The organism is Azotosporobacter soli, assembly GCF_030542965.1.
Lineage (GTDB): Bacteria > Bacillota > Negativicutes > SG130 > SG130 > Azotosporobacter > Azotosporobacter soli.
Map to the genome: position 1 here is coordinate 115,343 of NZ_JAUAOA010000007.1, position 56,752 is coordinate 172,094.

Consider the following 56,752-nt stretch of genomic DNA (forward strand, 5'->3'; position numbering starts at 1 on the left):
GATGCGCCGTTTTGCAATCTGCTTTGCCGTCTGCAGAATATTTTCCAAACCATCCGGCGTATGCGCATAATCGACAATCACGCTAAAATCCTGACCGCCGTCAACCAATTCGAATCGGCCTGAGACGCTGACAAACTCTTCCAACGCTTCTTTGATGACAGGGAAGGGAATCTCTTCCGCGCTCGCAGCTGCAATAGCCCCCAAGACATTGTAGACATTGAAAAAGCCAGTAATCTTCAATTGCAGCGTCTCACGCCCTAGCGGCGATTGAAGCACAAAGCGGGTTCCGCTTGCTTGTACATCGGTCTCTAGCGCCATAAAATCGGCGTTTTGCTTCAAGCCGTAGCTAAGCGTGGTAACTGCTGAAGCGGCTTTCATCGCCGCACCAGCCGGATCATCGATATTAACAATCGCGGTCTTGCGTCGCTTATTGCCCTCGGCTTCGCTCAAGCCTGAAAAGAGGCGTTGCTTGGCCGCCAAATAGTTTTCGAAGGTATGATGAAAATCCAAATGATCTTGCGTCATATTGGTAAAGACAGCCGCATCGAATTCACAACCGGCAACACGGTCTAGTTCCAGTGCATGCGAGGAAACTTCCATAACCACATAATCCACGGCGCACTCGGACATTTCCGCTAACAGGCGCTGTAGATCAATGACATCCGGCGTTGAATTGTTGGTTGGAATCTTTCTCTCGCCGATAATGTTTTGAATCGTACCGATCACGCCAACCTTATATCCCGCCCGGTTCAAGATGCTCTTTAGCAAGTAAGTCGTCGTCGTTTTGCCGTTTGTACCGGTAATGCCGACCATTCGCATTTTTTTCGCCGGATAATCAAAAAAGAACGGCGCAATTTTTTTCGCCGCTGCCCTCGTATCTGCTACGCGCACCAAAGTCAAGCCCTCCGGCGGTGCTTCAATCTCCCTTTCCACTAAGGCCGCCAACGCCCCGCGTTCCTTTGCCTGTTGCAAAAAAGCATGCCCATCGACAGTAGCGCCGCTAATGCAGACAAACAGACCACCTGGCAGCAACGCTCGGGAATCATGATGAATGTCCTGTATCGTTATATCACTGTCGCCGCTGACCACCGCACCCGGCAGCAACTCGATGATCTCTCGTAACGTCTTTGTCATATCGCACTCTCCCTATATTTCATATTTGATCCAGCCAGCAAACTTTCCGCTTAGCTAAAATAGCAAACTCTTCTCATTATACTACATAAAAACAGCAGCCACAAAGGCTGCTGTCGAATGTTTTTCCGCATTTATAGCGCCTTAACGGCAGGAAACCGCTAATTCTTATGACTAGCTTCCGCCTTGGCCGCTTTCAGCAAATTTACTACGCCATTCACCAGACCGACTTCTTTCTCCTGCGCAACCAGCGGTTGGCTGTCTTTCGCCTGCGCATTAGCGGCGCAATACACATTGGTCGGTACGACCATGCCCAATTGCGACGTCGCGATCGCTTGGATGCGCTGCGGTGATTTGAGACGCGCCACTTCCAAACGCAATACTTCATTTTCTTTTTCCATTTTGATTGCCTGAGACTTCATTTCCACCAGAGAATAGCCTTCTGAAATGATCATCGCACTGCGCGCAGTGACAAAAACGCCTAAAGCAATCAGAAACAGAACCATCGCCAAACAGCGAAAGCGCAACGCACGGCTTGGTCTCGCGTCCGTTTTCATTTGTTTGCGCGGCTGAGCCTGCACCGGGATATCAAGTTGCGGCATTTCTAATCTCTGTGCCAGCATAAAATGATCCTCCTACTTTCTACGCTACTGCGCCTTTTTTTCCGCTACCCTTAGTTTCGCACTACGTGATCGGGGGTTTTCTTCCAACTCACGTTCGCCAGGCGCAATCGCTTTGCCAATTAACTTGACTTGCGCTTTTTTGCCGCAAACGCAGATTGGAATGCGCGGCGGACAATCGCAACCTTTTGCCAACGCCTGCAATGTCTGTTTCGCAATCCGGTCTTCCAGCGAATGGAATGTTATGATGCAAATCCGGCCGCCGCTATTAAGTCTCTCAACGGCCGTCAGAAAGGTTTCTTTTAAGATGCTAAGTTCACTGTTTACTTCGATACGAATCGCCTGAAACGTCCGCTTCGCAGGATGCGGTCCGTCACGTCGCGCTGCAGAAGGAATCGCTTTTTTAATGATATCCACTAAGGCTCCTGTCGTTTCAATCGGCGCTTGCATCCGACTCTGATGAATAAACGCCGCGATTCGTTTTGCCCATCGCTCTTCGCCATAAGAAAAAATCAACTCGGTCAATTTAGCCTCATCATATCCGTTTACGACCTCGTAGGCCGATAATTTCGCCGTAGGATCCATCCGCATATCAAGCGGTGCATCCTGCATATAGGAAAAGCCACGTTCTGCCGTATCAAGCTGATAAGAAGAAACTCCTAAATCAAATAATATTCCGTCAACCCGCTTAATGTCAAGCTCTTCGAGAATTTCCGCCAAATAACGGAAATTTCGTTGCACCAATGAGACTTTGCATTTCATAGCTCCAAGGCGCTCCGCGCCCACTTTTATCGCGGTCGGATCCTGATCAATGCCAATCAGCATCCCTTCCGGATCAAGCCGGCTTGCAATTCGTGCAGCATGACCGCTACCGCCTAACGTACAATCCACATATATGCCTTTTTTATTCGTTACCAACGCCGCCAATGTCTCTTCCGGCAATACGCTGACATGTTCAAAACTTACATCCACACTGCATCGCTCCATATTAAATTCCTGCTAAATTCCCAAATCCACCAGGTTCTCTGCAATTTGCGCCACTTCCGGACCAATTGCAGCGTTGTAATCATCCCAAGCATCTTTCGCCCAGATTTCAATTCGTGTAGACACCCCGATCACTACAACATCCTTATCCAGTTTACCATAGTCGCGCAAGTTGTTGGGAATAAGCACTCTGCCCTGCTTATCGCTCTCCACTTCCGCAGCTCCCGCAAAGAAAAAGCGGGCAAATGCTCGAGCTTCCGGCTTAGCCAGTGACAGCTTCCGCAGTTTTTCTTCTAAAATCCGCCATTCTTCCGCTCCGTAAACAAAGAGACAATTATCGAGACCCTTGGTGATTATGAACCGCTCGCCCAATTCCTCACGGAACTTGGCAGGGAATATCATACGCCCTTTATTATCGATGCTATGATTATATTCCCCCATGAACACGGTTACTTCACCACCACTCTCACAATCTTCACCACTTTTCACCACTATAAACCACTTTTATAGACTTATTCTTCTTTTAGAAAAAAAATCCTGCCTTCTTTTCTCTTAAAACCCCTTATATTTGCTAAATCCCGGCTAAATAGAAGAAAATAAGTCTTTTGTCCTAGTAGATGATTTATCAAGCCACCCCTGACAAGAAAGAATGGATATGTTATAATAGCAGCAGTTAACAACAAGGAGGCTTTCACACATGCAAATCAATGAAAAAATGAGCATTTTAGAAGTAGTACAACAATATCCGCAAACGGTTGATGTGTTTCGCAACTACGGCATGGGTTGCTTAGGCTGCTCCGCCGCTCGGTTTGAAAACATCGAACAAGGCGCTAATGCACACGGCATCGACGTAGCAGCGCTGATTCGCGATCTGAACAAGACGCTTGCCTCTTGTGAATCGTCTTGCGGTTGCAACTGCGGCTGCAAGTAAAACAAAAAAGCAAAAAGCCCCCTGCGTTTCACTTTCGTAACGCAGGGGGGCTTTTTGCTTTACAGCCTTATAAGTGCGGCTGTACTTTAGCAGACAACTCCGCTTTCGGCAAAAATCCGGTAAACTTTTCGACTTGCTCACCGTTCTTAAAAATCATCAGCGTAGGCAGGCTCATGACGCCATATTGCTGCGCCAGTTCACGATTTTCATCTACATTGACCTTCACTACTCTGACCTTGCCTGTCAAATCACCGGCCAGTTCATCAAGTAGCGGCAAGAGCTTCGTACAATATCCGCACCACGGTGCCCAGAAATCGACCAGAACCGGAAGTTCTTTGTACTCGATGACTTCCGCCGCAAATTGATTGGCGCCTACGACCATCACTTCACTCATTATTTAGCCTCCTTTTTTCGCAATTCCATCATGATGCAAGCATCATGAACCACTGCCAATTCCAATTCCTCCGCCACTTTCAACAAGGCGGCGCTGTCCGCCCCCGGTTGCAGCCAAACATTCTTAATCTTTAGTTCACTGCACTGACGCACAATGGACTCACCAATCTTTGGAGCAACGACAAGATCAACCGCATCCGGCTTTATCGGCAAATCTGTCAGCGTCGCATAACAACGTTCGCCATCAATGGCCTCAACGCCCGGATTTACCGGATACACTTCGAAACCGGCCGCTTTCATCACCTTAAAAATACGATAACCATATTTATCCGGATTTGCGGTAGCGCCAACTACCGCCCATTTTTTACATTGTAACATTTCTTCAATATTCCCACGCATAAGCATACCTCCTCTTCCCATATCATTCCATCTTGATTATATCACGAATCGGCTGACAAGATAGAGTCCAATTCTTCCATCAGCGCGTCTACCAATTGCTCTTCCGCTACTTTGCGCACAATTTCTCCTTTACGAAACACCAACCCCATCCCCTTGCCGCCCGCAATGCCGACATCGGCTTCTTTTGCCTCGCCGGGCCCGTTGACGACGCACCCCATAACCGCCACGCGGAGCGGTTTTTTCACATTTTGCAGTCTCATCTCCACTTTAGCAGCAATCGCCGCCAGATCAATATCACAGCGTCCACAAGTAGGGCAGGACACGAGTGTAGGACCATACTGTCTGAGACCAAGGCTCTTTAAAATTTCATTACCTATCTTTACTTCGACGACCGGATCACCCGTCAGCGAAATACGAAGCGTATCGCCAATTCCCTGCGCCAGCAAAGCACCGATCCCCACCGAAGACTTGACAATACCGGAATTCACTGTCCCGGCTTCCGTGATGCCAAGGTGCAGCGGATATTCTACCTGTTCCGACATTTGCCGATAGGCTTCGATTGTCATCGGCACATCATTGGCTTTCAATGAAATTTTAATGTCCTGAAAATCCAGTTCTTCCAAGATGCGAATATGCCCCAGCGCGCTCTCCACCATCGCCTCCGGCGTCGGATGCCCGCCATGGCGCAGCAGCAATTTTTTGTCAAGCGACCCGGCGTTAACGCCGATTCGGATCGGCACACTGCGTTCCCTAGCGGCCTTAACCACTTCAACAACCTGCTCGCGTTTGGCAATATTGCCCGGATTCAGGCGCAAAGCGTCTACGCCGCCAGCCAACGCCGCCAGAGCAAGGCGATAATCAAAATGGATATCCGCTACAAGCGGCAAAGGCGAAAGCGTCTTAATCTGGTCAATCGCCTGCGCCGCTTTTTCATCCGGCACCGCCAAACGCACGATATCGCAGCCAGCATCCGCCAACGCCTTAATCTGAGCGACAGTCGCAGCCACGTCATCCGTTTTCGTATTCGTCATCGACTGCACCGTAATCGGCGCACCTGCGCCGATCGGTACGCCGCCAATATGAATCCTTCTTGTTTTGCGCCGTTCCATGCGAATGCCCCCTCTAGAATAGCTTTAATCGCGAAACATCTTTAAATGTCGCGATTAAGAACAATAGGATCAATAAGATAAAGCCTATCGTTTGTATGAACTGCTGGCGCTGACGCTCTAACGGCCGCCCGCGCACGCCTTCAACCAACAGCGTCAGAACATGTCCGCCATCGAGCATCGGCACTGGCAGTAAGTTAATGATCCCTAAGTTGATACTGAGAAACGCAGCGAACTGCAGCAACGGTAAAAAGCCCAGCTGCGCAACCTCGCCCGCCATTTGCGCAACGCCAATCGGACCCGCCACTTCGGCCGACACTTGGCGCGTCACCATTTTCCATAACCCGACGCTCATTTCTGCCGTTACCAGATACGTTTGTTTTCCTGCCAAACCGACGGATTCAATAACGCCTGGCTGATAACGATCCATTTGCGGCATTACTCCGACAATGCCCTTATCTGCCTTTTCATCATATTCCGGTATCACTTGGAGTTGAAACGCTTGGCCTTCACGCACGCCTTCGACTAACAAGATTTTGCCGGAGCTGACCTTGATGACATTAACAAACTGATTCCAACTCGCAATGGCCTGACCATCGATGCGCTCAATTTTATCGCCTGTCTGCATCCCCGCTACAGCGGCCGGACGTCCCGGTAAAACGGTGCCGACAATCGGCATATCCGTTGGCGTACTGATGCCCGAACTGATAAAGACCGCAGAAAACAATAGCACCGGTAGCAATAGATTCATTAACGACCCCGCTAAAATAACCAACATGCGCGCCGCCAAGGATTTTTGTTGAAAGGATCTTTCATCCTGTGGTTCGTCGGGATCCATTCCGGCAATTTTATTGAATCCGCCCAACGGGATCGCACGCCAAGAATAAAGAGTCTCCCCTTTGCGGAACTGAATGACTTTCGGGCCAAATCCGATGGCGAATTCATCGACCCGCATGCCAACGGCTTTAGCGGTGACAAAATGGCCTAATTCATGAACCAAGACAACCAAACCGAATACAAATACACTTGCTAGTATCGTCATCATAACGTTGTCAACACCCCACTTTTACTCCTGCCTCTTAGGCATACCGCCGGTCGATGCATGCTTTAGCAGCAGCACGCGCCCATGCATCTGCTTGCAGCACCGCTTCCAGATCGCTGCACTGGGTAACCTGATGTTCCGCCATAACGCTTTCAATCACTTCCGCGATAGCGAGAAACGGAATGCTCTGTTCGAGAAATGCGTAGACGGCCACTTCATTGGCCGCATTATATACGCACGGCATCGTACCGCCGCTTCGTCCTGCCGCATACGCAAGCGCAAGCGCGGCAAACGTTTTCGTATCCGGCGCCGCAAACGTCAGATCTTTCATCTTTTGAAAATCTAGGCGCGGATACGGTGCAGGCAAACGTTCCGGAAAAGTCAACGCATATTGAATCGGTACGCGCATATCCGGTTGTCCCAATTGAGCCATCACTGCTCCATCGGCAAATTCGACCATTGAATGGATGATGCTCTGCGGATGAACAACGACTTCAATCTTATCATATGGCATCCCAAACAGCCAGTGTGCTTCGATGACCTCAAGGCCCTTATTAGCCAGGCTTGCAGAATCAACTGTTATTTTTTTTCCCATTGACCAGTTCGGATGTTGCAAACACGCTTCGACGCTGACAGAAACCAGTTCGTCGCGCTGTTTCCCGCGAAAAGGTCCGCCGGAAGCGGTCAGAATAATCCGTTCCACACGATCGGCTGCTTCGCCTTGCAAGCACTGCAAGATCGCGCTATGCTCACTATCCACCGTCAATATGGAAACCCCTTTAGCGGCCGCTTTTTTTGTAACCAATTCACCTGCGGCAACCAAAGTCTCTTTGTTAGCCAGTGCAATCGTCGCTCCCGCTTCGATCGCGTGGAGCGTCGGTTTCAAACCGGCGAAACCGACAAGTGCATTGAGCGCAATATCGACTGCAGGATGTGCTGCAGCCGCCAGCAAGCCTGTTTCACCCGATAAGATGGTGGTTCGGCCCCGATATCGTTTGCGCAGCTCCTGTGTCGCATTTTCGTCGACCAACACGGCAACTTCCGGTTCATAACGCTCTATCTGCTCCTGCAATAAGGCTGCATTCTGCTTTGCCATTAAAACCTTGACAGTAAAACGCTCTGGATGTTGCGTTACAACATCCAGCGTCTGCGTGCCAATTGAGCCTGTACTGCCCCATATCGCAAGACCTTTGCTCTTCATGCCCAATCCTCCTATCCGGCAACTGCCTGAATATAATAATACACTACCGGCACAGCAAACAAAACACTATCAAAGCGGTCCAAAACGCCGCCGTGCCCTGGAAACAGCGTGCCGGAATCTTTCACCCCGGCAAATCGCTTTAACGCCGATTCAGCTAAATCGCCAAGCGGAGCCGTTAAGCCGATCAATACGCCTAACCCAGCCGCTGAAAAAGCACTCAAACCCAGCCATACCTGTCCAAGATAAATCGTTAGCGCAACACAGCACAGCAAACCGCCGATAAAGCCCTCGACCGTTTTACCCGGACTGATTGACGGAGATAATTTATGCCGCCCCCATTGCCGGCCAACAAAAAAAGCCATCGTATCGCTTGACCAAATTCCCAAAAATGCAATCCCGAGATAGACGGCTCCAGCCGCGACAAAAGAACCAAACAATTCAACATTCACCGCTCCGCTCAAGAAGCGCAGCAAAACCAAGTGTGAAAATCCTGCGCCAATATAGAGGGCCCCCAAACAAGTAAACGCCGCGGTCTGCAGGGAATACCGAGCGCGTCCTAATACGGCCAAGCTCATCACCGCCAACGCGGCAAACGATGTTATCGCGTAGAGTTCTCGGCCGTTTCCCTGCCAGGCGCAGCCAAGCAAAAGCAGCAGGAACGCCCCCCCTGCCATCTGCGGAATTTCAATCGCAGCAGCACTGCAAATGCCTCGCCACTCATGCCAAGCGCAGAGCGTTAACGCTGTAACGGCTGCAACAAAAAGCCAGCCTCCCTGCACGACGACAAGAACGCTTAATGGGATTCCAACCAAAGCAGTCAGGATTCTTTTCACTAACATATATTCACCTCTTTAATCCCCCAAACCGCCGCTCTCTCTTTTGATAGGCGATCATCGCTGCAGCAAATTCTTCTACGCTAAAATCCGGCCACAGCGTTTCCGTAAACCAAAATTCAGTATAGGCCAACTGCCACAGCAAAAAATTACTGATGCGAAAATCACCGCTAGGACGGATCAACAAGTCCGGATCCGGTTGTCCCGCAGTATATAATTGATCAGAAATAGACGCTTCAGAAATGGCATCATAAGATATTTCCCCTTCTTTCACCTGCATTGCAAGGGCGCGGACGGCTTGAACAATTTCAGCCCGACCGCCGTAATTCACCGCTACATTGAAGATAAGGCCCGGATTGTTTGCGGTCAGACATTCCGCGTCAGCAAAGGTCTGCTGCAACACCATCGGCAGACCCGCGATATCTCCGATAAAACGGATTCGCACTCGATTACGATGCAATTCATCTATTTCCTGTTCCAAAAACTCTTTGAACAGCGTCATTAAAAAATCCACTTCCGAACTGGGACGTCGCCAATTTTCTGTGGAAAAGGCATAAACGGTTAAGACCTGCAGCCCAGCATCCGAGGCAAATTGAACAATGCGTTTCAAAGTCTCAACACCTTGACGATGGCCAAAGGTCCGCGGCATCGCACGTTTTTTTGCCCAGCGTCCGTTGCCGTCCATGATAATCGCAACATGACGCGGCATCTTTTCCCTATCCAATTCAAATTCAGCAATATTTTTATCCGCTTTGCCGAACCATTTTTTCCACATCTTCCTGACCTCCAGCCACAAATCTTTTACGGCTTTTTACATAAACGAAGCCCCCTCGTATGAGGGGGCAAAACAGCCTTGTCCAGGCCTCCGCCAGTCAGTTCGGAGAAACAGCCGTATTCTGACCGTGTTTTGCCATTTTTGCTGCCACGACAAGCTGGTATACACCCTTGCTGTCAACGGTCTGACGGATTACATATAATGCAGCCTCATCCAACTGCAGTTGTCTGGATCCAGATCCACTAGGAGCCGTTTTCACGACCTCATATGCCCTGTCGGCCGCTTCCAGTCTTGCACAAGCAACCGGCAACGCCAAGGCGACTACGTCAATTTCAAGCATGGTTACACTTCCATGATTTCTTTTTCTTTTGCCGCCATGACAGCATCGACCTCTTTGATATACTTATCGGTCAATTTTTGAATGTCTTCTTGGCCTTTTTTGGCCTCATCCTCTGAAATCAGTTTGTCTTTTTCCAGTTTCTTCACTGCATCGTTGGCATCGCGGCGCAGATTGCGCACCGTCACACGCGACTCCTCCGATTTCTTGTGCACTTGTTTGACGAGTTCCTGACGACGCTCCTGCGTCAATTGAGGAATATTCAAACGGATAATCGCTCCGTCGCTATTCGGATTCATTCCCAGATCCGATTTCATGATCGCCTTTTCAATTGCCGGCACCATTGTTTTTTCCCAGGGTTGGATAACAATGGTTCGGGGTTCTGGTACCGATACATTGGCGACCTGATTGACCGCCGTCGGCGTTCCGTAATAATCAACCATGACTTTTTCTAAGAGCGCCGGGGTAGCACGGCCAGCCCGCAAAGTAGATAATTCTTTGCGCAATGCTTCCATTGCCTTTTTCATTTTATCTTCATATTGATTAAAAATATCCTTGATCATATTAGCCCCTCCCTACAACAGTACCAATCTCATGTCCCAAGGCCGCCTTTAAAATGTTTCCCGGTACATCCATATTAAATACAATGATTGGAATCTTATTATCCATGCACAGACTTGTGGCAGTCGAATCCATTACGCCTAAGCCGCGTTGCAATACTTCAATATATGCCAGTTCATCAAATTTCTTTGCATTTGGATTTTGTCTCGGATCCGAATCATAAACACCGTCAACATTTTTCTTGGCCATAAGAATTACATCCGCTTCGATTTCCGCGGCACGAAGCGCTGCCGTTGTATCGGTGGAAAAATACGGATTTCCGGTTCCTGCAGCAAAAACAACGACGCGACCTTTTTCCATATGACGAATCGCCTTGCGCCGAATATAAGGTTCTGCAACCTGACGCATTTCGATGGCAGTTTGAACCCGGCTGTCCACATCACAGTGCTCCAATGCATCCTGCATGGCAAGCGCATTCATCACTGTAGCCAACATGCCCATGTAATCCGCAGTCGCCCGGTCCATTCCCTTTGCACTACCTGACAAACCACGCCAGATATTGCCGCCGCCAACTACCACCGCTACTTCAATGCCAGTTGCACGCAATTCTTTGATTTCGCGAGCAATTGCATCCACGACCACTGGATCAATCCCGTATCCTTGACTGCCCGCCAACGCTTCCCCGCTCAATTTTAGAACCACTCGCTTATATTTCGACGTACTCAAGCTATAGGCCTCCATTTCTCCGTTTAAATTTATTCCACATCGACAGGTAAAAGTCCTTTCACTGCCGTCCTTACCTAGAAAAAAGAGAACACGAAGTGTTCTCTTTTATTGTTTCACTGCTGCAGCTACTTCAGCAGCAAAATCATTGGCTTTTTTCTCAATGCCTTCACCCAGTTGATAGCGGGTGAAACGACGGATCGAAATATTTTCGCCGATCTTCGAAATCGCTTCGTTGATCATTTGTGCAATCGTCTTATCCGGATCCTTAATGAATCCCTGTTCCATCAAACAGATTTCTTTATAAAATTTATCAACCCGGCCAACTACCATTTTTTCAACAATATTGGCAGGCTTGCCTTCATTCAGCGCTTGCGCCTTGAGAACTTCCATTTCATGTTCCACGACTTCAGCCGGAACTTCTTCACGACGGACATAGGCCGGATTCGCAGCAGCGATTTGCATCGCAATATCTTTAGCCATGGCCTTAAAGTTATCGGTTTTTGCGACAAAATCAGTCTCGCAGTTTACCTCGACCAATACGCCGATGCGGCCGTTGGCATGGATGTAAGATTCTACAACACCCTCAGCAGCAACACGCCCTGCTTTTTTAGCAGCAGCCGACAAACCTTTTTCACGCAGAAAATCCACGGCTTTATCAATATCGCCATTTGTTTCGGTCAGAGCTTTCTTGCAATCCATCATGCCTGCGCCGGTAAGTTCACGCAGTTGTTTTACCATTTCAGCAGTTACCATATTCGCTCCTCCTAGCTATTAATGAAGGTAAGGAGGCGTCTACAACGCTCCCCCTTACCTTCTCTATTTACAGATTACTCAGCTGCAGCAGCTTCTTCTTCCATTTGCTCACCTTGGCGAGCTTCGAGGACAGCGTCAGCCATTTTGCCAGCCAACAGCTTAACGGCACGGATCGCATCATCATTCGCAGGAATGACATGGTCGATTTCGTCCGGGTCGCAGTTGGTGTCAACAATACCAACGATAGGAATCCCCAGTTTTTTAGCTTCTGCTACCGCAATGCGCTCTTTGCGCGGGTCAATGATGAACAGCGCGTCCGGCAGTTTTTTCATGGTCTTGATGCCGCCCAAGAATTTTTGCAGTCGTTCCATTTCATGGCGCAACTTGATCACTTCTTTTTTCGGCAGAACTTCGAACATGCCTTGCGCTTCCATTTCTTCCAGTTTAACCAAACGGCTAATCCGACGTTGAATGGTTTGGAAGTTGGTGAGCATGCCGCCCAACCATCTTTCATTTACATAGTACATGTTGCAGCGTTGTGCTTCGTCACGCACTGCTTCTTGCGCTTGTTTCTTTGTACCGACAAACAGAATGGTACCTGTCTGCGCCAATTCACGCACAAAATTATAAGCCTCTTCAACCTTCTTGACAGTCTTTTGCAGGTCAATGATATAAATACCATTGCGCTCCGTAAAGATGTAGGGAGCCATTTTAGGATTCCAGCGTCTGGTCTGATGACCGAAATGCACCCCGGCCTCCAACAGTTGTTTCATAGAAATTACCGACATGAAAGTCACCTCCTGTTTTTTTTACCGCCGCAATTGTCATCTCCTAAATGGAAACCAACGTTTTGTTGGCACAGTCCATCGGATTCAATGCGTGTGGATTTACAACGAATAATAATATACCATAAATTTCACAAATTTACAAGCGGCTCAAAAAATTATTTGCGATGCAGCTGTAAAAGCAGCATGATTTCACCCTTGCCGGCGCCGGTAGCTTTCGCAATTTCCGTTACGCTATAGCCCTGCTCCGCCATCGTCAGAATCAACTTACGCCGATCCCCGCTGTCCTGCACTTCTGGAAAAACACCTTTTTCAGTTTCAACTTCACCAGACTGTGCTAAAACGCTCTCTTGCGCTGCGTACCAATCTTCAGTAACCGGCTGCGCTTTAAACGGCGCGGGAGAAGGATGGGCAACCGCTTTGCTGTCATATTCTTTCAGCAGTCTTTCGGCAGTTGTTAACTTTTCTTCCAGTTCCCGACTGCGGTTCTCCGCTTCAGTCAATAAAAATTCCAGGTGATTCATCTTATCTTCCAGTTCTCTAATCACAACGGCTCCGGCAGCTTCCAATTGTGTTTGAAATTCCAGCGTCGCCGTATGCATGTTAAGAGAAAACACTTCCATCAGCATTTTCCGTTTATAGACGATGAAAAAACCGCCAAACAGAATAATGAGTATGCTAATAATTCCACCTGCAGTCATGGTTCCACCTCATGTCTTGATATCGATTCGCCGGCCGCGCATCGGATCCTTCGCGGCCCGTTCCTCTGCGGCTGCATCCACTTCGCTTGCGGCTTGTTTCCGCTCTTTGCCGCCTTCGTCACCCTTACCCTGTTTGTGGGCGTCCCCTTTGTCTTCGCGTTTTATTTTGCCGCCTTCACTTTTTTTCGTATCTTGTACTTGTTTTTGTTGGCGTTCCGCACGCTGTTGGAGCTGTTCGGCAAATTGTTGCTGCTGCGTCATGGGTTGCTGATTTGCATGCTGCTGCGTCTTTCCCACATCGGTCGCATGCGGGATCAAGACTTGCATATCCATCGGACGTATATTCATAGCTGCCACCTCTCTTTTCAGAGTTCTTTCAGGTAGCCTGTAGCAAATAAAAAGGTAGGCTTACCATCGGTAAGCCGCCGTTTCTATTTAAAGCTACCTATTCTAATTTCGCCATCTTCCGCATACAACGAAGAGAATTTCAGCGCTTCTCTGATTGGCTTAACCAATGTTCCGATAACCACTTTTACTCCGGGATACATGATCTCGGCAACTTTAATCCTGCCGTATTTCATTTCTTCAAAAGCCAGTTCAATATCCGTCATCCTGTTGCGCATCGTTTCCACCTGACCGACTAAATGAAATTGGGCTTTTGTCAATTTCAACAACATTTCACGCTTATCCTGCGGCATCGTTGTCTGATCCATTCCCCGCAAAATACTGAGCGCTTTTTGCGTTTGTTCCAGGCTCACTTCCACTTTTTTAATCTCGCGCCGAATGTTCTGGTACTCTTCCCTTAGTTGCGGATTAACGCCAACTTCCAGCTCTGTACTCGTCGACATTTGCGTTCCCAGCATTTTGGCACGAATTTCTTCGCCAGCCAAGATATTGCCCCCGGCAATCAGGCCACGCTTTCCTTCGACAATGACTTTTTTTCCTGCACTAATGCGTGAATGAAGTATGACTTCGTTCACGATTACATCGTTGCCCGCCTGTACAGTAGCATTTTCAATGAACTTGGCCACTACGTTTTCCACTGCCTTGACGTAACCGCGGTGCATGCCCTGAATACCCATTTTTATAACAACATTCTTACCTTCTACAATGCCGCCGCTTACTGTGCCGTACACTTCAATATTGCCTTCCGCCTTGACGGTAAAGCCAGGTTGAACCGACCCTTTTACTACGACATTGCCGACAAATTCGATATTGCCGGTAGATAAGTCAACATCTTCTTTAATCTCAATGACAGGTACAACGCTGATCTTATTATTGGCAACGACTACCTGTCCGGCAATTCCCGCAGTAATTGTATTTTCTACCGCCTGCACATTCTTGCCAAGCGGCAGCGGAACTTCTTTACCCGCTTTAGCTACGATAGCAATCCCCAGCACATCGGATCCCGGCACACCCGGAACGGATGGGATTTTTTCTGCAAGCAGATCTCCCTGCATCACAATCGTAAAAAGATTTAAATCTTTATAATCGACTTTGCCGTCATCCAATTCGACAGGTTTTCCTTTGTTCTCCAAGTCGACATGGTATTTAATCTGCGAATCGATTCCATTGACCGCAGGTTGCCCCTTTGCGATCACAACCCGATTCCCGGGACGCTCCAGTGCCTTTCGCGCCTCCGCTTCATCGAAACCAAAGACAATTCCACTCGCGTTTATTTTTTCCAAAACCTCTTCCCAGGCAATCAAAGGCGCATTTTTAGACATATCAATCTGAAGGGTCGCTTCCATACGATCCTTAGAAATTTCCACATGAATTTCTGATTGTCCTATCGTCGCAATTTTAACTGCCTGAGCACTTGGTTTATTAATCTCATGCGTTATCGTTTTTTGGTCGTACTCCACAACGCCGCGTTTGTCGAGTTCTGCAACAATTTCGGCTTCCGAAACCGCTTTTCCCTCACCTTCGGAAGGAAACACGGTTAAAAACAAGTCTTCCCCTTCTTGGTTGATAGAAAATGCACCCTGTTTGTTTTTCACTTCTACTTGTTCTTCCCCACTCATCACAAAAAGCCTCCCCAACGAATATCAGACCAAACACGATTTAATTCTGGAAAGGGCCCCCCGAAGCCGAAAAATTGCTTTTGTATGCAGCTGTGAAATTCTTGCTTCGGACAACTTTAAAATCAAACTGATTTCCTTTAATGTCAATCCATCGTAGTAGTACAAACTAATAACCAATCGCTCTTTTTCCGGCAACTTGTCAATCGTCTGCGCCAATAATTCTTTCGTCTCTTCCACTTCCACTTGATGCGAAGGATTAATGCATTGGCCTGTAGGCGTCTCCGTTTTTATGAATTCATCTAGCGGTATTAATGTACTTGCATTCAAACGTGACAGCAACTGGTACAGTTCTTCCACTTCAACGCCGAGCGCCCCTGCAATTTCTTCGTCGGTTGCCGACCGCCCCAAGTTGTGTTCCAACTGCGCTATCACTTGCTCATATTGCTTGGCTTTTTGTCGTAAACTGGTCGGCACCCAATCTTGCGCACGAATCGCATCTAAGATCGCACCACGAATCCGGGCAACGCCATACGTTTCAAATTTAATGCCACGCGTAGGGTCAAATTTTTCTATCGCATCCAACAGACCAAAAAAACCATTGCTAATCAAGTCGTCTCGATCAACATGCTGCGGCAAACTCATGGCAATGCGACCAGCAACCAACTTCACCAATGAAAGATAATGTTCCACCAGCAATTCACGGGTCTCGGCTTTTCGATGCTGCTGATATTCGCCCCAAAGCGCCATAACCGCTTCAGGTGTTGCCTTAGTACCATTCATGTTTTATACCCCCAACCTCAACGCCCAGTCATTCTTTGGGGTGCGCAATATTTTCAAAATGCTCCGGCGTCAGCGGATCAAATTCCGCTTCTTCCTCTTCTGTAGTCAATTCGCTCTCTGTACCCTCAATGCCTTCTTCCGTCTGTTCTTCTTCCTTTTTATCCGTCTGATTCAAGCGCGTCAACCAGCTCTGTAAAAAGCGTTCCCAGAGCAAGCCTAAACCAAAACCGACGATTGCGAAGATAAACATGGAAACCGCTGTACGGTACAAAACCGTTGACGGTCTAGCCGCATTGCCAAAACCACTGAAAATAGTACATATCCCCACTAAGACTGCCAAGCTAACAGCAAAACGTAGTTTGAGCACCATATACCTCCAACTACAACTCTTTTTCCCCTTTGTCAATCGTCTTGACTTTGTAAATTCCGCTATCGAGTTTCAATTCGACCGTCCGACCATAATTTCCGCCCGTATCGTCCGCGATAATGCGTAGATCTAATTTCTTCAAGACGACTTTCACCGCTTCTACATTTCGTTCGCCCACACGCATTACGTCTGTGGCATTTGCAAAAGTGAACATTTGCGCGCCGCCAGCAATTTTGGCCGTCAATCTTGATTTGACAGCACCCAATTTCAAAATTTCGTCCAGCATGATCGGCAAACAGGTATCTGCAAACTTTGCCGGATTTTCCGTAGAGCGCGCCTGGGTGCTGTCCGGTAACATAATGTGGGCCAAACCGCCCACCTTAGCGACCGAATCATACACCGCAATCCCAACACACGAACCCAATCCATAACTGATCAGGCTGTTGGGGTTTTTTCCCACTTTATAATCCGCCATCCCCACTTTGATCAGTTCTGACATTATTCCCTCACCCCTATTGCCGCCAAAATGGTGTTCAAGGAGCCCGGGTCAGGAATCAGGAAGAAGTGTCCTTTGACACCATCCATCTCCGTTGTAAATTCCGTCTCAATAACAAGCGCATGATCCCCCATCTGGCCCAACTGAATAAGAATAACGCTTAATATGGCCCCGGCCATATCCAACGCAAGAGCCGGAATCGACGGCAATAACGTCAGATTCGTAAAATGCGACAGCGCATTCAAGTATGCGCCTGCCAGGATATTGCCAATTTCCATCAACGCCGATTCATCCATGGAGTTAAGTGAGGTTGTATATCCTTGCTCGCGCCCCATTAACATGTCAACTAAATAAAAAGCACTTTCCCTTGGCAGCAAAAACAGTATGCTGCCCGGAGCCGGACCGAAGACTCGCAAATACACGCCAGCCACCATGGCATCCGGGCCACCTACAACATCAGGTACATCGCCAAGCGGCATAATAGCGACCTGCGGTACCGTCATATCAATCTTGCGATTAATAATTTGTGACAACGCCGTGGCCGAATTGCCTGCCCCCACATTGCCGATCTCGCGCAACGCATCTAATTGTATCGCCGATAAATTCAGGATATCTTCAGACAAGCCAGTCACTCCTCTTTCGCCACAGTTTAACTGGCTTTGGGTTCTTGCCCAATGCCGGTAATCGACTCTAAGTTAATCAAAATAATCAAACGGTTCTCCAGTTTTCCGACCCCATTCAGATATTCAGCGTCAACGCCGCTGACAACAATATCCGGTGCGTCAATGTTTTCCTGTTCAATGGCCATTACCTCGGACACCGCATCAACAATCATCCCTACTGCCACTTCATCAATCTTTACAATAACAATTCGCGTATCTTCCGTATACTCCTGGTGCGGCAGGTTCAAGCGTTTTTTCAGGTCAATCACCGGCAATACGCTGCCGCGTAAATTCATGACGCCCTTGATATAGTCCGGCGCATGAGGCACCCGTGCGATATCTGTCATCCGCTTAATCTCTTGCACCTGCAAAATACTGACACCATATTCTTCTCGTCCAAGCTTAAATATCACCAATTGTACTTCGTTTCCAGAATAGCTGCTTTCCGACATAATTTCCAGCCTCCTTACTGAATCAATGATCCAATGTCCAAAATCAGAGCAACTTGACCATTTCCTAAAATGGTAGCACCCGCAATCACTTTGATTCCAGCCAACAGTTTACCCAACGATTTTATAACAATTTCCTGCTGTCCGATCAGATTATCCACCACAATGCCTGCACGCTGTTCGCCAAGGTGAACAATGACAATAAACAGTTCTTCCGGCGTTTCTTCTACCGTCGGCGGGATATTCAGCACATTGCCGAGCCGTACGATTGGAATGATCTGACCACGCAACAAAATGACTTCCTTGTTCTGTACCGTCTTGATATCTGCCGGCTTAATATTAATGGTGCTGTCGATCGAGCCAAGCGGAATCGCATAAATTTCTTTTGCCACATTGACCAGCAAGGCTTGGATGATAGCCAACGTCAGCGGCAAGCGAATCTTGAACTTGCTGCCCATGCCGACCTTTGTTTCAATATCAACCATACCACCAAGCGATTCGATCTTGTTTTTGACCGCATCCATCCCAACGCCGCGTCCGGATACGTCCGTGACGACTGCCGCTGTCGAGAACCCAGGTAAGAACAACAAGCGCACAGCTTCTGTCGGATCCATCTTATCCGCTTCCGCCTGCGTAATCAAACCTTTTTCCACAGCCTTTTGCTTGATGATATCCGGATTGACTCCTTTGCCGTCATCTTCAACCATGATGATAACATTATTTCCTTCATGACGCGCAATCAAATGAATTTCGCCCACTGGATTTTTACCGTTTGCCTGGCGTTCCGCAGGTTTTTCAATGCCATGGTCAATTGCATTGCGCAGCAAATGAACCAGCGGATCACCGATTTCGTCAATGACCGTCCGATCCAGTTCCGTTTCTTCCCCTTGAATGATCAAATTAACTTCTTTATTCAATTCGCGCGACAGATCGCGTACCATGCGTGGGAAACGATTGAAAACCTGGCCTACCGGAACCATTCTGACTTTCATAACAACCGCTTGTAAATCGGTCGTAACCCGATCCATCTGTTCCATCGTTTCTACCAAATCAGTCAGACGATGCGTCAGGCCAATCTGCTCCAAGCGCGTCTTGTTGATGACCAATTCACCAACCAAATTTAACAATGTATCCAGTTTATCAATATCAACGCGTACGGACTGCCCGCTCTTCAGTTTTTTGTCCGCACCGGCTGCAGGCGCTTGATGAACCTCCGCCGGTTTGGCGGCTCTGGCCGGTGCAGATTCCGGTTGCGCCGTCTGTTCAACAGCGACCGGTGCGGCTTGAACTGCCGTTTCTTGTTTTGTCGCCGGCGCACATAACGTCACTTCCACTTTATCCACTTCTGAAATTGACAAAAGGATATGTTGAATCCGCTCCGGTTCCGCATCCGTTACAACAAGGACACTGAAGGAGAAATCAAAATTTTCTTTTTCCAACTCCTCAACGGGTGGAATGCTTTTTATAACTTCACCCAATTCCTCTAACGCACTCATGACCATGTACGCACGCGCCGAACGCAAGAGACAATTTTCTCTCAACAACACTTGAATTTCATATGCTCTGAGTCCTTGACTCGCCGCTTTGCTAATTATAGCCGTTTCCGAATCGTTTAGTTTTAAGGTTGAACCCGTGTCTTCACTGCCACTTTCTTCCGTAACCGTAGCCGCGCCGGCCGACTCGCCTTTTGCCAACGCTTTTAGTTTTTGAATCAACCCTTTACTGTCAATGCCGCTGTCCGCACCGCTGGCAACAGCCTCTACCAATTGCTCCAATGTATCCACGCATTGGAATATGGTGTCGATAATTTCTTTATTAGGTTGCAGTTCGCTTTTGCGCAACAAATCCAGGATGTTTTCCATTTCATGCGTCAATTCGGCAATGTTCGTAAACCCCATCGTAGCCGACATCCCTTTAATCGTATGGGCACTACGAAAAATCTCGTCCAAAACGGAAAGATTACTCGGATCATTTTCTAAATCTAAAAGACAGCTATTTAAGGTCTGCAAATGTTCGCGCGACTCTTCCAAAAACATCCCTAGATATTGATTAATATCCATATATTCCACCCCCACACTTTTACTTGTTAACTGAACGTACAATCTCCCCGGCAATAGCCGACAATGGAGCAACCTTATCCACCACGCCTAATTCGATAGCTGACTTTGGCATACCAAACACCACCGCCGTCGACTGGTCCTCTGCAATCGTATACCCGTTTCTCCCTTTGATTGCCTGAATGCCTTTGGCTCCATCATGCCCCATGCCTGTCAGAATAACCCCCACCGCTCGGCTGCCATATAAATTGGCGACTGATTCCATCATGGGATCTACCGCCGGGCGGTGACCACCAATCGGCGGTTGCTGGCTGAGACGGACGACTTTACGATTCGCTTCTCTTTCTACTGTCATATGATAATCGCCCGGCGCAATCAAGACCAGCCCCGGTCGAATCACATCATTGTGTTCCGCTTCTTTCACCGTCAAGGAAGAAAGTGAATTCAGACGCTCTGACAGCGATTTAGTAAAACCCGGCGGCATATGCTGCACAATAACCACGCCACACGGAAGATTGCCAGGCAAACGGGTAATGACTTCCTGTAGAGCCCGCGGTCCTCCGGTAGAAGTTCCAATTGCAATGATCTGCTCATCACTTCCTAGATAGGACGATGCGACCTGCACCGGAGGAGGTTTAACGAAAGTAGTCGCGCTTGGTTGGCGTTTTGCCAGTTGTGCGACATTCGCTTTGACAGCCCCGCGGCATTTTTCCAATATTTCAGCACTGATACCGGCAATCCCCGCTATCGGTCCGGCAGCCTTTGCCACAAAGTCAACGGCGCCTAGTTCTAAAGCCCGCAATGTTGCATCCGCGCCGGCTCTAGTCAAACTGCTGACCATGACAACAGGCGTTGGCTCTTCCTTCATTATCAATTCCAATGCTTTAATTCCATCCATAATCGGCATTTCAACATCCATTGTAATCAAATGCGGCTTCAATCGCTTTGTCTTATCTACTGCCTCACGACCATTGCGTGCGGTGTCAATCACTTCAAAATCCGGTTCAGCAGCAAACAAGTCCGATAAAAGCTTGCGCATAAAAGCAGAGTCATCCACAATCAATACTTTAATCATGTCATCATACCACCATCCTGGCCAAATTTCACATGCCTTTTTGTCGTTGTTCTAACTGCTTGCGAAAAATAAAGCGAATTACCTTATCTCGATAATTTTCATTGATTTCAACAAATTTAACCGCAGACCAAAACAATTTTCGATCCTCCTGCGGCTTGAAACATCGCACGACTTCCCCCTGCGCCTGTATCATCTCACCTTCGGGTAGTTCTATGCCGACCTGGAAACGCATTCCTACTGTCAAAGGCTGTGTCGTAATGAGCTGCAAACCGCCTCCCCCCACGTCCTTTGTCGCTGCCTCCAGGGTAATTGTCTGCTCCGGATCATTATCATCAGGATATTCTAAGGTAACCGGCAATGAAATATCGAGTCGCACAAATGCACGTTGCTGAATCTTTTTCATATCGGTTGGTATGGATACAATCCAAACCGGTAACGGACTGATGCGCTTGTTTAACAAAGCACTATGAAAACTATAAATACCAGAATCGTCAAATACTTTTGCATAAAACTCGCGGCCATTTTCCAACATTACCGGAAATCCTTTACTCATCGGCATAGCGATTGCAAGTTTTCCGTCGCTGACTTCTTCAATTCGACTAGGATACTGTTCGACATGATTCCCTTTAGGAAGCACGACACCAAGCCGTTGGTTGACTTTGAAAAAATGTTGCGGATTAATGACAGTTGCCTCCCTTGCGAAAAATACAATTAGCGTATCATGGTCAGAAATTTATCGAAGAATCCTCGTAAACCGCTTGTTGTCTTTACTTCATCGCCTGTGACCATGCGTTCGGCAATCTCCATGATGCATTTGGCTGAAATCGTTCCCGGATAAGTCGTCAAGAGCGGTTTCTGGCTTTTTACCGCCTTCACCATGTTGCGGTCTTCATATACCAAGCCAAGTTCCGTTACCGATACGCCCAAGAAACGCATTGCCACATTCATTAATTTCCCTACGACTAGGTCACCTTCCTCCTTTTCTACGACACGGTTTACAATTAATCGTAACGGCGCGACGCCCTGATAACTGGCATAGGCTTTCATCATGGCATATGCGTCGGTGATTGCAGTAGGTTCAGGCGTAGTGACGATAATCACTTCGTCGGCTGCAATGACAAATTTCATAACACCTTTATTTAAACCAGCTCCCGTATCCACTAGGATGATATCGGCCCAATCGTCACAAACAACCACCTGATGAATAATGTTTTGCAATTGTTGTTCGTTCAAGTTTGCCAGTTGATAGATACCGGAACCGCCTGAAATAAATTTAATGCCGCCCGGAGCATCTACCACGATATCCTGAATGCCAAAGCCTTCTTCCAAGAGGTGCAGAATGTTATAAGGAGCACTGCAACCTAAGACAACATCGACATTAGCCATGCCAAGATCCGCATCGAGAATAAGAACTCGTTTGCCAAGCTGCGCCAATGCCAATGCCAAATTCACTGTGAAATTGGTCTTGCCTACTCCGCCTTTGCCGCTGGTCACCGTTATGACTTTAGCCTCTGACGCCTGCGCTTTTATAACACTGCTTTTATTTTTAAACGAATTATCCTCGACCATTTTGCGTAATTTTTCAGCCTGATCATTCATCACGTTAATCCCTCAAAATCAAATTTGCTAGTTTCGCGGGGTTGGCCAGTTCAATATCATCAGGAACATTTTGGCCGGTCGTGATGTAAGACAAGCCAACGGGGAAATGATACAAGAGATTTAAAATTAGTCCTATATTGCTCGCTTCATCAATTTTAGTAAACAAAAATTTTTGCGGCGAGCAGATGGAAAAGCGATCAACAACATCGAGCGCATCTTTATACTTTGTTGTAGAACTTAAGACAAGATGCGTTTCTATTCGCGCATCACACTGAAGCAATGCCTGCAATTCCGAAAGTTGATACTGATTTTTGGGACTTCGTCCCGCCGTATCAATCAGGACTAGATCTTTGTCACGATGACGATATAAGGCGCTTTTTAATTCTTCTGCCGTATATACGATGTCGATCGGAACCCCCATAATATCGGCGTAGGTTTTTAATTGTTCCACCGCAGAAATTCGATAAGTGTCTGCCGTGATAAGCGCGACCTTACACCCTTCTTTAACGGCAAAACTGGCTGCCAACTTTGCAATGGTCGTCGTCTTGCCCACGCCTGTCGGTCCAATAAAAGCAGCGACCTTTACGCCGTCTTTAGGAACCATAATTCCTTCGATTCGATGAAAATGATTCTTTATGCGTTCCTTTAACAGCTGCCTTACTAATTGCTGGTCTTTTTCCGCAGTCGCCTCTTCCGCCAGCCCTTGCAAAATATTGTCTGCAATCAACGGATCTACATCATTAGCAAGCAATAACTCGAGTAGCGGTGATTTTTTCTTCCCCATTGTCGGCATTTTTTGCACGACTTGTTCCAGCAATTTTTTCATATTTGCCATTTCAAGTTGTAGTGCAGTTAGCCTTGGCTCGTCGCCGCTCTCCAGCAATTGTTTGACCAAGGTTGGCGAGGGTTGCGCTACTTCCGGACGTCTTTTTTCCACAACGCTAGGTTGCTTGACAGCCGCCGGCTCTACCGCAGCCATAACTTCAAACATCTCCTGGGAAAAGAAGCCCAACACGCCTCCTTTGCGAAAACGACGCGTATGTAAAATGACCGCATCTCTGCCCAACTGACTTTTCACTTGCGCCATGGCCTCTTGCATCGTCATTGCGGTAAACACTTTTACCTTCAATTTACACTTTCACCATCCCTAATGATTGTACTTCCACTTTAGGGTCCAATTCGGCATATGATAAAACCACTATGCTTGGTATAGAACGCTCAATCAACTTATAAAAAGATAGTCGAACCGCCGGACTTGCCAAAACTACCGGCAGATACCCCAGATTCGTCAGTTTAGGAAGTTCAACCGATAAGCTCTGCAAAAGAGTTTGCATGACACTAGGCTCAAGAGCCACATAAGAACCGCTTTCTGTTCGCTGTACAGCATTTGAGATCATCTGCTCCAACTGCGGATCCAATGTCACACAAGACAAAACATTCGCCGCCGCATATTGGCGGGAAAGCTGTCTAGCCAACGCATGTCTCACGTATTCGGTCAAAATTTCCGTGTCCTTCGTCAATGCGGCATAATCGGCCAGGGTTTCAAGAACCGTAACCATATCGCGAATGGACACCCGCTCACGCAACAGATTGGCCAAGACTTTTTGAATATCGCCAATCGCCAGCATTGCCGGGGTCAACTCCTCGACAACCGCAGCATTCGTCTCTTTGACAGAATCCAAGAGCGTCTGCACTTCCTGGCGTCCAAGAATCTCCGCCGCATGAACCTTGATAATTTCAGTCAGATGCGTTGCCAGGACCGACACCGGATTTACAACCGTATAGCCGGCCAGTTCCGCTTGTTCACGCTGACTTTCCTGCACCCAAATAGCCGGAAGACCAAAGGCAGGTTCAATCGTTTCCAAGCCAATCACATCTTCAGCTACAGCGCCTGAATTCATCGCTAAATAGTGGTCAACTAGTAATTCTCCTTTTGCGATCTCAATTCCTCTTAATTTAATGATATATGCATTCGGTTTCAGTTGAATATTGTCACGAATTCGAATTGTCGGTACAATCAAACCCATTTCCAGCGCACACTGACGCCGGATCATAACCACCCGATCAAGCAAATCGCCGCCTTGCGCTACATCTACCAGCGGTATCAGGCTATAGCCGATTTCAAGTTCGAGCGGATCTACCTGCAGCAACGATACAATATTTTCCGGTTTGCGTACTTCTTCATTTTCACGTTCTTCTTCATTTGTTACCTGCGTTTCAGCAGCCTCACGCATCGACATCCGCAAGCCATAACCAATCGCAAAAGAAGTCAACGATAACGTCATAAACGGAATTCCCGGCAATCCAGGTACAAGGCCTAACATCGCCAATACACCGGATGCAATGAAGAAAATACGCGGATTCGTAAAGATTTGGCTGACCAGGTCATGTCCCAAATTTCCATCCGATGCCGCACGCGTCACGACAATGCCTGTCGCCGTCGAGATCAAAAGCGCCGGAATCTGATTAACGAGGCCTTCACCGACGGTAAGCAGCGTATAGCTTTGCAGCGCCTGGACAACGCCAAGATTGCGCTGCACCATGCCAATGATAAAACCGCCGACAATATTGATAATGATAATAATGATTGCCGCCATCGCATCGCCTTTGACGAACTTGCTCGCACCATCCATCGCGCCGTAAAAATCCGCTTCGCGCTGGATATTGACTCTTCTTGTCTTAGCTTCCGCATCCGTTATCGCGCCCGAGTTTAAGTCGGCATCAATGCTCATCTGCTTACCAGGCATCGCGTCCAACGTGAATCGCGCCGCGACTTCAGCAACGCGCTCCGCGCCTTTCGTGATAACGATAAATTGGATGATAACCAAAATGATAAAGACAATAAAACCAACAACCGCATTACCGCCGACTACGAAATTACCAAAGGCCATGATCACTTCACCGGCGTATCCATCTAGCAGTATTAAACGAGTCGAGGATACGTTTAACGCCAAACGAAATAAAGTGGTGATCAGCAGCAGCGAAGGAAAGACAGAGAACTGCAACGGCTCCGTATTATATACGGCAATCATGACAATGACCAAAGCAAATGTGATATTTAAAGACAAAAGTAAATCGAGTAAAAACGAAGGCAAGGGAATGATCATCATAATGACAATCGTAATAATGCCTAAGGCAACAACAATGTCACTGTATTTTGCTATGCGGGCTAAACCGCCACTTAGAGAAGTTGTTTCAACAGACAAACCTCTTCGCCCCTTTATCACTAAACTACGATAATTTATGCTTCAAGCGATATACATACGCTAGAACCTCGGCAACAGCCTGATACAATTCAGGCGGTACAACGTCACCTACCGAAGCCATCGCATACAAAGCTCGCGCCAACGGTTTATTTTCCATAACCATTACCTTGTTATCTTTGGCAATCTCTTTAATTCGCTGTGCAATCAGATCCTGTCCTTTTGCCACAACGACTGGTGCCACCATGGTCTTGTCATATTTCAATGCCACCGCATAATGCGTTGGATTCGTAACAACGACATCTGCCGTTGGAACTTCCTGCATCATTCTGCGCATAGCCATCATTCTCTGTTTTTCTTTGATCTTTCCCTTTATTAAAGGATCCCCTTCCATCTGTTTATATTCTTGTTTGACTTCGTCCTTGCTCATTTTCAAGCTTTGATTGTGTTGCCACAATTGATATACATAATCAATCCCTGCAAAAAATAAAAACACACCGCAAATTTGAAAACAAAGACTGAGCAGCAAACTTGAAATCATTACAATAGCATCGGCCAGTTCAACCGTAATTAAAGCGGGGATTTTGTCTGCTTCTTTCAATAAGAACCGATAAATGAAGGCGCAAACCACGGTAACCTTAAACAAAGATTTTGCCAGCTCCGCTAATGATCGGACGGAAAACATACGACCGAATCCCGCAATGGGATTTAGTTTTTCCAAACTCGGCTCCAATACCTCAAGAGAAAACATAAAACCGACTTGCAATATATTCGTTGCAATCGATACGATGAGTAAAATAGCCATGACTGGCATGGCTGCTTTAAACAACACCCAAATACCTCCGATAAACAACTGACTGACCATTTCGATCGTCATGTCATTCATCGCCAAATTTTCAAAACAAGTTCGCATATAAATGGACAGTTCTTGAAATATATGCGTCCCTAGTCCTTGCAAGGCAAACAAGGCCGCCAATAATCCCAAGGTGGCGTTAAGCTCCATACTTTTAGCGACTTGGCCTTTTTGTCTGGAATCCGCTTTGCGCTTGCTCGTAGGCTCTTCCGTTTTTTCACCGGAAAAAAGCTGCAGATCAAACGTCCATATCGGCCTTGGCTCAACCAAAAATCGATAAAACATCATATACGTTCTTATACATCCCATTAAATGCTTTCTCCAGAAAAAAAATATAAAAAGGCAATACTAACGATAATACGAAGATACCTGCAAATATTTTTGCCGGTACGCCGACGATAAAGATATTCATTTGCGGCATTGTTCGTGATAAAATCCCTAATGAAATATCAATCAACAGCAATGACGCTAAAACCGGTAATGAGATCTGAATTGCAATTAAAAAGATCCCTTTCATTAAACCAACCACAAATTGACTGATTGCTGCATTAAAAATAACCCCGGTCATAGGAATTAATTTAAAACTGGCAACCAATGCTCCTAATACTACATGATGGCCATTAAGTGCCAAGAAAACCATAATGGCTAGAATATAAAGAAAGTTACCGACTAGCGGCACCTGGTTGCCCGATTGAGGATCAATAACATTGACGATGCCGAAACCGATTTGCGTATCTAATATTTGACCGCACATTTGAATCGAAGTGAAAACCAGTGAGCTGACAAAGCCAATAATCATGCCCGCTACAAATTCACTCGCCACTAGAAATAAGTAAGGCAACCATTGCTCCGGAATGGGAATGCCCGGTTGATAAACCATTGGATACAAAATATAGGTTACAGCCAACCCTAGCGCCACTTTTACATGCCCAGGGACATTGCGGCTGCCGTATACCGGAGTGAGAAAAAAGATTCCCGACACTCTGACAAAAACCAGTAAAAAGACCGCTACCTGATCCTGTACCAAAGAAAACAAGTCAATCATAACGTCGTCAACCCTTTATCGGATAAGATACGGCAACCGCACTAACAGTTCCCGCGTGTAATCCACCAACATAGCCAACATCCAAGGGCCAAAAACCAAGACCGCCACAAATACGGCAATGATTTTAGGAATGAATGCCAGCGTCTGTTCCTGAATTTGCGTAGTGGCTTGAAAAATACTGACCACCAAGCCGACCAACAAACCTAAACCCAGCATGGGCGCTGCAATCAGCATAACCATCATCAATGCATCGCGGCCTAACTGTATTGCTAAATCCCCAGTCATTCTTATTTCCTTTCCACGTCTTTTAATGAAAGCTGGTGACGACAGAACGTATTACCAAATGCCAGCCATCCACCAAAACGAACAATAACAATTTGAACGGCAATGATATCATAACCGGCGGTACCATCATCATGCCCATCGCCATTAACGTACTTGCGATTACCATGTCAATCACGATAAAAGGAATATACAACAAGAAACCAAATTGGAACGCCGTTTTAAGTTCACTGATAATAAATGCCGGTATCAATACGGTTGTCGGTACATCTTCCTGTACCTCCGGTCGCGGGCCATCCGATAAATTTACAAATAGCGCCAGATCATTCTCCCGGGTCTGTTTAAACATGAACTCTCGCATCGGTTTAAGGCCTTCCGTCATTGCGGCTTCTTGGGACAGGCTTCCCGCCAAAAAAGGCTGCAGCGCATTTGTATTCACCTGTTCGAAATAAGGCGACATCGTAAAAAAAGTAATAAACAGCGCTAATCCGACCAGAATCTGATTCGGCGGCATCTGTTGAGTGCCCATGGCGCTGCGTAAAAAAGACAATACAACTATAATTCTGGTAAAGGATGTCATCATAATCAAAATCGACGGAGCCAGCGCCAACACAGTCAAGGTAAACAACACCTGCAAACTGAGTGCCACGTCTTTTGGTGAAGAAGCGGCTTCCACTCCGACATTAATATTGGGAACAGGCACAAACGGCGCTGCCTGTACAGCCTGTCCCCAACACATCAAGTAAACCAACAAAACTAAACAACTTATTTTTTTCGCGTAATTAATCGTTTTACTCACCATTTTTATTCTCGTGCTCCTGTTGCCCACGTTGTTGACGTGAAAAAACTTTAGGAAATCGATTCGTCATTTGCTGTAACGATTGCAGCTGGCGTTGTAGAACATCATCAAATTCTATATTTTCAACTTGTTGCTGCGCTTCGTTTTTTAACTTCTCAACTTCCGCCGCTTCAACAATTTCAGTTAATAAGACAATAGAAGTTTCTGTCACGCCTAAAACCAAAACCTTGCCAGCGGCATCGACAATCGATACCGCTTTATTTTGCCCAAGTGGAATGGTTTGCAAGACACGATTATTGGTTATTTTAAGCCAACCACCTCCACCTGCCATACGGGCGCCTAAAAAACGCGAGGCAAAGTAAGCCATAGCCAGTACTGCCGCAAACGTCAATATCAAGGATATCACATAGGTTAAAGTAGAAAACCAAGAACTCATCCCCGTTGGTTTAGGCTCCTGATACTGCAAGTATTCGCCGCCGCTTCCCGCTGCTTCTAAGGAGCCGTTTAACATTACCAACATTATGCAAAAAGCCGCACACAAAATAATTTGGCCTATCCGTTTACCTTTATCGGCACACCCGTTCATTTTAGCCAAGAGCTTTCCGAACGGCTTCCAAGACACGGTCAGGTTGGAACGGTTTTACGATAAAATCACGCGCTCCCGATTGGATTGCTTCGATAACCATTGCTTGTTGGCCCATCGCACTACACATAATTACCTTAGCAGCCGGATCCAGTTTTTTAATTTCCTTGACTGCCGTAATCCCGTCCATTTCAGGCATCGTGATATCCATCGTCGTCAAATCCGGTTTCAACTCTTGGTATTTTTCAACCGCCTTTTGACCATTTTCCGCTTCCCCGACTATTTCATACCCATTCTTGCTCAAAATGTCTTTAATCATCATACGCATAAATGCTGCGTCATCTACCACAAGTACCTTTGCACCCATTAATTATACATCCCCCTTTATACTGTTACTCTTTTTTATTGTTACTATAAAACCATTATAAGTTTTTTCCACACTTTAATCAATTTTTATTGGATCGTGTAGGCTCTTTCTAATGGACTCACGATATCCGTAATCCGAACACCGAAGTTTTCATCAATGACCACGACTTCCCCTTTAGCAATCAACTTACCGTTTGCCAGAATATCCACCGGTTCGCCAGCCAGCTTATCAAGTTCAATAACCGATCCGGGCGATAACTCCAGTATCTCACGAATTAGTTTCCTTGTCCGGCCAAGTTCTACCGTTACCTGTAACGGAACATCCATGATCAGGTTAATATTGGTGTCGCCGCTCATCATTGGCGGCGCCATCAGTGGCGCAAACTGCACCGGCTGTACATTAACATTTTGCGGTTGCCGCTGCTGTTGCTGTGGTTGTTGATAGACCGGAGCGGCCCCTTGTTGTTGTTGTTGCTGCTGCTGTTGCTGAGGCGCCTGAGCCGCGGCTTGCGGCTGTTGGGCCGGCTCTTGCACTCCACCCATAAGATTTCCCACCATCTCTTTCGCCACACTGAGCGGCAAGATTTGCATGATTTCACTGTCGATCAAATCTTCCACTTCCATGCGAAATGCGACCTTAACGATATTCTCCGACATCAGCAAACTGTTGGAAATGTTGATGTCATCCGCAAAATCAACGAGCGTCACATTAGGCGGTGAAATATCAATCTTCTTTTTAAAAACAGTGGACATCGATGTGGCTACCGAACCCATCATTTGATTCATCGCCTCACCCACAGCGCTCATATACAATTCATTGAGCTGCGTTGGAGGGTTGGTTCCCTCACCGCCCATCATCAAATCCGAAATAATCAGCGAATCCTGTTCGCGAATTGCCAACAGATTTGTTCCATTTATCCCTACCGTATAGCCGACTTCAATCACTAAGTACGGCAGCGGATACTGGCTACGGATTTCTTGCAATGTGGATATCGAGACGCGGGGCGTAGTAATCGAGACGCGCCGACCAAGCAACACCGACAAAGAAGTCGCCGCACTCCCCATGCAAATATTGCCGATTTCGCCCAATGCATCCTGCTCAATTTCCGATAGGCTATTTGTCCCGGCATTGCTTGCTGCAGCATCAGGTTCCCCACGCAATAACGCGTCTATCTCTTCTTGGGACAGGAATCCGTCATTCATCGTTATCATCTCCTTCGGAAATCACTCCGGTAATCTGAACAGCCATTCGATTACCAGCTAAGCCAGGCTTACATTTGAATTTTTCCTTCCGCCCGACAATGAGACTCAATTCTTCTTCCGACTTTTGCTCCAGTTGCAAAACATCATTCAAGCAAAGTCCTAATAGCTCCTGCACGGTAACCGTAGCGCGTCCCAACTCAACATTCATCGGAATCAGCGTACGTTCCAGTTTCTTTTGAATGGCACTGATATGTTCAGGCAAAGACTGTCTGGCCACGGATGATGATACCCAAAACGTCGTAGTTAGCTTTGACATAATCGGTTCTAACACGAGATAAGGAATACAAATATTGAAAAAACCTTCCGCTTGGCCAATCTTCGTTTGCAACGTAATGATAACCACCATGTCATTCGGCGGTACAATCTGCGTAAATTGAGGATTCGTCTCGATAACATCCAGGCGCGGATCAATGGCGATTACTTGTTTCCATGCCTCTTGAAGGCTTTCCATCATTTTATTGATGACCCGCTTAACAATCGCTTCCTCAATATCCGTTAAGGAACGTGGTTTCGCCGGCGGGATTCCAGGGCCGCCGAAAAGACGGTCAATGATGGCAAAAACGATATTCGGATTTAACTCCATAATCGCATTGCCTTTCAGCGGTTTCATTTGAAACACGCTGATTACGCTCGGATTCGGCAAAGAGCGGATGAATTCTTCATAAGTAACCTGATCGACCGAGGCCACATCAATATGCACTAAGGTGCGCAAGTGCGCTGAAAAATAGGTGTTAATCAGTCGGGCAAAGTTTTCGTGCAGCATATAAAGCGTTCGGATTTGATCTTTCGAAAACTTATCCGGACGCTTGAAATCATACACTTTGATTTTACGCTGCGTCTGCTCCACTTTCATTTCTTCCGCCGATACGACGCCTGTGGATAAAGCCGACAACAGCTCATCAATTTCCGACTGCGAAAGGACATCCCCAGCCAAACCTATCTCTCCTTTCTTTCCCGTCTATGTTATGACACTGATTGCTACATTACTGCAGTACAAAGTTCGTGATATATACCTCGTACACCTTTTCTTGGCCAAAGGCTTTGTTAATTTCATTCTTCAATAATTCTTTCAACTGATCCTGTTTCGTCGGATCAAAGTCTTCCATGCGTTGTGAACGAAGCACATAGACAACCGTGTCCATGATTTTAACTTCGTTCGGTGTCGGCGCCTTGCCGCCCGGCACCGGTTCCCCTTTATCCAGCTTCATTTCGGCAATCACGCCGACTTTCAAAAACCGACCGCTATTGGCGCCGCCAATATTTATGATTAGCCCTTCCTTGGGATCACCAATCTTAACCATGACTCCCGGATCATGTTGCTGAACCATCGTCTTCGCGCTACCGGCCCCTTTATCGCCAACAATCTTCGTCGCAATAAAATACGAAATACCGCTAGCCAACACAATACCCACCACAACCAATCCGACAATCAATAGAATCGGAGACTTTTTCTTTGCCTCTTTTTCTCCTTCCGCCATATCTGCACCTCCATGTTATAATATCGCATTCCATTATTTTACATATATTTTACCGCATATTGCGGAAAATAGCTCGTTTATATTCTACCGTACGGTAGACCACTTCTTTCATCGCTTCTTCTACCAGTATTTTTCGTCCAGTCGTCAGTGTAATCACAGTATCTGGGGTTTCCTCAATCGTTTCGATCAAATCAGCATTCAGGATAAATTCTTCCTTCGTTTTCAGGCGGGACAACTGTATCATGTGTTTCTGCCTCCTTCTATTTCGGCTAAACAAAGGACAGGGGAAGGGTTACTTCCCCTGCATTCTTAAAACTACCGTTTCAGGTTGACCAGTTCTTCGAGCATCGTATCGGATGTGGTAATTATTTTTGAATTTGCCTGGAAGCCACGTTGGGTAATGATCATATTGCTAAACTCTTGCGACAGATCGACATTCGACATTTCAAGCGCTGCCGGCGTCAATCCGCCGCGACCGCCGCTGTTTGCCTCGCCGACTTTAGCCAAACCGGAGTTGTTCGACTCGATGTAGGTATTGTTGCCCGCCTTCATCAAGCCATTGTTATTGGCAAACGTCGCCATCGCCACCTGGCCCAGTTTCTTGCGTTGATTATTGGAGAACAAGCCGGTCATGACGCCCTGGCTGTCAAACGTTACATTGTTCAAGACGCCCATGCCATAACCATCCGGAGTCATGCTGACCGTAGACGTGGTGTCCTTGCTTTGCGTGATCTTACTGCGGTCAAATGCAACCGTCATCGCATTGGCCCCCGGCACGCTGAACGACAAGGTATTTTCGCCTGCAGCCAATGTAGCATTATCAGGTTCGGTAGCGCATCCGGCCATGATTGTCCCATCGGGTGCGACCGGCGTACCGCCAAGCGCCGTAATCGTAATGGTATTCGCCGTTTGAGCGACATCCTTGCCTTTGTAAGGAATCGTCACGCCATTCGGAAACGCCACGCCGCCCGCCAGATACGTTGCTCCGTTCCAGGTGATATTCGGAATCGTCGCCAACGTAGTATTTGTCATATCGCCGGACTCGGTAATCGCGCAACTCCAACTGGTCGTCGAAGCATTGTAGGTGAAGGTTCCTTTGAACGTCCGCAATGCATTCGTGTTGTCAAATTCAGAAAACCCTATAACTTGTGGGTCCGTACTCGTGGACAATTTCAGGTTTTTAAACGTAACATTCTGCGTTGCATCGCCTAAAGGCCCTGGCGTCAGCGTCTGAATGGTGTTCAACGTACCGTCAGTGTTAAAGTTTAACTGCGTATACTGGTTTGTCATTGCCGGCGCCGAACTGATGCCGGCGACATCCGTCTTGCAAATCCAGGTGTTATCGCCGCTAGCGCCAGCAGCAGCTCCAACATTGACCTTGTAGTATAGCTGCGTCAACAAGTGTTTGTTGCCGAGCGAGTCGTAAATATTTTCCGAAGTCGCCGCACTGTTTCCGTTAACCGTCGAGGAATTCAAATTTCCGGCAAACGTCGCGCTGGTCGTTTGCGTCGCCGGCATCGTGGTGCCGATCGGTTTGACAAGGTTTGACAAGACGCCAGCCGTATTAATATTGCCCAGACTGTCCGCCATCCAGCCCTGTACATGAACGCCGGTACCTGGTACGACATAGTTGCCGGCCGTATCAAATTTGAAGCTGCCGTCACGCGTATAGCTGGTGTTTGAACCGTTTGAGAGAATGAAGAATCCGTCGCCGGAAATCGCCAAATCCGTCGGTACACCAGTCGATTGCAGCGCACCATCGGTAAACTGCGTATCCATGCTGGCAATGCTCATGCCGAGGCCGACCTGCATCGGATTGGTACCGCCGAGATTGCCGTTTGGACCGGCAGCCCCTTGTAACGTTTGGCTTAGCATATCCTGAAAATTAACCCGGCCAGATTTGAAACCGGTGGTATTTACGTTGGCAATGTTATTGCCAACCGTATCCATACGCGTCTGATGGTTGCGCAATCCGGCAACACCAGAGAATAATGAACGCATCATAATAAAACAACCTCCTTATTTTTAAACCTGCTGCTTCAGTCATTCCGCAGCGTCAGACTTCCTCAAAGAGGTCCAGTCTGTTTGAGCCCCTTACACAATCACCGCACTATCGATGTTAGTGAACACATTTTCCTTGACGCTGTCGCCATCGACCGCAGTAATGACCGTCCTGTTTTTCACTCCGACCAGAAAAGCCATTTGATTGTCCATCAATACCAATGTCTCTCTGGATCCTTTCGCTGCCGCCTTATCCACCGCACCTTCCAATTTGCGCATCTGTTCTTGGCTCAATTGAATGTTTCTGCTTTGCAGACGCTGTTGGGCATGTTGGGAAAATTCAACCTTGGCCAATTTTCCGTCCAGGACCTGTCCAAACGATGCTTGCGCATTGCGCGTCGCCTTTGCAGTTGAGCCTGCGTAAGGACGCTGTATGGGAAGAATCGGTTGCTGCGGATACAGGATTCGTTTGTCATCCATGACTGTACTCCTCCAATCCCACTACTCTGTTACGAAAGCACATTTGTTACCTGTGTCACATTGATTTCCGTTTTCGGTCCAACTCGTAACAATACGTTTCCGTCAACCATTCTAACGCCAAGCACTATTGCATTTTTAGTGGTTCCGTCGGTAGCTTTCCACTCGACTTTGTGTCCCATCATTACCGTATCTTGGTTTTCCACTTCGGTAACTTTCCCCACATCAATCGTCGTCGTGCCAAATACGGCATCGCCTACCACCAGTTTTACTTCACCATCTACTACTTTCACTGAACTGACCGTGTCAGCCTGTTCCAGACCAGTTTTAGGATCACTCCAATGTACCATCTTGCCCAGCATGCTGTTCCCCTGGGTTATCAACGCCGACTTATTCAGATTTTGCATTTGTTCAAGACTGGAGAACTGCGCCATTTGCGCGATAAACGCGTCATTTTCCATCGGCTTTAATGGATCCTGATACTGCAGCTGCGTTACCAGCAACTTCAAAAAATCATCTTTGCCCAATGCGCTATTGTCTCTTTTCGTTGTCACCGTTTGGTTAGTAGCAGCACTATTGGATACTCCTGTCACATCAGCCATTGCTCTTCCTCCTTCTTTTCTTCCATTCGATTATACGCGATAATCCACACCATCCGCACTCTCTTCCAGCGCACGACTTAATTCATCGACGCTGTCAAAAAAGTTTTGTTCCGTCTGGTGATTTTGTTGTTGCTGAGACTTGTTTTGTTGTTGTCCATCCTGCCCTTGCTGTTTATCCGGTAAAGAGTTCCCCAAACCTGCATAGATATCAACACTATCCACTTTAAATCCTTGGTTTGCCAAGTCTTGTTTCAGCTGAGGCATTGAAGATTCCAACAGGTGGCGAACCTCCTGGTTATCGGTATGAAACGCAGCGCTAACATTACCGTTATCAACGGAAATGCGCAACGTCATTTCACCCAGATGTTCCGGATTAAGACGAATTACCATTTGTGTGCTGTCTTTCATCGTCACAAGTTTTGCCTGATCGACGATCTGAGTGACCACTTGATATGGATCCTGCGTTGAAACCGGCTGTTGCATGACAACATGCGGTTGTGCGCTTGGCAGCACAGTCTGGAAGGGTTTTGCCTGCGCGTCGAGAACGGAGAAAAACGAGTTTGCCGTTTCTGTCGGTTTGGGAGTCGCTTCTGCCGTCTTTAGCGTTTCCTGCATCTTCGCACTCTGCTCTTGCGCATGTTCACCGCTTTGCCCGTTTGTTTGCTGTTCTTTCATCACGGGTTGCTGCGTCGTTGAAAGATTCGCTTCCTTTTTCAAACTCTGCTCTGCCGCTTCTTTACTAAGCATCGGCTTCTCTTCTACAGTGATTTTTCCCTGCAAGGCAGTTACCGTTGCCTGAACCAGATTGCTGGTCTCAGCAGTTTGCTTAGGCACTGGCGTCTGTTCGACCGCCATGTTCACCGGTTCCTTTTGCAAGTCACCTGCGTTGCCCTGTTGTTGCTCCAGCACTTCAGCCTTCTCAAGTTGTTTGCCCGCAATCTGCTTGACGTCATTTTGTTGCGCCAACGTTTTTTCGCCTTGCTTCTGGTCTACGACCTGAACAGGAACCTGCACCTTACCGTCACTGGGTTGTAACGGTTGCTGCGCTGTTTTGCTCGGCGTTGCCGCATTCGCTTCCAGTGCAGTTTCGGAAAGCATTTGTCCCTGGGTCAGCTGCGCTTGCGCTTGTTCTGGAAGAGGGTTTTTCGCACCTTCCTGTAAAACGACAACCGTTTCAGCCGGCACTCCATTTGCCACTGCACCAACGGCGCTTGGCGTTTCAACGGTTCCAGCCGCTGCCGGGGCTTTAACTTCATTCAGCGTTGGCATAGCAACCGCCGCCATGAGCATGGACAGGACATTGACATCTTGCGCCTGCGTTTTCTCAGTCTCTGGAACATCTTCTTTGCCTTGCATTTCCTGCATCATTTTCCCAAATACCGGATTTGTCGACGCATCTGTTTCTTTTTTACTGGTCACAGCGCCTTTTGCAGGAATTGTTTTGAGTTGCATCGCTATTACCATTTGTACTTCTGCCATTTTTTCACCTCCTTTCTTTGCTCCTAATTTATATGTTGACGGTTCAGTTTGCTTTTGTCGCCGATTCCGGCGTCGTCGCTAACTTCCCCTTCATCATAATCTGCGTCAACGAGGCTGCCCGTTTGGCATCCATCGTAGCCATGATTTTAGAAACCTGGTCTTCTTCCATCTTGTTAAAAATCGCAATGACCGTCGTATCGTCCAACAAGTTGATGATGGGAACGACTTCATCAGGTTTCATTCCACCATACAAACGGGCCAATTTACCAATCGTCTTGGCCTGCTCCTGTTGTTTCATCTTTTCCAGTCTTTGCAATTCGCTGGCATCCAACTTCTTGTTTTCCACCGGCGGCTGCAAAAGAGGATTGACGGCATCGGCAGCCGTTGGTGGAAGCACTTGCGTATTGGCCGTTACCGACTCCGAATCGAGCGGCACCGTTTCAAAATTCGTCTTAGGCTGAACAAGATATTTTCCTACGACTGGATATTCGGCCATTCCCCAACGCTCCGCCATCGTCTGCACATCAAACAACTTTAGGTAAATGCCGGCTGCAAAGCCAACTCCGGCCAATAATAGCAGTAGCAATAAGATCAGCAGCCATTTCAACCAGCCCCTGCCTCGCTTAACCGGCTTATCGGTTTGACCGCCTTTGGCCGACTTTTTCGCATCTATATTTTTCTCATCCAGCTTTTTCGCCTTGTCAGCCATGCACACCTACCACCTTATCTTCGGTCTCGTCACCTACTGGCAATCCGCCATTACCTTATTTACATAGTTTTGCGTCTCAGAATACGGCGGAACGCCACCATAGGATTGAACCGCTTGCGGACCTGCATTGTATGCGGCTACCGCTTTTTTCACATCACCGCCAAAGGTTCCCAGTAATTCTTTTAAGTATCGCACGCCGCCATCCACATTTTGCCGTGCATCAAAAGGATCTTTTACTCCAAGCCCCTTAGCAGTATCCGGCATCAGCTGCATTACGCCGATCGCGCCTGCCGAGGAAACAACGTTTGGCGAAAAGTTTGACTCTGTTTTTGCTACAGCCAGAGCTAACTTAGGATCTACCCCATGCTGTTTGGCCGAAAACTGCAACATTTTGACAACATCCTGCGTCGACGGATCATAACTTTTTTCATTTACTGCGGTCGCCTGCTTAAGCGCCGCTGCAAACTCTCCATTTTCTGGAGCAACGGACGTGGATGCCGCCATTCCAAAACGCTGTTCGATGGCCGCCATCCGCTGCATCACTTTTGACATTCCATCCATTTCATTCCCACCCTTATCGATCACGCACATAGAGTTGCAGGCCGATTTCATCGAGCGTTTTCTGTTCTTCGGCTAACCACTCTTGCTGATACTGCTGATATTTTTTCTCTCTGACTTTTTCCACGACTTTTTCCTGTTTTAACGCTTCAGCCAGCGCCTTGAGACATGCGTCGTGCCGAACTGCCGCCGCTGCAATTTGTTTTTTTTGTGAATGAATATCTTCTCTTAACTTATCGAAATATAATTCATACAGCTTAAACATTTCAACAAGATTCGCCGCCCCATTTTGCCTCAGCTCGCGCAAACTGCTCATGTTTTCCTGCCATTTGCCTTCTAACATCTGCAACACTTGCTGTTCTTGACGCAATATTGCAGCCGCCTCCAATAAATTTGCCTGCGCCTGTTCTTTTTGCATCGTTCGATATTTCAGCAAAGCCTGCAGGCGAAATCGAAAGGCATGCATGAGTCAGTTCACCCCGTTCCTAACGGTAGCATCCTTGCCAGCGTTTCTTCCATTCCGACTTGTTCGTATACTTGTTGCTGCAAAAATTCCTTGATTAATTGGATCATATTCACAGCATGGTCAATCTGCGGATTGCTTCCGGCAACATAAGCGCCAATGTTGATCAAATCTTCCGCCTCACGATACGTTGCCATGACCGACTTGATTCGTTGTGAAGCCGAATAATGCTCTTGGTTGACGATTTCAATCATAACCCGGCTTACACTTGCCAGTACATCAATCGCCGGATAATGGTTCTGCGCTGCGATGGCCCTCGATAATACGATGTGTCCATCTAAAATACTGCGCACCGCATCGGCGATTGGTTCGTTCATATCATCGCCGTCAACCAGCACCGTGTAAATGCCAGTGATGGAACCGCGTTCTCCGGTACCTGTTCGTTCCAATAGTTTCGGTAAAATTGAAAACACCGACGGCGTATAGCCGCGTGTTGCCGGAGGTTCGCCGACAGTCAAACCTATTTCGCGCTGTGCCATCGCAAAGCGGGTAACGGAATCCATCATCAGCATAACGTCCTTGCCCTGATCGCGAAAATATTCTGCAATGGCGGTCGCGGTCATCGCTCCTTTCAACCGGACCAACGCCGGTTGATCGGAAGTCGCTACCACGACGACAGATCGTTTAATCCCCTCTTCGCCAAGGTCCCGTTCGATAAATTCTCTTACCTCACGTCCCCGTTCTCCCACCAACGCAATGACATTGATATCCGCTTCGGTGTTTCGGGCAATCATGCCCAGCAACGTACTCTTGCCAACGCCGCTACCCGCCATGATGCCAACACGCTGCCCTTTGCCCAATGTCAAAAGGCCATCAATCGCCCGCACTCCGACAGTAAGCGTCTCTGCTATGCGCGGCCTCGACATTGGCGGCGGCGGCACATTGTGCAGCGGATAGAGCTGGCCGCCCTCGAGAGGCCCTTTCCCATCAATCGGGTTACCCAGTCCATCGAGAATTCGCCCCAAAAGATGCGGTCCTACCTGAACTTTGAGCGTCTGGTTAGCGGAAAAGACTTCACACCCCGGCCCCAAACCATGCATCTCACCAACCGGCATCAAAAGAACCCGCTCATTGCGAAAACCAACCACCTCAGCAGGAATGACCTGATCATCATTGCGCGCTCGGATGTAACAAAGATCACCCAGATTAACGCTCGGCCCCTGGGATTCGATGACTAAGCCGACAATTTGCGTGACCTTGCCGCCAACCTTCATCATTTCGCCGGTTTGAATGGCACCTATATAGCGTTCTGCATTAAATTCCATCACGGCATAACTCCCTGTAGCGCTTTCTTGACATTTTCCAATTGCGTATCAATTTTTGCATCCACGTTGCCATAGGGCGTCTCAATAATGCAGTCTCCTTTTGCCAGAGTACGGTCAGCTGTGATTGTAATTCCCTGATCCCGGCCAAGCATCATTTGCAGATCATGCTTGGCATGCAGCAACACCTCATAGTCTTCCGGTTCGACTCTGATATTGAATTCATCTTGATCTTTTACTTTGGCTAACGCCGTTTTCACGATCGGTAGTATGACCATCGGATTTTCTTCTATTTCCCGAGCTAACACTTTACTGGCTATAGCCAGTGTAAGCTCAATAATTTGACGTTCTGCTGCCAATATCATTTCCTGGCCTTCAAATTTTGCCGCCGCAATTAATTTTTCGGCTTGTGCGACAGATCGTTGCAGTTCGTTTGCCATTTCTTCTCTTACAGCAATCTGCGCAGCCTGCTCTCCGGCTTCATAACCGGCCTTATAGCCTTCATTTCGCGCAAATTCCTTCACGTCCTCAGCCTGAACGGCAGCCTCATCAAGCATGGTCTGCGCTTCGGTCTTAGCTTCATCACGAATGGTTTCCGCTTCACTATGAGCCAGTTTCATCATTTCATCAATGATATGTCGCGCTTCTTCTTCCATTGTTTCTGCCGTGACTGCGTCTTCGTCCGTTCCCGAAGACGCCAACTCACGGTGCGTTTCTTCCATTGCCGGAGCAAGGGGAAACGGCACCGCCACAATATGCGGCGCCTCATTCAATGAAACATACTTGATAATCTTAGACAATAATCTCGTCTCCTTTGCCACGGGACACTACAATTTCTCCCGATTCTTCTAGGCGACGAATAACGTTGACAATCTTTTGCTGCGCTTCTTCGACATCGCGGATTCTGACCGGTCCCATGTACTCGATCTCTTCCTTCAACATCTCGGACGCACGCTTTGACATGTTCTTGTAGATTTTCTCCCCAACTTCGCCAGAAGAGCCTTTGAGCGCCAACGCCAAATCTTTGGACTCGATTTCACGCAGCACCAGCTGCAACGAACGGTCGTCAAGCAATACGATATCTTCGAAGACGAACATACGCCGCTTGATTTCTTCTGCCAATTCGGGACTTTGAATCTCCAAGTTTTCAATGATCGTACGCTCTGTCGTCCTGTCAACACGGTTCAAGACCTCTACGATGCTGTCGATGCCGCCCGCGGCAGTGAAATCCTGCGTAACCAGCGAAGACAACTTTCGTTCGAGAATTCGTTCCACATCCTTCAAGACGTCCGGCGAGGTTCGATCCATCGTCGCAATCCGCTTTGCAACATCCACTTGCCGCTCTGACGGCAATGAAGATAGAATCGTCCCTGACTGCTCCGGAGACAAATACGCCATGATCAGGGCAATCGTTTGCGGATGTTCGTTTTGAATGAAGTTCAACAACTGCGCCGGATCCGTTTTGCGTGCAAAATCGAAAGGCCGAATCTGCAAGCTCGAAGTCAAACGATTGATAATCGCAACCGCCTTGTCGGACCCCAGCGCTTTTTCCAGTACCTCCCGCGCATAATCGAGACCACCGGAAGAAATATAATCCTGCGCCATGGCCATTTGAAAAAACTCGGCCAACACTTTATCTTTTTGTTCCTGCGATACTTTACGCTGATTGGCTATTTCCAGCGTAATTTTTTCAATCTCGTCTTCGCGCAAATATTTAAAAACCTGCGAAGAAACTTCCGGACCTAATGCGATCAGCAGGATGGCGGCTTTTTGCTTATTGTTCATTTCAGTAGACTGATACATATCCTCACTCCTGAATTACTCTTCTGTCAACCACACTCTGATCAATTGAGCCACATCTTCCGGCTTGGCTTTAGCCAGTTTTTCGATTTCTTCGCGTTGAGCGAGTTTAGCTCTTTCTTCTTCCGTCATTTCTTGTTTCGCTTCAACGATAGCTTCATCAAATTCTTCCATCGACATTTGCTGCATATCTTCTTGCAATTGTTGTCTGCGTTGACGTAAACGCCAAGCATAGAAGCCGGCCAAAATAGCTAAAACAACCGCAGCGATCGCTGCCCACAGCAACATTTTCTGCTGCATCGCCCGATCTTCTTCTTCTTTGCGCTGCTTATCAGCCAGTTCCGTATTAAAGGCCAGACTTTCAACTGAAATCAAATCGCCACGGTTTGGGTTGATGCCAATAGCCGAACCAACGGCTTTCGCCAAACTGTCCTGTTGGTCTTTATTGATGCTAGAGTCAACCAGCACCGCAACCGTCAGACGCTTGATCGAACCTGGTGCAGCCACCGTCTTTTCTTTCAGCTCATTGATTTCGTAGTTACGAGTTACTTCTTTCTTTTCATAATTCGATTGATTATTATTGCTGTTCGTCACATAGCCAGGGATATTTGAGGTTACCCCCGGTACGCCGCCAGGCGCTTGTGCCGTCCCTTTGAAATTCTCCGTCATTTCCTGCGAACTGCGGACAATCCCCTTATCATCGACAACCGGTTCAAATACCTGGCGATCGGTAGTACGCTGGTCAAATGTCAGTTCCACATTAACCCGTGCTGCGGCTTTATTCGGACCTAATACCTGTTCTAACAGCGTCTGCACGCTTTTTTGCAGGCTATCCTGCACTTTTTTCGTCATTTCAATTTGGGTAACCGTGCCGCGATTCGCTACACCTGCGGCATCATCATCCTCATTGAGCACTCGGGCCATCTGGTCGACAACCGTGATGTTCTCCGCCTTCAGTCCTTGAATGCTGTGCGCCACCAAATTGACGATTCCTTTCACCTGATCACGCGACAATTGAGCCGAAGGGCGCAATTTAAGCATAATCGAAGCCGACGCCGGTTTCTCATTCTTCTTGTACAAACTGTCTTCCGGCATCACAATGTGAACCCGAGCTTTTTCGACTTCCGACAATTGCTCAATGGTTCGCGACAATTCGCCTTGCAGCGCTTGAAGCATATTCACTTTGTTTTGAAATTCAGTTGCGCCAAACTTATTCTGATCAAACAATTCGAAGCCTTTATTGCCTCGTGGCAAGCCTTGGCTGGCCAGATCCAAACGGATCCGATACACGTCTTTCGCGGGAACAAGAATCGTTGTGCCATTTGTACCAATCTCATGGCTCACCTTCATCTCTTTCAACTTTTCGCGAACTTCGCCAGCATCTTTTGTTTCCATGTCAGTAAAAAGAGGTACATAATCTGTACGGCCGCCCCATAAATAGCCCCAGGCTAATACCGCTACAAAAATCATGACAGCCGTACCGATGACCATATACTGCTCTTTTTTACTCAGCTTTTGCCACAGGCGCAAGGACTGTTCTTTCCAGTCAGCCATTGTTCCACCCTTTCAAACGACTTAAAATAACGTTTTTCCTTACACCTGCATCCGCATAACTTCTTGATACGCGTCAAGCACTTTGTTGCGTACCGTCATTGTCAACTGCATCGCAATATTTGCTTTTTCCGCAGCAATCGTAACTTGCGAAATATCCTCAATTTTTCCCGCAGCCAAATCGACGGATGCTTTGGCCGCCTTATGCTGCAACGCATTGACGTCATCAAGCGCCTCCGTCAAGAAAGCCCCAAAGCTTTTCGTCTCTACCTGTGCAGTGACTTGACCGCTAACCGGTTTTACCGATACGGGGATTAACTTTATCGCATCAATTTGCATTCCTTTCCTCCTGCCCTCTCACCAAATCAGCGACCAATTTCCAGCGCCTTTAGCGCCATAGACTTTGCCGTGTTGACCGAAGTAACATTCGCTTCGTAGGCTCGCGAAGCTGTGATCATATCCACCATTTCAGTAACAACGCTGATATTTGGCATATCCACATAGCCATCCGCATTCGCATCCGGATGCCGTGGATCGTACACCTTGCGCGGCAACGCATCGTCTTTTTTAATTTCGACAACCCTGACGCCTTCGCCAACCTCGGAATTCTTCCCCATTTGTCGCGATAACATGCCGGCAAAAGAATTCTCCTGGGTTCGCGGCGCAAAGACAAGCATTTGACGCCGGTAAGGACCGCCTTCCGCCGTACGTGTCGTGTTCACATTCGCAATGTTGTTAGAAATAACATCCATTCGCAATCTTTCTGCTGTCAATCCCGATGCCGCAGCATCAATCGCACCAAACAAACGCAAGATTATCCCTTCCCTTCTTTAATCGCGGATCGCAGTCCGCTGAAATAACCCGATAACTGTTGAACCACCGCATTATAGTAAATGTTATTCTTCGCCATACCAGCCATTTCCGTATCAATATCAACGTTATTGCCGTCAGTTCGATAACTGGTTTGCGTGATGGTATTGACGCGCGGCCCCGGAATCCCTTCAGCCTGCATCGGCATATGGGCAGCATTGGTGCGCGCCATTTGCAGCTTGTCCTGCGACATCTCTTTGGCCAGCAATTCTTCAAACTGCACTTCACTTTTTTTGAACTTCGGCGTGTTAACGTTCGCAATATTATCGCTGATTACTTTTTGCCGCAGCGTTGATGCGCCGATTGCTTTTTCCAAGATATCGACTCTTGGCGATCCCAACAGAGCCTTCAACATAATGCTGATTCCTCCACTCTTCATAATCTATGCTTTTCTACATAAAATGTCGGACTTCTATATTTTATAGTTATTTCTACGCACCCCTGCAAAATCCTTGCATTTCCTGTAATTATTTAATTATTTTTAAATCTTTACAATATCTCCCACGTTTTACTTTCAAGGCCTTTCGCACTGTTCTTATTTTCGCTTCCACAGATTTCGCATCTATGTTAACAATAAAAATAGGTAAAGTTCGGTACTAGACCGCACTTCACCTATTTTACCTTGTCTTTCGCGTAATTGCTTGTTTATTTCATTTATTTTACTTCTTTAACTTTTTCAACTCATCCAGCAGCAAATCATTCAGTACTTTGATATACGTCCCCTTCATCCCGAGAGATTTCGACTCGATCACGCCGGCGCTTTCGAATTTGCGCAAGGCATTGACGATAACGGAACGGGTAATGCCGACGCGATCGGCGATCTTGCTGGCGACCAAGAGTCCTTCATTGCCGTCCAATTCACTAAGAATATGCATAACGGCTTCCAGTTCGGAATACGATAAGGTTCCGAGCGCAATCTGCACTGTCGCCTTTTTGCGCGCCTCTTCTTCAATCCGCTCCGTACGATCACGCAAAATCTCCATCCCGACAACCGTTGCGCCATACTCAGCGAGAATCAAATCATCATCATTGAATTCAGCATGGAATTTTGCCACGATCAAAGTACCGATTCGTTCACCAACGCCATGAATGGGTACTATCGTACTGAATTTACCGGTGAAAATACAAGGCGTTCCTTCACTGAATGCACACAACCCGCCGTCAAGCGTCAGGTTCGGCGATGTTTCATTCACCTTCAACAGCCACTCTACGTAGCGTTCCGGAAAACGCCCCTGCAACAACACTTTGTCGCGCATCAGTTCGCACTCAAATTCATTTAGCAGCGCATAGCCGAGGATTTCGCCCTCCTTGCTCACGATATAAATATTGGCGCTCATAACATTACTTAAAACCCTCGAAACTTCGTCAAAGGCTACCTTTTCCGATTTTTGCAGTAATTTGTTGATCTTACGTGTTCTTTCTAACATTGACAACACAATTATCTCCTACCTTTCCTATTCTTTAAATTAAATATTGCTGGTTTATAAAATAAAGCGACTACGACCCTGGTTCACTCTTCCCTGTAATCCTGGAATCAAGTCAGCAGAGTTTGTCTTACTAAGCTCGCGGATGCGTTTTTTGATAGACGCATTTCATATTAGCCCGCTTTGCGTCCGGATATAAATTCACTTCCGCCATGCTTGTATGCCCTAACATCAGCTGCACCGCTTCCGCCGGTGCACCAGCCTGCAGCAAATGCGCCGCAAAACTATGACGCAGCATCTGCGGGTTGACTTTCTTATCCCATGCCAACTCTTTCACATAGCGGTTAACGATTCGCCGAATACTGCGGTCACTTAAGGAACCGCCCCGGCTGTTCAAAAATAATCGTTCCTGCCGGCACTCGGAATTTTTTGCAATTAACATCGGCCGTCCCTGTGTTAGATAAGCAGCAATTGCCGCCCTTGCAGCACTGCCAATCGGGACCATTCGTTCCTGCGTCCCCTTACCGTATATCAGCACATAGCCTGCCTGCAGTTCAAGATCAACGAGCGTAAGGCCTGTTAACTCACTCACCCGGAGACCTGCAGCATAAAGCAACTCTAACGCGGCTCGATCGCGCAGCCCTATTGCATCTGGACCCGTCAGCGCCAACATTTCTTCGATTTCCTGCTGCGTCAAAAGCGCGGGCGCCTTAATTTCGAAGCGCGGCGCACGAACCGCCAAAAACGGATTATCATCCATGATGCCTTCACGGCAAAAGAATCGATACATGGAGCGCAGACTCGTGATCCGTCTTGCAATCGTACGCGTCGAATACGCTTTACGCTGCATTTCCGCTTGATAAGCGCGAATCACCATTGGAGTAACGGTACGAAAAATCACCTCACCCACAACCTCCTGTACTTGCATGAACTCCAAGAATTGCCGTATATCAGCTTGATAGTTCAGCACGGTGTGTGGCGAGGCGTTTTTTTCTAGATGCAGATAGGTGACGAAGCGACGTATTAACTCGCTATCAGTTTCCATTTTGTCTCAACCTTACGTTTTGTCGAATTGTGGAATATAAATTTTCTAATTTATGTTAGCATACTCTTTTGGATTATGCAAGGTTATTGTCTAATTTTTCTATAAATTCAGCAAGAGCACTAAGTGCACGGTCTGCAATCAAAGCATTCTTTGCTTTCTTGTCTCTGATCCGTTCCCCCCATGGCGGCAATAGACCAAAATTGACATTCATCGGTTGAAAATGTTTCGGGTCAGCGGTCGTAATATAACGACATAACGCACCATGCGCGCTCGTCTCTGGTAAGGTCATTAACTCTTTGCCTTGCAGCAACCGCGCCGCATTCAATCCAGCGATCAAACCGGATGCCGCCGATTCGACATAGCCTTCGACACCGGTAATTTGTCCGGCAAAGAAAATCCCCCTCGCTTCGCGCATCGCCATTGTCGCATCGAGCAGCAGCGGCGAGTTTATAAACGTATTGCGATGCATTACGCCAAAGCGAATGAATTCAGCTTTCTCCAAACCGGGAATCATACGAAAGACCCTCTCTTGTTCCGGCCATTTTAAATGTGTCTGAAAACCAACCAGATTGTAAAGCGTTCCCGCCTGATTGTCCTGGCGAAGTTGCACGACAGCATAAGGCCAGCGTCCCGTTCGCGGATCATCAAGCCCAACCGGTTTCAATGGGCCAAAGCGCAGGGTATCGATGCCGCGCGACGCCATTTCTTCAACCGGCATACAGCCCTCAAAAAAAATCGCTTTTTCAAATTCTTTTGTCGGAGCCATCTCGGCCGTCGTCAGCGCCTGCCAAAAGGCCTCATACTCATCTTTGTTCATCGGACAATTGAGATAATCTTCGTCTCCTTTGCCATACCGTGCGGCGCGAAACACTTTATCCATGTCAAGACTATCGACCGTCACAATAGGCGCAGCGGCATCATAGAAATAAAAATAGTCTTTACCCGTTAATGCGCCGATCGCTTCGGAAAGTTTGGGCGAAGTCAACGGGCCGCTGGCAATGACCAACGGACGATCTTGCGGAATTTCCGTCACTTCTGCATCGCGTACCTCAATGCGAGGATGGCTGCGCAGCAAATCGGTAACCTGTTGACTGAAACCATCACGATCTACGGCTAAAGCGCCGCCAGCCGGAACACGATTTGCATCCGCCGCCCGCATGATCACCGAATTTAATCGTCTCATTTCTTCTTTTAGCAAACCAACCGCATTTTCCACATTAGCGGCGCGCAGCGAATTGCTGCAAACCAATTCGGCAAAATCGCCGCTATGGTGCGCCGGCGACATCACTTTGGGCCGCATTTCATATAAAACAACATCAGCACCCGCCTCAGCCGCTTGCCAGGCAGCCTCACTGCCAGCCAGACCGGCACCGATTACCGTTACCTTGTTAGACACGCATTTTCCTCCTACTTTGTCTCTTCATCCGTTTTAGCAGTCTTCTTCGTTCGTTTGCTCGGCGCTTTTTTTACTTTAGGTGTCCCTTTGCCTTTCGCGCTTTTTACAGTATCGGCCGTTTTGCCTTTGGCCGCTTTTGTTTTTGTCACTTTCTCGTTCTTTTGCTTTTCTGCCGCAATCGCTTCTTGACGTGTGCTGCAGGCATCATTGCTGCAGTGCGTCGTAAAACGGCCATTTTTCATATTATGTTTCAACATGAACGATTGGCAGACGGGGCAATTTTCTTTCATCGGCATATCCCAGGTCATATAATCGCATTCCGGATATTTTTGACAACCATAAAAGACTTTACCGCGCTTTGTTTTTCGTTCCACCAGCGTTCCCGCACATTTAGGACATGCCACATCAAGTTCTTTTAAAATCGGTTTCGTATTGCGGCAGGCCGGAAAACCGGGACACGCCAAAAAATTTCCAAACTTGCCGCGTTTAACGACTAAATTACGTCCGCAGAATTCGCAAATCACATCCGACTCTTCTACCGGCAATTCAACATGGCCGATGGCTTCCTCGGCATGAGCGAGGCTTATGCCGAAAGGACCATAAAAATCTTTTAACAACGTCAGTCTTGAATCACGCCCTTCGGCAATTTCATCCAAGCGAGCTTCAAGCCCTGCCGTAAATTCAATATTTACGATATCCGGGAAATATTCTTTCAGCAAATCCAAGACGACAAACCCCAGCTCCGTTGGCTCAAAACGTTTTTCCGAACGAATGACGTAACCTCTCGCAATGATCGTCTCAACGATCGGCGCATAGGTACTTGGACGTCCGATGCCTTTTTCTTCAAGAATCTTGACCAGACTGGCTTCCGAATAGCGCGGCGGCGGTTCTGTAAAATGTTGCTTCGGTAAAACTTTGAACAGCGGCAACGCCTGCCCGACTACTACTTCTGGCAACAAGACATCTTTTTCTTTTTCGCTGTCATCGCGGCTTTCGCTGTAAACATGCATAAAGCCCGAAAATTTAAGCTGCGACCCCGTCGCCCGTAAACCATATTGAGCCGCCTTGATATCAACCGTTACCGTATCATAGAGGGCCGGAACCATCTGACTGGCCACAAATCGATCCCAAATCAATTTGTATAATTTGAACTGTTCTTTCGAAAGATATTTTTCCACCGCTTCCGGCGTAAAGTCCATTTGCGTCGGCCGAATCGCTTCATGCGCATCTTGTGATTTTTTATTCGTATATGTGTTGGGTTTTTCCGGCAAATGTGAATTGCCAAATCGTGCAGCAATGTACGCACGCACTTCTTCAATGGCACTCTCAGCTGTCCGCACCGAATCGGTACGCATATACGTAATTAAACCAACGGGACCGGATTTCCCCATCTCAAGGCCTTCGTATAATTGTTGCGCTACCATCATCGTTCGCCGCGACGTGAAGCCGAGTTTGCGCGCAGCTTCCTGCTGCAAACTGCTGGTGATAAACGGAGCCGCCGGATTGCGCCGTCTCTCGCGTTTCTTGACTTCGCTCACCTGATAATCAGCCTTTTCCAAGTCTTCGCTGATCCGTTCTGCCTCAGCCTGATTGCTGACCTGTACTTTATTGCCGTCAACGCTCATCAATTGCGCATCGAAGAGTGAACCTTTGGCTTTGTCGCGCAGCTTAACCTGAATGCTCCAATACTCTTCCGGCACAAACGCCATGATTTCTTTTTCCCGATCACAAATCATCCGTACGGCCACAGACTGCACCCGTCCGGCGCTAAGTCCTTTTCTAACCTTTCGCCACAACAACGGACTTAGCTTATAACCGACCAGTCGGTCAAGCAAACGTCTGGCTTGTTGCGCATCGACGCGCGCAAGATCAATATTACGCGGTTTCTTAATCGCCGCCTGAATCGCGGTTTTTGTTATTTCATGAAACTCAATGCGACAAGCCTGTGTCTCTTCTAAGCCCAACAAATGAGCCAAATGCCATGATATCGCTTCGCCTTCGCGATCCGGGTCAGACGCCAGAAAAACATTCGTCGCATTTTTGGCAGCAAGACGCAATGATTTGATCAGATCACCTTTACCACGGATATTAATATATTTCGGCGTAAATTCATTCTCTACATCAATGCCAAATTGACTTTTAGGCAAGTCACGCAAATGACCCATCGATGCCTTTACCGTGTAATTACGCCCAAGAAATTTCTCTATTGTTTTCGCCTTAGCCGGCGATTCCACAATTACTAAGGATTTACTCACCTGATACCCTCCCGTGCCACACGAATATATCGTTTCCCTTCCTGCTCCGCAATAAAACCACGCAATTCTAGAAGCAGTAAACCATGCGCCGCTTCCGGCGCAGGCAAACCGGTTCGCATGATGATTTCATCTGTGGTCTGCGCCTCTTCATAACTGAGAACGTTATACAGCGTAGCCTCCATTCCTTGCAAGGAATGTTCCTCGCTTTCGCTTGCTATCCTTTTACTACTCTCACCATACTCCGCTAAAATATCTTGCACGCAAGACGTCAGCTTTGCGCCTTGTTCGATCAGCTGGTGTGTCCCTTGGCTCGTTGAAGAAAAAATACTGCCCGGAACGGCAAAAACGTCACGGCCTTCCTCCAGGGCAAAATCAGCCGTGATCAGCGCACCACTGCGTTGCGCCGCCTCTACAACAACAACGCCTCGTGACAGGCCACTGATAATTCGATTGCGTGCCGGAAAATGACCTTTGTTCAGCGGCGTTCCCGGAGGGTATTCAGAGATGACACCTCCGCCGCCATCGACAATCTGTTTAAGCAGCTGCCGGTGCTCTGCCGGATAGACCGTATTGATACTGCAGCCCAGCACGGCTAATGTTTGCCCACCGCCGCTCAGCGCACCGCGATGAGCCGCTGCGTCAATGCCCCGCGCAGCTCCGCTGATCACCCAAAATTTCTCACGCGCCAATTCTTCGGCCAGTTTTTTCGCTGCATTGCAGCCGTAATTCGACGCTTTACGCGTTCCGACAACCGCCATCGTTCGGTCGCACTTCGGCAATCGTCCATAATAATAAAACAGCAACGGCGGACGGCAAATATGACGCAGCAGCACCGGATAGTCCTCATCCTCTAACAGGCAAATACGAATACCCTGCTTCTCCATAGAACTTGCCAATTCTTCGACGGCCTGAAAGCGTCGCCCCTCAGGCAACGCTTCACAAACTGCCGCAGGAACACAGCCCGACGCGCCCCAGTCCTCGCGGCTTGCAAGCCAGGCTTGCTGTGCACTGCCGAAATAAGCAATCAGCCTTGTCATTCTGCCTTGGCCAATTCCCTCAAGGCCTTGCAGCGCAGCACGATACCATCTTTCCATGCTAAACCTCCTTTGACCTGTTGCTTCGCAAATAGAACGCGGCTAACGACGCACGGGTTTTCAATCGGGCAGCAAAGAAAGAGTGTGACTGCAATATTTTTGTTTCGCGAATTGTAAAATGAGCGTTAATTAGTTTGCCATTCTATTTAATATTGCAAACTCCTGTGAAAAAGTCAACATTTTTCATTGTTTTTGCTTTTAATTCTTTCTTTTATCAGTAACGCAATCTGCTTTGCAGCCTCTGGGCGTCGCAGTTGTTTTATCCTCTGCAGCATGTTTTCCAGCGGAACACTGTCCTCACACAGCAGCTTCATTAAATTTCCCACAACGTCCTGTACCGTTTCCGCACGCACCGCAACGCCATGTTCTATTAAAAATGTTGTATTGGCTTCTTCTTGCCCTGGAATCGGCCGGTATATGACTAGCGGCATTTGCCTGCAAAGCGATTCCGCGACCGTAAGGCCTCCTGGCTTCGATACCAGAACATCGGCAGCTGCCATAAAACGATGCACCTGTTGCGTATACCCGACTGCCCTTACCCGTTCCGGGTAGAGAGCCTCAATTTCTATTAATTTTTTTTGTAATCTTTGATTCTGGCCGGCTATCGCAATCCATTGGACATTGGTTAATTGTTCAACGCCAGCCAAAATAATAGCTTCCATCGGCAACAGTCCCGCACCGCCGCCCATTAGTAAGACGGTCTGTTTTTCTTTTGCCAACCCTAACTCGGACAACACATCTTCCTTCTGCACCGCTTCAGAAAATTCCGCGCCTACCGGAATTCCGCTACACATTATCCGTTGCGTCGGAATTTCATACTTCAGCAAAAAATCGCGCAATTTTTCGTCAGCCACCGCATACTGCTCGATTTCAGGATAAATCCAAAGACGATGCACGACAAAATCAGTCACAATCGCCAAGGTAGGTGCAAAAATCCGTCTTCGCTTTACCAGGTCAGCGACCAGTCCTGCCGGTGTCGCATGGCTGCACACAACCATATCCGGCTGCCAGTCCGTCAAATACTGTTCCAGCCGATTTGCCAAATAGCGACTAACCAGTTTTCGCCCCCATAAGGCTAATGAACTTTGATTTCCCCAGCCATACATCAGGCCGTAGGCTTGCGGAAATAGCGCTAATATTTTCAAATAGAAGGCTAAAATGAAGCGCCCCCAGCTTGGGGGCAAAAAATCAAAGATATTGACAACCTGAAAAACACCGTCCGGCTCTAATACGCGTAATTCTTCGCACACAGCTTGTGCCGCCTTGATATGTCCCGCTCCGATCGGAGCACTTATGAACAATACTCTCACCGCTGTGCCCCCTTCAAGCAAGCCTTCACTTGTTTGCGTTCAATATATATCTTTACTTTACTGCTGTCAGGACAGCGAGCAAGTAACTCGCTTGCCGTTTCATTTCCAACCATGGCTGACGCCGCAATTTCCACTAACGGCGTCAAGACAAAGCGACGCTGAGACATTCGTGGATGCGGCAGTTCAATTAAATCCGTTATTCTTGTTTCGACTTGATTATAGAGGAGCAAATCAATGTCAATGACTCTTGGCCCCCAGCGTTCCGCACGAACGCGCCCCAGTTTTGCTTCAATGTCCAAACAAATCTTCAACAATTCCAAAGGATTCACTGTCGTTTTTATTTCGGCTACGGCATTAATAAAATCGGGCTGGTCCGTCTTGCCCACAGGCTCAGTTTCATAAAAAGACGAGTAATTCTCTAGTGAAATATCAGGATGCGCCTCCAAAGCCAGAAGCGCATCACAAATGCATTTTTCTCGATTTCCCAGATTAGCGCCAAGTCCAATAAAAATCATTTATTCTTTTCTCCGAATCGTCTCCATTTGGATGTAATCTAATTGTCCCGTCAACGGAATGGCCGGTTTGCGAATCCTTACCGCCACTGAATCCGCGAGTGCATAGCTCTTCAAAATCACATCTGCGATATGAGTACCGGCTGCTTCTAGTAGCTGAAAACGGTGGTTCTCCATAATGCTTTTCACTTGTCCATACACCTTTGAATAATCAATCGTTTCCTCAACATTATCCGTTTCGCCTGCTTTTGATAAGTCCGCCGAAATTTCCACATCGACATAAAAACGTTGGCCCAATTCTCTTTCATGCTCATGCACCCCATGAAAACCATAAAACATCATATTATGCAGTACAATTCGGTTGCTCATTAAAACTCCTCCTTAGTTATTGCGTCCGTCATACGAGCGATACGCACCATTTCTTTTACATCATGCACTCTTATTATCTTAGCCCCATTCATAATAGCGCAGGCCACGGTAGCCGCCGTGCCCTCTACCCGATCTTCCACCGGAAGATCCAGCACTTCGCCAATAAACCGTTTACGTGACGTTCCTATGAGAATGGGACAGCCTAATCCTTTAAGTTCTCTCAAACGTGCCAACACGCTTAAATTCTGCTCAGTTGTTTTTGCAAAACCAATCCCCGGATCCAAAATAAGCTGTTCTCTTAAAATGCCATGCGCTTCAGCAATTTCAATGCTTTTACTAAAAAAGTTAAGAATGTCCTGCATAATATCGGACTCTAAGTTGATACCCTGGCGGTTATGCATCACAATGACAGGTACCTTGTGTCGTGCAATGACTTTTACCATATTCGCATCGCGCTGTAGGCCCCAGACGTCATTTATCATGTGTGCTCCGCTTGCTAATGCAGCCTCCGCCACTTCAGCCTTATACGTATCGACGGAAATAGGTATCGGACACTCCTTGACAAGTCTCTCCAAGGTTGGCATCAAGCGCTCCATTTCCTCTTGCGCATCAATGGCTTGATTTTCGCCGTAAGGCCGGGTAGACTCAGCGCCAATATCGATTATATCCGCTCCGCTACCGCACATCTCTTGCATATGGCGCAATGCATTATCCATGTTTTTAAAGCGGCCGCCGTCAGAAAACGAATCCGGCGTCACATTCAAAATTCCCATGACTAAGGTACGCTTCGTTGGGAGAACTAACTGTTTGTCCTTCCAAGTATATTCACGTTTCATCTTCGCTTCACTGTTGTAAAGCGTTTCCTCCATCGCCATCGCAATATCCGGTAAGCCCCATGGTTGCTGTTTCAGTTGGGCAATCGCCAATCGGTATTGCTTTAGCGTTGCGCAAATAATGACGTCGGTATGCGTCACACTCAAATCGGCCACCCCTCGTGCAACCGCAACTTCCCCTCCCTTTGCCAAAAAAGTCTGTTTTAATAAATTCGCATTTTTAGCTTCAATTCCTTCTATTTTCATAACTTTAAATAATATCTTATCTTGCATAATAGCAATGCCGCGCACATCACAACCGATAGCTTGCATTGCACGCTGCACCTGCTCGCGTTTTGACAACTCAATAATTCTTGGCACAAATCGCACCTTTTATTCCTCCCAACGCTTGCTTACATCACTTTATCCTTGAAAGCTATTTTGTTATTGTATCATATCGAAGTTAGCGATATAAATAAATTCGTGACCTGACGATAAAAAACCGACTATGGCGTTTTCCACTACAGTCGGCATCCCATTCTTATTTAGTTTTGTTTTTGAAACAAAACAGTACGCGTGCATATTCCGCCGCAAGCCAAACAGGGCTCTGCCTTTGCCATTATCGTATGAAAGTCAAACTGGCTGACGGAAGCACAAAGAGTGCATTGATCTTGAAAAATCCAAGCTTTTTTTGCTGAAATTGAATCACGTTTTATTCTAGCATACACCTTTGCAGCCACTTCTTCACTGGAAAAATCAATCTGCCATTCATCGAGGCGCAAACGACCTTCCGTCTGTAATAACACTTTTTCTAAAAAGCCTAACGTTTTTGCTTTCCAGGCAGTCGCATCAATAAGAAATAAATTGCTGGCTCCGATGATTAGCAACGTTTCTTGTCCCTCGACAAGAACGTTCTCGATGTATTCCAAACGTCCTTCTCCCTGCCAAAGAATCTCCGGCAGACTGGAAACCCATTCCTGACGCCGCCCTGCAGCCACTAAGACTTCGCTCAAATCGATTTCATCTTCCTCTTTTGCTGCATCAACAACCGTCAATGCAGACTTTGTCTCACGCAGAACAACCATCACCGATGGCAACTCTGTTGTACGGCTTTTGTATAGAAGCATACTAGGCAAGCGGTCAACAGCCATCTGAATGGCTAACGGACTGCGTAATAATACGCCCGTCAAGCGTCGTTTCAATAAATCCGGACTACTGCAATCCTTCAAAATCAAATTGCAAACCTCAACTTTCGAGCTTGCAGTTGCAGTTGCAGTTGCAGTTGCAGTTGCAGTCGCATTCACACTCGGCTCTGCGAGAGCTTTTACAGGTTCTGGTTCTGCCTGAGCCACTTTCTTTTCCGCTAACGACGATATTGCATTTAAAGATGCTGGCGTCGCCGAAGGTTCTGTTAATCCCTTTCCGCAAAAGGGACAAAAGACAAAGGACGTCGGTCCTTGCGGCAACTTTTGACCACAAAACGGACAAAAAGTATACATATGCCAGTCATCTCCCATTCCTCACCGCATTTACTCTTCAAGGCATTACGGCAACACCAAAGAAGGCAAACCCTTGACAGGTTTTAATTACCTATATTCTACCCTACAATAACTAGTAAGACAACGAAAAAACTTTTTACGCAAAAATAATAAAGAGTCTGCGCAATTGCTTGTGCAGACTCTTTAAAAATGGCTCCCCGGGTAGGACTCGAACCTACGACCGATCGGTTAACAGCCGATTGCTCTACCAACTGAGCTACCGAGGAATAAAACCGGCGACTCCCTATCCTCCCAGGCCGCTTCCAGCCAAGTACTTTCGGCGTATGTGGGCTTAACTGCTGTGTTCGGTATGGGAACAGGTGGGACCCCACAGCCATCATCACCGGATACCAATTGCGCTGAATCCTTCATTTGCTGCGTTGCTGTCTGCGCTCCTCGCTCAACGTAGCTTCCGCTACGCCTTCGCTCTGGTGCTCGACGCGCCTTGCAACTGAAGTTTCATCTCAATTGTCAATTTACAGGTGAACATTTCCGAAGAATATATT

The 56,752-nt window shown here is 47.5% G+C and carries 65 protein-coding genes, 1 tRNA gene and 1 rRNA gene (1 of these 67 only partly in view); 1 reads left to right on the forward strand and 66 read right to left on the reverse strand.

What is annotated here, in order from left to right; translation table 11 throughout:
* The 4 genes from QTL79_RS08735 to mraZ all read right to left on the reverse strand — a co-directional run.
* Nucleotides 1–1,134 carry the 5' portion of a UDP-N-acetylmuramoyl-L-alanyl-D-glutamate--2,6-diaminopimelate ligase gene (locus tag QTL79_RS08735; protein ID WP_346354584.1) on the reverse strand. 360 nt of this gene lie to the left of the window's left edge, so the window shows 1,134 of its 1,494 coding nt (coding positions 1–1,134); it begins with the start codon at nucleotides 1,132–1,134; its stop codon lies beyond the left edge, outside the window.
* Between the two features lie 158 nt (nucleotides 1,135–1,292).
* Nucleotides 1,293–1,754 carry a cell division protein FtsL gene (ftsL, locus tag QTL79_RS08740; RefSeq protein WP_346354585.1) on the reverse strand — a complete coding sequence of 154 codons (462 nt, stop codon included), beginning with the start codon at nucleotides 1,752–1,754 and terminating at the stop codon, nucleotides 1,293–1,295.
* Between the two features lie 24 nt (nucleotides 1,755–1,778).
* On the reverse strand, nucleotides 1,779–2,738 hold the full coding sequence (gene rsmH / locus QTL79_RS08745) for a 16S rRNA (cytosine(1402)-N(4))-methyltransferase RsmH (protein WP_346354586.1): 960 nt from the start codon (nucleotides 2,736–2,738) through the stop codon (nucleotides 1,779–1,781).
* 12 nt (nucleotides 2,739–2,750) lie between these two features.
* A complete protein-coding gene (gene mraZ / locus QTL79_RS08750) occupies nucleotides 2,751–3,182 on the reverse strand; it encodes a division/cell wall cluster transcriptional repressor MraZ (protein ID WP_346354649.1) in 432 nt (143 codons plus the stop codon).
* Between the two features lie 250 nt (nucleotides 3,183–3,432).
* On the opposite strand from mraZ, the gene QTL79_RS08755 reads away from it, so the two are divergent.
* Nucleotides 3,433–3,666 carry a DUF1858 domain-containing protein gene (locus QTL79_RS08755; protein ID WP_346354587.1) on the forward strand — a complete coding sequence of 78 codons (234 nt, stop codon included), beginning with the start codon at nucleotides 3,433–3,435 and terminating at the stop codon, nucleotides 3,664–3,666.
* 67 nt (nucleotides 3,667–3,733) lie between these two features.
* Here the strand turns inward: QTL79_RS08755 and trxA are convergent, their stop codons facing one another.
* The 62 genes from trxA to rrf form a co-directional block, all read right to left on the reverse strand.
* Nucleotides 3,734–4,060: a thioredoxin gene (gene trxA, locus QTL79_RS08760; RefSeq protein WP_346354588.1), complete on the reverse strand. Its 327-nt coding sequence runs from the start codon at nucleotides 4,058–4,060 to the stop codon at nucleotides 3,734–3,736.
* Nucleotides 4,060–4,458 (reverse strand): CoA-binding protein, encoded by a 399-nt coding sequence (locus tag QTL79_RS08765; RefSeq protein WP_346354589.1) that lies wholly within the window; start codon nucleotides 4,456–4,458, stop codon nucleotides 4,060–4,062. Before QTL79_RS08765 ends, trxA begins: the two co-directional genes overlap by 1 nt.
* A gap of 41 nt (nucleotides 4,459–4,499) precedes the next feature.
* Nucleotides 4,500–5,567: a flavodoxin-dependent (E)-4-hydroxy-3-methylbut-2-enyl-diphosphate synthase gene (gene ispG, locus QTL79_RS08770; RefSeq protein WP_346354590.1), complete on the reverse strand. Its 1,068-nt coding sequence runs from the start codon at nucleotides 5,565–5,567 to the stop codon at nucleotides 4,500–4,502.
* Between the two features lie 13 nt (nucleotides 5,568–5,580).
* A complete protein-coding gene (gene rseP, locus QTL79_RS08775; protein WP_346354591.1) occupies nucleotides 5,581–6,609 on the reverse strand; it encodes an RIP metalloprotease RseP in 1,029 nt (342 codons plus the stop codon).
* Between the two features lie 34 nt (nucleotides 6,610–6,643).
* Nucleotides 6,644–7,807, reverse strand: coding sequence for a 1-deoxy-D-xylulose-5-phosphate reductoisomerase (locus QTL79_RS08780; RefSeq protein WP_346354592.1), 1,164 nt, complete (start codon nucleotides 7,805–7,807; stop codon nucleotides 6,644–6,646).
* Nucleotides 7,808–7,818: 11 nt separating this feature from the next.
* On the reverse strand, nucleotides 7,819–8,646 hold the full coding sequence (locus QTL79_RS08785) for a phosphatidate cytidylyltransferase (RefSeq protein ID WP_346354593.1): 828 nt from the start codon (nucleotides 8,644–8,646) through the stop codon (nucleotides 7,819–7,821).
* 4 nt (nucleotides 8,647–8,650) lie between these two features.
* Entirely contained in the window at nucleotides 8,651–9,415 is a 765-nt protein-coding gene (gene uppS, locus QTL79_RS08790; protein WP_346354594.1) for an undecaprenyl pyrophosphate synthase, read from the reverse strand.
* Nucleotides 9,416–9,512: 97 nt separating this feature from the next.
* A complete protein-coding gene (locus QTL79_RS08795; protein WP_346354595.1) occupies nucleotides 9,513–9,755 on the reverse strand; it encodes a hypothetical protein in 243 nt (80 codons plus the stop codon).
* 2 nt (nucleotides 9,756–9,757) lie between these two features.
* Complete coding sequence (gene frr / locus QTL79_RS08800; RefSeq protein ID WP_346354596.1) at nucleotides 9,758–10,315, reverse strand: ribosome recycling factor; 558 nt, start codon at nucleotides 10,313–10,315, stop codon at nucleotides 9,758–9,760.
* A gap of 1 nt (nucleotide 10,316) precedes the next feature.
* The gene (pyrH, locus tag QTL79_RS08805; RefSeq protein WP_346354597.1) at nucleotides 10,317–11,039 is read right to left on the reverse strand and encodes a UMP kinase; all 723 of its coding nucleotides are present in this window, start codon (nucleotides 11,037–11,039) and stop codon (nucleotides 10,317–10,319) included.
* A gap of 105 nt (nucleotides 11,040–11,144) precedes the next feature.
* The gene (gene tsf / locus QTL79_RS08810; protein ID WP_346354598.1) at nucleotides 11,145–11,792 is read right to left on the reverse strand and encodes a translation elongation factor Ts; all 648 of its coding nucleotides are present in this window, start codon (nucleotides 11,790–11,792) and stop codon (nucleotides 11,145–11,147) included.
* Nucleotides 11,793–11,866: 74 nt separating this feature from the next.
* Nucleotides 11,867–12,580 (reverse strand): 30S ribosomal protein S2, encoded by a 714-nt coding sequence (rpsB, locus tag QTL79_RS08815; protein ID WP_346354599.1) that lies wholly within the window; start codon nucleotides 12,578–12,580, stop codon nucleotides 11,867–11,869.
* A 155-nt stretch (nucleotides 12,581–12,735) separates the two neighbouring features.
* Nucleotides 12,736–13,278 carry a DUF6115 domain-containing protein gene (locus tag QTL79_RS08820; RefSeq protein WP_346354600.1) on the reverse strand — a complete coding sequence of 181 codons (543 nt, stop codon included), beginning with the start codon at nucleotides 13,276–13,278 and terminating at the stop codon, nucleotides 12,736–12,738.
* Between the two features lie 9 nt (nucleotides 13,279–13,287).
* A complete protein-coding gene (locus QTL79_RS08825) occupies nucleotides 13,288–13,626 on the reverse strand; it encodes a hypothetical protein (RefSeq protein ID WP_346354601.1) in 339 nt (112 codons plus the stop codon).
* A gap of 83 nt (nucleotides 13,627–13,709) precedes the next feature.
* Entirely contained in the window at nucleotides 13,710–15,302 is a 1,593-nt protein-coding gene (locus QTL79_RS08830; protein WP_346354602.1) for a flagellar assembly protein A, read from the reverse strand.
* A gap of 24 nt (nucleotides 15,303–15,326) precedes the next feature.
* On the reverse strand, nucleotides 15,327–16,082 hold the full coding sequence (locus QTL79_RS08835) for a FliA/WhiG family RNA polymerase sigma factor (protein WP_346354603.1): 756 nt from the start codon (nucleotides 16,080–16,082) through the stop codon (nucleotides 15,327–15,329).
* Between the two features lie 28 nt (nucleotides 16,083–16,110).
* Nucleotides 16,111–16,449: a hypothetical protein gene (locus QTL79_RS08840; protein WP_346354604.1), complete on the reverse strand. Its 339-nt coding sequence runs from the start codon at nucleotides 16,447–16,449 to the stop codon at nucleotides 16,111–16,113.
* A gap of 13 nt (nucleotides 16,450–16,462) precedes the next feature.
* Nucleotides 16,463–16,948: a chemotaxis protein CheD gene (locus QTL79_RS08845; RefSeq protein WP_346354605.1), complete on the reverse strand. Its 486-nt coding sequence runs from the start codon at nucleotides 16,946–16,948 to the stop codon at nucleotides 16,463–16,465.
* Nucleotides 16,948–17,568 (reverse strand): chemotaxis protein CheC, encoded by a 621-nt coding sequence (locus tag QTL79_RS08850; RefSeq protein WP_346354606.1) that lies wholly within the window; start codon nucleotides 17,566–17,568, stop codon nucleotides 16,948–16,950. The genes QTL79_RS08845 and QTL79_RS08850 overlap by 1 nt, the downstream gene beginning before the upstream one ends.
* A gap of 26 nt (nucleotides 17,569–17,594) precedes the next feature.
* On the reverse strand, nucleotides 17,595–18,059 hold the full coding sequence (locus QTL79_RS08855; RefSeq protein ID WP_346354607.1) for a chemotaxis protein CheW: 465 nt from the start codon (nucleotides 18,057–18,059) through the stop codon (nucleotides 17,595–17,597).
* Nucleotides 18,060–18,073: 14 nt separating this feature from the next.
* A complete protein-coding gene (locus QTL79_RS08860; RefSeq protein WP_346354608.1) occupies nucleotides 18,074–20,116 on the reverse strand; it encodes a chemotaxis protein CheW in 2,043 nt (680 codons plus the stop codon).
* A 19-nt stretch (nucleotides 20,117–20,135) separates the two neighbouring features.
* Nucleotides 20,136–21,188, reverse strand: a complete 1,053-nt coding sequence (locus tag QTL79_RS08865) for a protein-glutamate methylesterase/protein-glutamine glutaminase (RefSeq protein WP_346354609.1) — start codon at nucleotides 21,186–21,188, stop codon at nucleotides 20,136–20,138.
* Between the two features lie 28 nt (nucleotides 21,189–21,216).
* On the reverse strand, nucleotides 21,217–21,921 hold the full coding sequence (locus QTL79_RS08870; protein ID WP_346354650.1) for a flagellar brake protein: 705 nt from the start codon (nucleotides 21,919–21,921) through the stop codon (nucleotides 21,217–21,219).
* Complete coding sequence (locus QTL79_RS08875) at nucleotides 21,900–22,787, reverse strand: MinD/ParA family protein (protein WP_346354651.1); 888 nt, start codon at nucleotides 22,785–22,787, stop codon at nucleotides 21,900–21,902. Before QTL79_RS08875 ends, QTL79_RS08870 begins: the two co-directional genes overlap by 22 nt.
* A gap of 4 nt (nucleotides 22,788–22,791) precedes the next feature.
* Nucleotides 22,792–23,904, reverse strand: coding sequence for a flagellar biosynthesis GTPase FlhF (gene flhF, locus QTL79_RS08880; RefSeq protein ID WP_346354652.1), 1,113 nt, complete (start codon nucleotides 23,902–23,904; stop codon nucleotides 22,792–22,794).
* Between the two features lie 13 nt (nucleotides 23,905–23,917).
* Entirely contained in the window at nucleotides 23,918–25,993 is a 2,076-nt protein-coding gene (gene flhA, locus QTL79_RS08885) for a flagellar biosynthesis protein FlhA (protein ID WP_346354610.1), read from the reverse strand.
* Between the two features lie 25 nt (nucleotides 25,994–26,018).
* The gene (flhB, locus tag QTL79_RS08890; protein WP_346354611.1) at nucleotides 26,019–27,152 is read right to left on the reverse strand and encodes a flagellar biosynthesis protein FlhB; all 1,134 of its coding nucleotides are present in this window, start codon (nucleotides 27,150–27,152) and stop codon (nucleotides 26,019–26,021) included.
* Nucleotides 27,106–27,888, reverse strand: coding sequence for a flagellar biosynthetic protein FliR (fliR, locus tag QTL79_RS08895; protein ID WP_346354612.1), 783 nt, complete (start codon nucleotides 27,886–27,888; stop codon nucleotides 27,106–27,108). The genes flhB and fliR overlap by 47 nt, the downstream gene beginning before the upstream one ends.
* Before the next feature lie 15 nt (nucleotides 27,889–27,903).
* Nucleotides 27,904–28,173: a flagellar biosynthesis protein FliQ gene (gene fliQ, locus QTL79_RS08900; RefSeq protein WP_346354613.1), complete on the reverse strand. Its 270-nt coding sequence runs from the start codon at nucleotides 28,171–28,173 to the stop codon at nucleotides 27,904–27,906.
* Nucleotides 28,174–28,195: 22 nt separating this feature from the next.
* Complete coding sequence (fliP, locus tag QTL79_RS08905; RefSeq protein ID WP_346354653.1) at nucleotides 28,196–28,909, reverse strand: flagellar type III secretion system pore protein FliP; 714 nt, start codon at nucleotides 28,907–28,909, stop codon at nucleotides 28,196–28,198.
* Between the two features lie 52 nt (nucleotides 28,910–28,961).
* Nucleotides 28,962–29,489: a FliO/MopB family protein gene (locus tag QTL79_RS08910; RefSeq protein WP_346354614.1), complete on the reverse strand. Its 528-nt coding sequence runs from the start codon at nucleotides 29,487–29,489 to the stop codon at nucleotides 28,962–28,964.
* Between the two features lie 67 nt (nucleotides 29,490–29,556).
* Complete coding sequence (locus QTL79_RS08915; RefSeq protein ID WP_346354615.1) at nucleotides 29,557–29,919, reverse strand: response regulator; 363 nt, start codon at nucleotides 29,917–29,919, stop codon at nucleotides 29,557–29,559.
* Between the two features lie 86 nt (nucleotides 29,920–30,005).
* Nucleotides 30,006–31,121, reverse strand: coding sequence for a flagellar motor switch phosphatase FliY (fliY, locus tag QTL79_RS08920; RefSeq protein WP_346354616.1), 1,116 nt, complete (start codon nucleotides 31,119–31,121; stop codon nucleotides 30,006–30,008).
* The gene (gene fliM / locus QTL79_RS08925) at nucleotides 31,114–32,115 is read right to left on the reverse strand and encodes a flagellar motor switch protein FliM (RefSeq protein ID WP_346354617.1); all 1,002 of its coding nucleotides are present in this window, start codon (nucleotides 32,113–32,115) and stop codon (nucleotides 31,114–31,116) included. The genes fliY and fliM overlap by 8 nt, the downstream gene beginning before the upstream one ends.
* Nucleotides 32,116–32,164: 49 nt before the next feature.
* Entirely contained in the window at nucleotides 32,165–32,659 is a 495-nt protein-coding gene (locus QTL79_RS08930; RefSeq protein ID WP_346354618.1) for a flagellar basal body-associated FliL family protein, read from the reverse strand.
* Between the two features lie 49 nt (nucleotides 32,660–32,708).
* The gene (locus tag QTL79_RS08935; protein WP_346354619.1) at nucleotides 32,709–32,903 is read right to left on the reverse strand and encodes a flagellar FlbD family protein; all 195 of its coding nucleotides are present in this window, start codon (nucleotides 32,901–32,903) and stop codon (nucleotides 32,709–32,711) included.
* A gap of 71 nt (nucleotides 32,904–32,974) precedes the next feature.
* Nucleotides 32,975–34,663 (reverse strand): flagellar hook protein FlgE, encoded by a 1,689-nt coding sequence (locus QTL79_RS08940; RefSeq protein WP_346354620.1) that lies wholly within the window; start codon nucleotides 34,661–34,663, stop codon nucleotides 32,975–32,977.
* Nucleotides 34,664–34,753: 90 nt separating this feature from the next.
* Complete coding sequence (locus QTL79_RS08945) at nucleotides 34,754–35,140, reverse strand: TIGR02530 family flagellar biosynthesis protein (protein ID WP_346354621.1); 387 nt, start codon at nucleotides 35,138–35,140, stop codon at nucleotides 34,754–34,756.
* Between the two features lie 29 nt (nucleotides 35,141–35,169).
* Nucleotides 35,170–35,739, reverse strand: coding sequence for a flagellar hook capping FlgD N-terminal domain-containing protein (locus QTL79_RS08950; RefSeq protein WP_346354622.1), 570 nt, complete (start codon nucleotides 35,737–35,739; stop codon nucleotides 35,170–35,172).
* Nucleotides 35,740–35,769: 30 nt separating this feature from the next.
* The gene (locus tag QTL79_RS08955; RefSeq protein ID WP_346354623.1) at nucleotides 35,770–37,218 is read right to left on the reverse strand and encodes a flagellar hook-length control protein FliK; all 1,449 of its coding nucleotides are present in this window, start codon (nucleotides 37,216–37,218) and stop codon (nucleotides 35,770–35,772) included.
* Nucleotides 37,219–37,261: 43 nt separating this feature from the next.
* Nucleotides 37,262–37,927, reverse strand: a complete 666-nt coding sequence (locus QTL79_RS08960) for a MotE family protein (RefSeq protein ID WP_346354624.1) — start codon at nucleotides 37,925–37,927, stop codon at nucleotides 37,262–37,264.
* Between the two features lie 33 nt (nucleotides 37,928–37,960).
* Complete coding sequence (locus QTL79_RS08965; RefSeq protein WP_346354625.1) at nucleotides 37,961–38,488, reverse strand: lytic transglycosylase domain-containing protein; 528 nt, start codon at nucleotides 38,486–38,488, stop codon at nucleotides 37,961–37,963.
* A gap of 13 nt (nucleotides 38,489–38,501) precedes the next feature.
* The gene (gene fliJ, locus QTL79_RS08970) at nucleotides 38,502–38,951 is read right to left on the reverse strand and encodes a flagellar export protein FliJ (RefSeq protein WP_346354626.1); all 450 of its coding nucleotides are present in this window, start codon (nucleotides 38,949–38,951) and stop codon (nucleotides 38,502–38,504) included.
* An 8-nt stretch (nucleotides 38,952–38,959) separates the two neighbouring features.
* Nucleotides 38,960–40,276, reverse strand: a complete 1,317-nt coding sequence (gene fliI / locus QTL79_RS08975; protein ID WP_346354627.1) for a flagellar protein export ATPase FliI — start codon at nucleotides 40,274–40,276, stop codon at nucleotides 38,960–38,962.
* Nucleotides 40,273–41,070 (reverse strand): FliH/SctL family protein, encoded by a 798-nt coding sequence (locus QTL79_RS08980; protein ID WP_346354628.1) that lies wholly within the window; start codon nucleotides 41,068–41,070, stop codon nucleotides 40,273–40,275. The genes fliI and QTL79_RS08980 overlap by 4 nt, the downstream gene beginning before the upstream one ends.
* Entirely contained in the window at nucleotides 41,063–42,073 is a 1,011-nt protein-coding gene (gene fliG / locus QTL79_RS08985; protein ID WP_346354629.1) for a flagellar motor switch protein FliG, read from the reverse strand. The genes QTL79_RS08980 and fliG overlap by 8 nt, the downstream gene beginning before the upstream one ends.
* A gap of 15 nt (nucleotides 42,074–42,088) precedes the next feature.
* Nucleotides 42,089–43,624 carry a flagellar basal-body MS-ring/collar protein FliF gene (fliF, locus tag QTL79_RS08990; protein ID WP_346354630.1) on the reverse strand — a complete coding sequence of 512 codons (1,536 nt, stop codon included), beginning with the start codon at nucleotides 43,622–43,624 and terminating at the stop codon, nucleotides 42,089–42,091.
* Between the two features lie 39 nt (nucleotides 43,625–43,663).
* Nucleotides 43,664–43,960, reverse strand: coding sequence for a flagellar hook-basal body complex protein FliE (fliE, locus tag QTL79_RS08995; protein ID WP_346354631.1), 297 nt, complete (start codon nucleotides 43,958–43,960; stop codon nucleotides 43,664–43,666).
* Between the two features lie 26 nt (nucleotides 43,961–43,986).
* A complete protein-coding gene (flgC, locus tag QTL79_RS09000; RefSeq protein WP_346354632.1) occupies nucleotides 43,987–44,433 on the reverse strand; it encodes a flagellar basal body rod protein FlgC in 447 nt (148 codons plus the stop codon).
* Nucleotides 44,434–44,435: 2 nt separating this feature from the next.
* Entirely contained in the window at nucleotides 44,436–44,846 is a 411-nt protein-coding gene (gene flgB, locus QTL79_RS09005; RefSeq protein WP_346354633.1) for a flagellar basal body rod protein FlgB, read from the reverse strand.
* A 304-nt stretch (nucleotides 44,847–45,150) separates the two neighbouring features.
* Entirely contained in the window at nucleotides 45,151–45,927 is a 777-nt protein-coding gene (gene codY / locus QTL79_RS09010) for a GTP-sensing pleiotropic transcriptional regulator CodY (RefSeq protein WP_346354634.1), read from the reverse strand.
* A gap of 121 nt (nucleotides 45,928–46,048) precedes the next feature.
* Entirely contained in the window at nucleotides 46,049–46,960 is a 912-nt protein-coding gene (locus tag QTL79_RS09015) for a tyrosine-type recombinase/integrase (protein WP_346354635.1), read from the reverse strand.
* A 73-nt stretch (nucleotides 46,961–47,033) separates the two neighbouring features.
* Nucleotides 47,034–48,356, reverse strand: a complete 1,323-nt coding sequence (trmFO, locus tag QTL79_RS09020) for a methylenetetrahydrofolate--tRNA-(uracil(54)-C(5))-methyltransferase (FADH(2)-oxidizing) TrmFO (protein WP_346354636.1) — start codon at nucleotides 48,354–48,356, stop codon at nucleotides 47,034–47,036.
* An 11-nt stretch (nucleotides 48,357–48,367) separates the two neighbouring features.
* A complete protein-coding gene (gene topA / locus QTL79_RS09025) occupies nucleotides 48,368–50,611 on the reverse strand; it encodes a type I DNA topoisomerase (RefSeq protein WP_346354637.1) in 2,244 nt (747 codons plus the stop codon).
* Nucleotides 50,608–51,705 (reverse strand): DNA-processing protein DprA, encoded by a 1,098-nt coding sequence (gene dprA / locus QTL79_RS09030; RefSeq protein ID WP_346354638.1) that lies wholly within the window; start codon nucleotides 51,703–51,705, stop codon nucleotides 50,608–50,610. Before dprA ends, topA begins: the two co-directional genes overlap by 4 nt.
* Before the next feature lie 173 nt (nucleotides 51,706–51,878).
* Nucleotides 51,879–53,015 carry an MGDG synthase family glycosyltransferase gene (locus QTL79_RS09035; RefSeq protein ID WP_346354639.1) on the reverse strand — a complete coding sequence of 379 codons (1,137 nt, stop codon included), beginning with the start codon at nucleotides 53,013–53,015 and terminating at the stop codon, nucleotides 51,879–51,881.
* Nucleotides 53,012–53,530, reverse strand: coding sequence for a 2-amino-4-hydroxy-6-hydroxymethyldihydropteridine diphosphokinase (folK, locus tag QTL79_RS09040; RefSeq protein WP_346354640.1), 519 nt, complete (start codon nucleotides 53,528–53,530; stop codon nucleotides 53,012–53,014). The genes QTL79_RS09035 and folK overlap by 4 nt, the downstream gene beginning before the upstream one ends.
* A complete protein-coding gene (gene folB, locus QTL79_RS09045; protein WP_346354641.1) occupies nucleotides 53,531–53,896 on the reverse strand; it encodes a dihydroneopterin aldolase in 366 nt (121 codons plus the stop codon).
* Entirely contained in the window at nucleotides 53,896–55,098 is a 1,203-nt protein-coding gene (gene folP / locus QTL79_RS09050) for a dihydropteroate synthase (RefSeq protein WP_346354642.1), read from the reverse strand. The genes folB and folP overlap by 1 nt, the downstream gene beginning before the upstream one ends.
* A gap of 155 nt (nucleotides 55,099–55,253) precedes the next feature.
* The gene (locus QTL79_RS09055) at nucleotides 55,254–56,225 is read right to left on the reverse strand and encodes a zinc ribbon domain-containing protein (protein ID WP_346354643.1); all 972 of its coding nucleotides are present in this window, start codon (nucleotides 56,223–56,225) and stop codon (nucleotides 55,254–55,256) included.
* Between the two features lie 172 nt (nucleotides 56,226–56,397).
* A tRNA-Asn gene (locus tag QTL79_RS09060) sits at nucleotides 56,398–56,473 on the reverse strand.
* Between the two features lie 4 nt (nucleotides 56,474–56,477).
* Nucleotides 56,478–56,594: ribosomal RNA gene (gene rrf / locus QTL79_RS09065) — 5S ribosomal RNA — on the reverse strand.
* Nucleotides 56,595–56,752: the final 158 nt, after the last annotated feature.

Excerpts from the sequence above, each read along its gene's own strand:
- ftsL (WP_346354585.1), bottom strand. The coding sequence starts at position 1,754 with ATGCTGGCACAGAGATTAGAAATGCCGCAACTTGATATCCCGGTGCAG.
- rsmH (WP_346354586.1), bottom strand. The coding sequence starts at position 2,738 with ATGGAGCGATGCAGTGTGGATGTAAGTTTTGAACATGTCAGCGTATTG.
- QTL79_RS08755 (WP_346354587.1), top strand. The coding sequence starts at position 3,433 with ATGCAAATCAATGAAAAAATGAGCATTTTAGAAGTAGTACAACAATAT.
- trxA (WP_346354588.1), bottom strand. The coding sequence starts at position 4,060 with ATGAGTGAAGTGATGGTCGTAGGCGCCAATCAATTTGCGGCGGAAGTC.
- QTL79_RS08765 (WP_346354589.1), bottom strand. The coding sequence starts at position 4,458 with ATGCGTGGGAATATTGAAGAAATGTTACAATGTAAAAAATGGGCGGTA.
- ispG (WP_346354590.1), bottom strand. The coding sequence starts at position 5,567 with ATGGAACGGCGCAAAACAAGAAGGATTCATATTGGCGGCGTACCGATC.
- rseP (WP_346354591.1), bottom strand. The coding sequence starts at position 6,609 with ATGATGACGATACTAGCAAGTGTATTTGTATTCGGTTTGGTTGTCTTG.
- QTL79_RS08780 (WP_346354592.1), bottom strand. The coding sequence starts at position 7,807 with ATGAAGAGCAAAGGTCTTGCGATATGGGGCAGTACAGGCTCAATTGGC.
- QTL79_RS08785 (WP_346354593.1), bottom strand. The coding sequence starts at position 8,646 with ATGTTAGTGAAAAGAATCCTGACTGCTTTGGTTGGAATCCCATTAAGC.
- uppS (WP_346354594.1), bottom strand. The coding sequence starts at position 9,415 with ATGTGGAAAAAATGGTTCGGCAAAGCGGATAAAAATATTGCTGAATTT.
- QTL79_RS08795 (WP_346354595.1), bottom strand. The coding sequence starts at position 9,755 with ATGCTTGAAATTGACGTAGTCGCCTTGGCGTTGCCGGTTGCTTGTGCA.
- frr (WP_346354596.1), bottom strand. The coding sequence starts at position 10,315 with ATGATCAAGGATATTTTTAATCAATATGAAGATAAAATGAAAAAGGCA.
- tsf (WP_346354598.1), bottom strand. The coding sequence starts at position 11,792 with ATGGTAACTGCTGAAATGGTAAAACAACTGCGTGAACTTACCGGCGCA.
- rpsB (WP_346354599.1), bottom strand. The coding sequence starts at position 12,580 with ATGTCGGTAATTTCTATGAAACAACTGTTGGAGGCCGGGGTGCATTTC.
- QTL79_RS08820 (WP_346354600.1), bottom strand. The coding sequence starts at position 13,278 with ATGACTGCAGGTGGAATTATTAGCATACTCATTATTCTGTTTGGCGGT.
- QTL79_RS08825 (WP_346354601.1), bottom strand. The coding sequence starts at position 13,626 with ATGAATATACGTCCGATGGATATGCAAGTCTTGATCCCGCATGCGACC.
- QTL79_RS08830 (WP_346354602.1), bottom strand. The coding sequence starts at position 15,302 with ATGAGTGGGGAAGAACAAGTAGAAGTGAAAAACAAACAGGGTGCATTT.
- QTL79_RS08835 (WP_346354603.1), bottom strand. The coding sequence starts at position 16,082 with ATGAATGGTACTAAGGCAACACCTGAAGCGGTTATGGCGCTTTGGGGC.
- QTL79_RS08845 (WP_346354605.1), bottom strand. The coding sequence starts at position 16,948 with ATGTCAGAACTGATCAAAGTGGGGATGGCGGATTATAAAGTGGGAAAA.
- QTL79_RS08855 (WP_346354607.1), bottom strand. The coding sequence starts at position 18,059 with ATGTCGGAAAGCAGCTATTCTGGAAACGAAGTACAATTGGTGATATTT.
- QTL79_RS08860 (WP_346354608.1), bottom strand. The coding sequence starts at position 20,116 with ATGGATATTAATCAATATCTAGGGATGTTTTTGGAAGAGTCGCGCGAA.
- QTL79_RS08865 (WP_346354609.1), bottom strand. The coding sequence starts at position 21,188 with ATGATTAAAGTATTGATTGTGGATGACTCTGCTTTTATGCGCAAGCTT.
- QTL79_RS08875 (WP_346354651.1), bottom strand. The coding sequence starts at position 22,787 with ATGAATGATCAGGCTGAAAAATTACGCAAAATGGTCGAGGATAATTCG.
- flhB (WP_346354611.1), bottom strand. The coding sequence starts at position 27,152 with ATGGGATGTATAAGAACGTATATGATGTTTTATCGATTTTTGGTTGAG.
- fliR (WP_346354612.1), bottom strand. The coding sequence starts at position 27,888 with ATGATTGACTTGTTTTCTTTGGTACAGGATCAGGTAGCGGTCTTTTTA.
- fliQ (WP_346354613.1), bottom strand. The coding sequence starts at position 28,173 with ATGACTGGGGATTTAGCAATACAGTTAGGCCGCGATGCATTGATGATG.
- fliP (WP_346354653.1), bottom strand. The coding sequence starts at position 28,909 with ATGTGTTGGGGACAGGCTGTACAGGCAGCGCCGTTTGTGCCTGTTCCC.
- QTL79_RS08910 (WP_346354614.1), bottom strand. The coding sequence starts at position 29,489 with ATGTTGGTAATGTTAAACGGCTCCTTAGAAGCAGCGGGAAGCGGCGGC.
- QTL79_RS08915 (WP_346354615.1), bottom strand. The coding sequence starts at position 29,919 with ATGGGTGCAAAGGTACTTGTGGTAGATGACGCAGCATTTATGCGTATG.
- fliY (WP_346354616.1), bottom strand. The coding sequence starts at position 31,121 with ATGAATGACGGATTCCTGTCCCAAGAAGAGATAGACGCGTTATTGCGT.
- QTL79_RS08930 (WP_346354618.1), bottom strand. The coding sequence starts at position 32,659 with ATGGCGGAAGGAGAAAAAGAGGCAAAGAAAAAGTCTCCGATTCTATTG.
- QTL79_RS08935 (WP_346354619.1), bottom strand. The coding sequence starts at position 32,903 with ATGATACAGTTGTCCCGCCTGAAAACGAAGGAAGAATTTATCCTGAAT.
- QTL79_RS08940 (WP_346354620.1), bottom strand. The coding sequence starts at position 34,663 with ATGATGCGTTCATTATTCTCTGGTGTTGCCGGATTGCGCAACCATCAG.
- QTL79_RS08945 (WP_346354621.1), bottom strand. The coding sequence starts at position 35,140 with ATGGATGACAAACGAATCCTGTATCCGCAGCAACCGATTCTTCCCATA.
- QTL79_RS08950 (WP_346354622.1), bottom strand. The coding sequence starts at position 35,739 with ATGGCTGATGTGACAGGAGTATCCAATAGTGCTGCTACTAACCAAACG.
- QTL79_RS08955 (WP_346354623.1), bottom strand. The coding sequence starts at position 37,218 with ATGGCAGAAGTACAAATGGTAATAGCGATGCAACTCAAAACAATTCCT.
- QTL79_RS08960 (WP_346354624.1), bottom strand. The coding sequence starts at position 37,927 with ATGGCTGACAAGGCGAAAAAGCTGGATGAGAAAAATATAGATGCGAAA.
- QTL79_RS08965 (WP_346354625.1), bottom strand. The coding sequence starts at position 38,488 with ATGGATGGAATGTCAAAAGTGATGCAGCGGATGGCGGCCATCGAACAG.
- fliJ (WP_346354626.1), bottom strand. The coding sequence starts at position 38,951 with ATGCATGCCTTTCGATTTCGCCTGCAGGCTTTGCTGAAATATCGAACG.
- fliG (WP_346354629.1), bottom strand. The coding sequence starts at position 42,073 with ATGTATCAGTCTACTGAAATGAACAATAAGCAAAAAGCCGCCATCCTG.
- fliF (WP_346354630.1), bottom strand. The coding sequence starts at position 43,624 with ATGGCTGACTGGAAAGAACAGTCCTTGCGCCTGTGGCAAAAGCTGAGT.
- fliE (WP_346354631.1), bottom strand. The coding sequence starts at position 43,960 with ATGCAAATTGATGCGATAAAGTTAATCCCCGTATCGGTAAAACCGGTT.
- flgB (WP_346354633.1), bottom strand. The coding sequence starts at position 44,846 with ATGTTGAAGGCTCTGTTGGGATCGCCAAGAGTCGATATCTTGGAAAAA.
- QTL79_RS09015 (WP_346354635.1), bottom strand. The coding sequence starts at position 46,960 with ATGGAAACTGATAGCGAGTTAATACGTCGCTTCGTCACCTATCTGCAT.
- dprA (WP_346354638.1), bottom strand. The coding sequence starts at position 51,705 with ATGGAAAGATGGTATCGTGCTGCGCTGCAAGGCCTTGAGGGAATTGGC.
- folK (WP_346354640.1), bottom strand. The coding sequence starts at position 53,530 with ATGATTTTTATTGGACTTGGCGCTAATCTGGGAAATCGAGAAAAATGC.
- folB (WP_346354641.1), bottom strand. The coding sequence starts at position 53,896 with ATGAGCAACCGAATTGTACTGCATAATATGATGTTTTATGGTTTTCAT.
- QTL79_RS09055 (WP_346354643.1), bottom strand. The coding sequence starts at position 56,225 with ATGGGAGATGACTGGCATATGTATACTTTTTGTCCGTTTTGTGGTCAA.